Source organism: Rhodobacter lacus (assembly GCF_042683065.1).
GTDB classification, from domain to species: Bacteria; Pseudomonadota; Alphaproteobacteria; order Rhodobacterales; family Rhodobacteraceae; genus Rhodobacter; species Rhodobacter lacus.
This window is the reverse complement of record NZ_JBHUIX010000011.1, coordinates 424,908-476,678: the sequence shown is the minus strand read 5'-3', so window position 1 is coordinate 476,678 and position 51,771 is coordinate 424,908. Positions and strand designations below refer to the sequence as shown.

Genomic DNA, 51,771 nt, shown 5'->3' with positions numbered 1-51,771 from the left:
GCGCTTGGCAGGAAAGGCGGTCTATTCGGCCGCCTCAAGCCCCTCTGCCTCGTCCTCGATCATGTCCTCAACAGGCTCGTCCGTCGCTACCCCGCGATAGATCGCCTTCCCTGTCGCCACCTCGATGAGCCCGAGCAGCGCTTCCTGACGCCGTCCTACGAAACCGTCGAAGTCATCCGACCGTAGCAGCAGGGGATCGATCAGGTGGCTTTCAAGGTGGGTATCGATGGCGGCGTCTGATGCCGCGCCCTGCTTGGGCAAGCGCGCGAGATATGCAGACGGGGCATCGCCGCCGACGATCCGGTTGGTCTTGGAACTGAGCGGTGTCTTGTTGATGATCGTGTCATACCGCTCGCGCGGGATGCCCATCTTCTGGCACCAAGCGCGCGGGAAGATGTGATGGATGTCGACGGCCTCGTCGAAGTAGCTGGTCTGGTTGTAGCTCTGCCCCGACAAGAAATCCCGCGCCTGCTTGTGCATCAACAGGGCATGAACACCCTTGTAGGCCGCTGACAGTCGTGACGTCATCGTCTTGAGGCGTTCCGGCCGGAAAGCCGAGTCCTTCACCGTTGTCGGCTCCGGCCCGCCATCGATCCAGGCGAGGACATCGGCAAGGTCCTTGGCGAAACGGGTCTCGATCGCCCCTCCATAGAGCTCCCCGAAAACACCGCACCAGTACCACTGAGCAAGCTTCTGGCGCACCGCCTCCTGCGTCCAGCGATCGCCAAGTTCCGTGAGGATGGCTGCCAGCGGCACCAGTTGCGACTGATAGGGGACGTCCTTGAACCAGAAGATGTTCTGACCGAAGAGGAACTTCCCGGCCTTCTTGAACCCCTCCTCCAGCGCGCCCGCATACTGCTTGTAGGCGCCCAGCGGAACGCTGAGCACGGTATCGCGAGTGCAGCTGATCGCCGGGGCATCGCCGGGCAACTGCGCCGCCAGATGATTTAGGCGGCGATCCCGGGTGAACAGAAGTGCCAGCGCCTGAAAGAAATCGGTCGGCTGCAAACGCGTCAGCGGATGTTCCTTGAGGGCGATCGCGTCCTTCAGGGTCTTGGCGATCTTGGTCCATTCCTCGCGAAGCAAGAATCCTTCTTCCTCACCCGCATAGATCGCTGTGAGCAGTTCGAACGCGTCGAGCTTCTTGCCGCCCGTGTTCACCTTCTCGAACACAAGGCAGACGGCCTCGCGGCTTGTGCTTTTGCCAAGCTCGATCACTGGCATCTGATACTGGTGGAAGGCAGACAGCACCTCGTTCAGGAATTTGAACCAGAACTGCATCTTGTCTGGGGCGTACTGCCAGTATGCGGCGAACTTGGTCAGCCAGTCGTTCCAATCGAAGATGCGGTTGGTCGGGAACATGCACTGTTCAAACTCAGCCTCTTCGGTCGTCAGATCCCGAACGACCTCCTTACCGAAGTTCCGCGTCTCAATCTTGCTCTCGGGGATTCCTACGAAGGCGTCGATCCGATCAACACCCTCGTCTAGGGCGCGCGCCATATCGATGTAGTAGAAGCGTTTGATCTTCTGCTTCTTGGTGTTCATCGTCTCGACAACGCTTCGGCGCATCGTCGTCTGATACAGCGATGTCAGCCGCTGCTGCCCATCCAGAAGCAAAGACTCCGGCGCGACATTTGCGCTGCCAGGCGGTGCGCCTTCAATGGGGCGAGGCTTGAACTTCACCTCGCCGCCCGCCTGCAATGTCATTATCGCGCCAACCGGGAAGGACCGGGAAATCGATGCCAGGAGGCCACGCAGGCCCTCATCATCCCAGACCCAGCCACGCTGGAAATCCGGCAGCTGGATCAGACCATCGCGCGCCCGTTTCAGAAGGTCGTCCAGCGGCTTCTTAGTGCTGTCGAATTCTACCCGTGCCATCAACGCTTCGCCAAGTTCGGATGGCACTGCTTGTCGAATAGTGCGGAAATTGCACCTTGAACCGCCCGTCTAGGGTCGTACATTTTGGCCTGACTTGATCGGGTCACGCTATCTAAACTCTACTTCTTTCGGACGTGAACTGGGAATATTCCATCGCGCCTGACGCGCTCAATTGCTTCTCGCCTAATGCTCAAGGCCTCACGGTTCATAAAGTGCTGAACAGTCGCTGAAGAATTCGCACTCTTGGTCTCGAGTTTGCCTTCGCCAGCGCTGAAGCTAAAGGAAAGCTGTTGTGAATGCAGCTTATCATCCTGCTGTGTCATCAGACGCTTCCTTCTTTGATAGCAAGATCAGCCACAACTTTTGTCTCGTATGTTGCTGGACCGTCGAGCGCGATCGTCAGCATAGGCAGCACGGAAGTCTTGTCATCAATCCGACGTCGTCCATTCTCTTTGCGTTCAGCAAGAGGGCGGAAAAGTTTGAGGAAGTTCTTTGGGGCAACCCCATCGAATTGTTGGAAGAACACCTTAGTCTGCGGTGCTGCGTCCTTAACCCGATTGCCATCTTCATCTATATCGTGCGGAACCTCGGTTATCGCGTCCTCATGGAGCTGGGTCGCTAAGCTTTTCAAGTAAGGCTCAATGTAGACCACTCTTTTAATTCCGGCCGCTACTATGTGGCGGGCGCAATTGTGGCACGGATAGGTATTCGTAAACAACGTCGCGCCCACGAGAGAGTGCTTTCCTTCGCGCGCAATAGAGACAATTGCCTCCATTTCTGCATGAATGGAACGAGAAAACTCAATCAAATCCTTAATGCGAGTTCCACCGATGGCGTTTCTCACATCTTCTGGGCCCGTACCTTTCTTCAGAAGACCAGCGCCAACAATTTTTTGCACAACGTCGGTGATGATCTCCATCCTGCGCATCTCGTTATGGCATTCACCATCAGCCCAGTTGTAGCACCGATTGTCCTGAGTGCTGGAGTAGCGATCGTCTTCATTGTAAAGACCTCCGCCGAACTTTGGCACGTCGTTCCACCCGACCCCAATGAACTCACCCGCAGACGAAACAATTGCCGCGCCAACCTGGCGAGACATACATGCGGAATTGGCAGCAACAGAGCTTGCTTTATACATTGCGGCTTCTTCGCGGGTTGGAGTATGAACCCCAACATCAAAAACCAACTCAACGAAGCGTTCGATCTTCTCGTTAAGCCTGTATAGATCAGCGTCATTGCAGATGAAGAAGTCAGAGCTTGTAAAAACTTTACGTGTCTTTTGGCCAAAAGAAGCTTCTTCGCCTTGATCCCTCTTGAGAATCTCAACAAAGGTTTGCTTCTTTCCCTCCTTAATTTTGAGTCGCTTGTTCCTGATGGCATCTGGTGCAAACACGCCAATAAGAATAAGTGAGTCGCCATAAACGCTTCGAAGGAGTTCGGCTTCGTCGATATTCTTGATCGAATCAATAATATATGCGATTCGCTTGGGAACAATTATCCCATCGCTGTATCCACCAGCTCTCTTTCGCTCAGTATGTATCGCCTCAATCGCCTTTTCGATCAGGTAAGTTGTGCCATACTCCTCGCGCAAATCATTGCCAGCATCTTGCATGGCGGCAATGTAGTTGTCTAAACCAGTTTCCCGTGAAGGCAGGGGCTTGCCCTTTTTCTTCAGGCCCTCGCGGATGAAGTCTGAAATTGTAATGATCTTCGGAGCGAGATACAGGTACTCGTTTTTCAGGAGTTTGTGGAGTTCGTTTGCTACAGTAGTGCAGCCGGAACCAAGTGGGCCAACGAGTGCGAACACCAGTTCTTGCGAGCGACGGTCCTTCAGGTCATTGGCGAGCGGGGCTTGCGCTGCTGCTTCATCGTGAACATTCTGAGAAGCCGCTTTCAATGCAAGCTGATTCATTTTGACCGTTTTTGTTTACTTCCGCCCCTGCTGCTTCACTATGTCATAGGCTGCGGTCGGTTTCAATCACCGCCGCTAACGGTTTGAACCTTTTGTGTCCCCGTGGTGACTCGTCTCCCTCACTACATACCCCGCCGCAAAGTTCACCGCCCCCTGCGCCAGCGCGAGTCCGCCTGCGACAAGGGACGCCCCAACCTCGCCACCGCAGGCTTCCGACAGCCCCGGAAGCCAGGGCGCGATGATCGCGGCCACGATCGGGCCGAGCAGGCTGGTCCAGCCGACGGCGGCCATTTTGCGGGTGGGACGAAGGGTTGGTTGGTTGAACAGGTTCATGTTGGTCTCTCCTTTGGTGGATTTCAGGCCCGGTCGATCCAGGTGCGCACGACGAAGCCTGGGCAGGCTTTGGCGGCGTGGTCGTTGTGACCGGTGATGCGGGTGATGGCGGTCTTGGCGCGGATGGCGTCGATCAGGCCGCGCAGGGCGCGATCCTGGGCGACGGTGAAGTTCCGCTCAAAGGGATCGGTCGCGGCCGAACCCGCGCCGCCGATCAGGCAGATGTGGATGACGCCGCGATTGTGACCTTCGACCCCGGCGCCGATCTCGGTCTCTGCCCGGCCAGGCAGGATCGCGCCGTCGCGATCGATCAGATGGTGGTAGCCGAGCTTGCGCCACCCGCGTTCTTCGCGGTGCCAGCGGTCGATCTCCTTGCGCTTAGCGGTGAGCGGCTGGCCCCGCATCCAATCGGGGTGGGTGGCTGCGCAATGGATGACGATTTCGTCCACAGGGTAGCGGGCGCTGCCCTGGAAGATCATCGGCCCGGCTGGCACCGACACCGCAGGCTTCAAGTTGCGGATCGCGCCACCCTCGGCAGAAACGGTCTTCAAGGCGGCATCAGTGCGCGGGCCGAAGAGGCCGTCGATCGCGCCGGTGTAGTAGCCGAGGCGTGCCAGCGCCATTTGCAGCGCCTTCAGCGCGTCGATCTGGTCGGTCATGGGTTTGGTCCTTTCGGGCAAAGAAAAACCCCGCCGGAAGGGCGGGGCGCGGGTCGTTCTGGGCGAAGTTCAACCGGCCTTGGGCGGGTCCGGCGGCGGGTTTTGTGCCTCGCGGGCGGCCGCCAGTTCCGCGGCCAGAAGGGCGCAGCGTTCAGAGAGGATCGCGATCTGCTGACGCAGTTCGGCGACATAGGCGGATGACCCCGACCGGAATTTGCGTGTCTCAGGCTCATGACAAGGTGATCCGACATGTCCTCATCCGCGATCTGCGCCACACCTTCGCGCCCTTGCTGGTCTCCGGGGGTGCATCGCTGGAAATGATCGGCCGACTGCTCGGTCACACCCAGATCGGCACCACTCAGCGTTACGCGCACCTGATCGACGCACCCCTGCGCGCCGGGGTGAACGCGGTGGGCGAGATGCTGAAGCCGCGGTTGAGGGTGGTGGGGGAGTAGGGGGCAGCACGAAAGCTACTCGACAGACGGGACACGCAAATCCAACAAGTGGATGACAACCACTGGTGGCTGAGCTATCTCAAACATAAAACGGCTTACACCGCGAGGGCAGAGATCCAGGATGACGGCTATCGAAGTAAAGCGTGACGGGAAAGGCAGGATTTTTAGCCATGTCAGAAAAAAGTGGCTTATTGAAACACCGGAAGAAGCGGTAAGGCAAGAGTATCTGTTACATCTAGTGAACGAATACCAGTTTTCTCTGGACCAAATTTCCGAGGAAATGGATTTAACGGGACGTGGAAGCGCAAGTGCGCGGGCTGATTTTGTTCTGTGGAGGACAGTTCAGGACAAGATTGAGGACAATGCACCATTTGTCATAGTGGAATGCAAGTCGGACAACGTTACGATCAAGCCAGCGGACTACAATCAAGGTGAGAATTATGCGCGCATTGTGGGTGCGCCATTTTTTGTGACGCACAACTCTCGCGAAACAAAATACTGGCGTGTCAAGAAGGAAAAGGTTCCAGGTTACACTGAAGAAATTGAAAACATTCCTCACGGAAATGCTTCGGACAAGGACATTGAGGAGCTTCTCAACAAGCTTCGAGCATTCAAAGAGAAGGAGTTTGCGGACCTACTGCACCAGTGCCACAACATTATCCGGAATAGGGAAAAGAAGGACCCGGCCGCGGCGTTTGATGAAATCGCAAAAGTGCTATTCACCAAGGTATACGTGGAACGGCAACTTTTAACACGACGGAGCAAAACTAATCTTTTCACAGTTGATGTATTAAAGGGCCAGATTGCAGAAAATCCGTTGGACAACCTGTTCCAGCAAACAAAATCCCATTACTCAACTGACAAAATCTTTGACGATGATGAGCGGATCAATCTCAAGCCCGCTACCGGCGAAGAGATTGTCCGCAAGCTCGAAAAGTACAATCTTTCGGACACCAGCGAGGACGTTAAGGGTGTGGCATTCGAACGTTTTCTCGGTCGCACATTTCGCGGTGAGATAGGGCAGTTCTTCACCCCGCGAACTATCGTGGAATTCATGGTTCACATGGTGGACCCCCAAGAAGGTGAGGTCGTTTGCGATCCAGCTAGCGGTTCAGGGGGGTTCCTAATCCGCGTGTTTGAGATCGTACGCGAGAAGATACTTGCCGATGCCGACAGGCAGTACAACGAGTTCAAGGTCTCTGTGGATGCCGACACGTCTCTGAGCGAAGAAGAGAAGGCCAAAAAACTGAAGGCCAGGTTCGAAGAGATCCAGCGGGACCTTGACCAAAGCGTCCCGGGATCGCGCCTTTGGAAACTCTCGAACCGATGCATCTATGGGACGGATGCAAACGATCGGATGGCTCGCACGTCCAAGATGAATATGATTATGCACGGAGACGGGCACGGTGGCGTGCATCACCATGACGGATTCCTGAACGTGAACGGCATTTTCGAAGGACGGTTCGACATCATCCTAACAAACCCGCCGTTCGGTGCGAACGTCGAGCCGAGTGACAAAATCCTTCCTTCAGAGATCGAAGTGTCTCCCGCTGCAGAGCGCAGGTATCTGGACGAGTATGGCGAGCTTTACCGCGAGTCTCAGGCGCGCGTCAAAGCGCACGTCAACAAGCCCATTGCCAGCCTCTTCAAGCTGCCAGCCAGCGAGAAATCAAAGATAAAGACCGAGCTCTTGTTTATCGAACGATGCCTCGACCTTCTGAAGCCCGGCGGTCGCATGGGCATCGTCTTGCCCGAAGGCATCTTCAATAACCCGTCTCTTACCCGCGTACGTGAGTTCACAGAAGATCGCGCCTTCCTGCGTGCCGTTGTAAGCCTGCCGCCAGAAACCTTTGTCAGCTCAGGCGCAAGCGTGAAGTGTTCTTTGCTCTTCTTGCAGAAGTTCACCGAAGTCGAAGAGCGCGTCTTTCGAATTCGTAGGGCGGCATGCCGAAAATTCATCGAAAAGCGGTACGAGCCAGAAATCGCCGCCGAACGGTCACGCCTCGATACAGCAATACTGGCCGCAAAAGATAGCGGAAACCAGGAAGCGCGGACCGCCCTGCAGAAGGAGCTACGAGAGTACATAAGCCGCATGGAAGGCTTGAAGACGGCTGAGTCCCGAAAATTGGCAAAGATTCGGTTTCCGTATTCCATCTTCATGTACGAAGCCGACCATGTTGGAATTTCCGCCACAGGTGAAGAAGACACCAATGAACTAGGTCCTAATACAAATCTGCCCGAAGGAATAACTCGTTCGTGCATTGAGTGGTTCGAACTTTTTCGGAATGACCCCAATGCGTTGGCTGGTGCCAGTTCATGAAGCCAATCGAAGAAGCAGCACGAAAACTGCCCCTTGTGGTACCATTCTCGGAGGTTGCCACTTGGAACGTGTCAGCGCAATTTGCGGCGAAATGGCATTGGGAGGACCTCCACGTTCACGAGCTGGGATGGGCGCTTACTCGGCGTAGCGAGGCAGCACTTGACAGTTTGCGCCCGAACTCTGAGGTGACGCTTCTTACCATCCGATTTGATGGTAGCATCGAACGACGAGATCCGACTAAGATAAGCGAAGTAAAGGGAAAGCTTTTTCGGGTTTTTCCCGGAGATGTAGTCTTTTCTAAAATTGACGTCCGGAATGGCGCAATTGGAATTGCACCAGATGATATTCCAAACATGTGCGCCACTTCGGAGTTTCCAGTTTATACGGTGGACTTGGGCAAGGCGGAGCCTGATTACATCAAGCTGCTATTCCGAACCGACGCATTCATGCGACTTCTAAACTCGATGATTAGTGGCGCATCTGGTCGAAAGCGAATTCAACCGACGCAGCTTCAAGATGCGAAAGTACCCCTACCAGGTCTCCCAACTCAGAATGCTATCGCTGATGTGTGGCGGGATGGCGTTGCAGCACTGAACTCGCACCTTAACTGCGTGAAGCGATTAGCGGTGAAGCTAAACGATCAACTGGAAAAGCGAACGGTTGGATTCGAGCAGTCATGCAGGTCGCGATTTTTTGTCGCTGGCTACGAAGCTACACAACAGTGGGACATGAAAGCAGGCCGCGCCGCTCACTTCCTTTCCTCAAACCCCGATTTCGTTCGACTTGGCGACTACACTGAAGAGTGCACCGCGACCGTTAGGCCGTGGGAACAGCCAGAGAAGGAATGGCCTGTGTACGGCGTCAACAACAAGGACGGCGTTTTTCTCAACGGCTATCAGCAAGGTGCAGATTTCAATGCGCCTTATAAGCGCATTGAAAAGGATTGGTTCTTCCACAATCCGACGCGCGCCAATGTCGGCTCTTTGGGAATCGTGCCCGACGTGCCTGAGGACGCAATCACCAGCCCGGAATATCAAGTCTGGCGACTGACAAGCGGCTTTTTGCCTGAGTTCATGGCGTTGCTTTTGCGGACCGATTACTTCCTTTCACTTGTTGCTTTCAATCGGGTGGGAGGGGTCAAGCAGCGCATGTACTATGGCAATCTTGCCGAAATCAGGCTTCCCTTGATTCCAATCGAAGAGCAGCAGCGCGTGGCGAACGAATACACGTTGCTATTATCGAAGATTTCCAAGGCGCGCACCGATCTAGAGCGCCGAAAGGGCAAGATCGAACAAATGATCTTGGGAACGCTGAAGGTTGAAGGGAACTGAAGTGTCGCGGGGCAAGCAATACATCGAATTTGAAAGCCTCTTTGCCGAAGGCGTCCTTGGCATTTTCAGGATTATCCGTGGCTATGCAGACCTACGCGACTTGGCCGCGGTTTCCGTTCCCTACAAGATGGAAGCGGGACCAGCGGGTGCAGGTGTCGTAGGCCACCAAAGGCCAGAATCTGAAAAGCACGCCGAAGACATCAAGAAGTACCTTGATGCAGAGTGAAAGCCGCTTCCTGCCTGAGGTGATCCTATCAGTTCGGTCTCCGGTCCGTCTTGAAACCGCGCGTGGGGTGGTCGGGCAGGACGAATTGGGGCTGGGGGAAACCGTGTTCGGTGCGACTAACCCTGCTGGCAGTCCGGTTCAGATCAGCCGCCGACATTCGAACAAGACAAGCCCTATCCAACGCGTGCGAGTCGCGCGAGGCCAGCTTGAAGCGATCAGGAACGACAAGCTTGTGCGGCGTATTGACGGGAACCACCGGCTACACTTGGCCGACCAGCTTGTCGAAGACGCCAACACGCCAACAAAGTATCTGGCACCGTTCTGCATGATCCTGCTTGGCGATGCCGCCAATGACTCCGACGATTTTGCAGAATCCCTGATCTTCCACACAATCAATAGCACTGCCCTTCCTTTGGAGTCGGAACACGGTCTTCAGCTTCTTCTTGGGCAAAATCCGGTCCATGCGATGCTTCCCGACAACGAGTTCGCCTACAGTCCAGATTTGCACCTGACGCGGTTGCTATCGGAACGCCTCAACGGTTTGGCAGCACCGACCCGCGCAAAGTTCGGCGAGAGACCACTGACGGCACTTTGGGAGTCCGCCCGCAACCTCATCGCGATGGACCGGGCGATTACTCAAGATCGCCCAACACTGACAGCGTTCGCCGAAGACCTCTTCGCGGGCCTTTCCGAAATCGCGATACGCCTGACCGTAAACCACCCCTCGATGTGTCGCACCTATGGCTTCTTCGAGCTTGCTGCGCGCGTGTGGAAGGAGGCACCGGGTAATAATCACGAAGAGAAAGTGTTGGCGTCAGGCGCTGTTCTTGATCGCCTCGGACGCTTGCTTGGAGCCCAGGGGATAACAAGCCTCTTGAACCGGTTGTCACCAGCCGAGCAGCTTTTAGAGACATTTAAGGCCGCGCAGATGCGCATCCCCAAGAGGGTCTTATTGGCCCGCTGGTATCCGCCTCAGAGCGCCCCTGATGACGCATTTAATCGCGCAAACCTTCGGCTTCAGCAATTACAACAGACTTTGGCCAATATCCTTGCAGCACATGGTGTTTCCCTTGAGCTCGTGGATATGGGAACCGAAGAGGGTGGTAACCCTCCAATACATTCCAGGATGTATGAGGCGATTGCGTCGGCGGATATCATTATTTGCGATCTTACCGGCCAGCGCCCAAACGTGTTCATCGAAGCTGGTTTTGCGCTTAAGCATCATGAACAGAATAGACTTATCTTTCTCTTTGAGCCGCGATCGGAGACGGACAAGGTTCCATTCGACCTTAACACCTTTAAGTATGTGCAAATCTCTCAGGCGGCGGAGATTCCTAATAGGTTGGGAGCGGAGATTAACGCCATTCAAACGGCATCTGGCTCAATATTGTGAGGTCCAGCTTGAAGTGCTTTGTGTTTAATCCTCTACGAGCAGATTTTGTAAGCAGCTTTTCGATTGGCTGTGATCCTTCTCGGGGATTTGCAATACTAGTAATGCGTGATTGGCAGAGTTTGAATTTTGGGCGACTGTGGCGGTGCGGTTCAAATGGTTTGAAAGTTTGAGAAATGAGTGACATCAAGCTTTTCCGCATAGCTTCCGGCGCGGTGACCGAACTGGCAGGAACGACCGACACCGTCGAGAAATCCGTGCAAGTCCTGTTCGAGAAGAACCTCGAAGCTCTGATGGGCGTTCGCTTCTTGGCGACGGAGTACACGACCACCCATGGCGGCCGGATCGACACGCTGGGGTTGGACGAGAACGGTTGTCCGGTGATCCTTGAGTACAAGCGGGCAAGCAACGAGAACGTCATCAACCAGGGGCTGTTCTACCTGGATTGGCTTATGGATCATCGCAAGGATTTCCAGTGGCTGGTTATGGAGAAGCTGGGCAAGGCCGCCGCAGATGGCGTTGATTGGTCTGCGCCGCGGCTGATCTGCATCGCGGGCGACTTCAACCGGTATGATGACCACGCTGTTAAGCAGATGCAGCGGAACATCGAACTGATCCGCTACCGCCGCTTCGGGCCCGAGCTTTTGATGCTCGACCTTGTGGCGGCGACCTCGACCAAGGGCGTGTTCATTGATACGAAAACCAGCCCGGCCGATGGTGGGGCAAGCGGGGGCAACAAGTACAAGACGATCGGCACCGTAATGCAGGAACTTGATCCAGGGATGCAGGATCGGTTCGAGGCACTGCGGGCCTTCATGATGGCGCTTGGCGACGATGTTCAGGAGACCACCCTGCGCTTCTACATCGCCTTCAAGCGGATCAAGAACTTCGCCTGCGTCGAGTTTCGGCCCTCAATCGGCAAGATTCTGATGTTCGTGAAGGTTGACCCGTCGACGGTCCAGCTTGCGCCAGGCTTTACCCGCGATGTCTCCAACCTCGGTCACTTCGGCACCGGCGACCTTGAGATCACGCTGTCTAAGGCCGAGGATTTGGAAAAGGCGAAGCCACTGATCGAACTCAGCTACGGTGCGTCGTGAATGCTGGAGGACACGGAGCGGAGGGGGCTGCTATCGAGGTTCTTTGCGAGAGCTTCACCGCCCGTTACTTCTGCTCAACCTGATGCCCCTGGCGCAGCAGCTTGGGCGGACAACAATCAGCGCCCGGTCCATAGCCTTGTCACGAAGGTTGTGCGCGCAAGCGACTGCCTCATCGTCACGGGCTATCAGGATTTCCTGTCGTCCCTTGCCTACCTTATTGATACGGTAGGTGGGATCCCGGATCGGCCCACGGGCAGCATCCGTATGGTGTTCGTAACGAACACGGATTCCAGTCGGCAGGTTGACGCCCGTGGACGTCCTGTCGCCGAAGAGGCGCGGGCCTTCTTTCCTGGCGTGCAGGGCCTTTCCGTTGGCGACCTGGCTGATCTTCGTGCGGTGCTGGCGATCGAAACCATAGAACGCGGCACGATCTCCCTGCGGGTCTTTGACCCTGATGTAGCGCAGAAGGTTGTTGGCCGTCGGCCGCCCATGTTGCATGCAAAGCTTGTGATCGGAGACGGCGACGCGCTTTCCGGCTCTGCGAACTTTTTGAATGGCGGATTGCGCTGGAACCTCGAATTCATCGGTGACGCTGCTGCGTCTCCAGACCTTGCTGCGGCGCGGCGCGAGGCAGGCGAACGCTACTGGGAAATGGGCCGCGACTGGACGGAAGAGGCCCTTGCGATCCTGCGGTCGCTCGTCCGACTCGTCTCGCCGGGCGGTCGCGCGCACGGTGGTCGAGGCCACCAGCTTCACGCCGTGGATCGCTGCGGGTGATACTAGCGCTGGGCGGCCCCCGCAGCCGTTTCAGGCGGAACTGATCTACGATGCCGCGGGGACGATCCATGAGCAAGTCTTCGCTTTCGTCGAAGCGCCCACAGGCGCAGGCAAGACCGATATCGGAAAGCACCTCGCGGCCTTGTCCTATCGTCGGACAAGAAGGCGAGGGGCCGTGTGAAAAATATCGCCCTTCTGTCTGGAGTTGGAGCGGAAGAGCTGTCGGAGGAAATCGAGGAGTTCGCGGCGGGGGAGCTGACAGACTTTGTGCTCAACCAGATCAAGAAACCGAGGATTCTACGCCCAAACAACTACTTCGATCAGGTGGAAGCGCTGAAGAGGGAGGTCTCCGACGACGTCATGCGTCGCGTGCAGGAAGCAAAGCCAAAAGGGTTGTGGGGCGCGGAGCTATGTCTGTTGGCCTCTCAGAGCCCGGCGACAATCTTGATGCTCGGGGGCCGAACCGGCGATCTGCGCAATCCTCACGTTCAGGCACCTCGCCTTCTTCTTCTCAGGGAAGTTGCTGACCAACCGAGATTAGTGGGGATCAGGCAGAGGCCGCGCGGCAACTGGTCGAGGCGTTCCGAGAGACGAAGCGACGTGGGTTGCATTTGCAGTCGCCACGACTCGATCAGGTGTCAAGCCTTCTGGCGAACCTCGCCGAGACCCTTCCAAATCTGACCCACTGGGATATCCGGCCAGCCAGGACGGTTTCGATCCTTGCATACCTTGCGCGGTTTCTCTCGGGCCAAGTGGTGGACTATGGCGGGCGATCAATCTTCGGCGATCTCACCCTTCCTGCCCTCGAAAAGCTCGCTGAGGCTTGGGCCCAGGAACTTGATCCGTGCTGGATCGAGGCCAAGCAGGCCATCAGTGAAAAGAGCGCCAAGGACAAGACCATCCCGGACTACCTAGGCATCTCGTAAATTGAGGAGTTGTTCAACGCCCAACCTAAAGGCAAGCTCGATGAAATCCGGGCTCGCGCCGAAACGCTTCTCGAATTCTGCCGGGCCGCTTCAGAGGGGCAGTCTACGGATATGCTGGATAGGGTCAGCACGGTGTTCGTCGGGCGGGAAGAGCTCTAGCGGGGATCGGAAGCGGAAATTCGGGTCAACAATAGGTCAACCTGCCGATCTACGTCGTTCACGGTTTGGGCTACGTTACCTTCCGCCTGTTGCGGTTACGAGCGGCAAGGTAATCAAGCAGGGTCAATAGGTTGTCGTGTAATTGGTTGAAATCTATGGCTCCGATGTTCTTCTTTTTGTCCGCCTCATAACCTGAAAGTCGTAGGTTCAAATCCAGCCCCCGCAACCATCGTCACTTGCCTGCAGCCCGCGCTCATACGGCGGGCCTTTTGCTTTTGGGCCACACGCTCCTCCAAGCCCCCGTCGCACAACGACAAAATCGACCCCAGCTCCCCGAAAAGCTCCACAACATGCCCGTTCGCGGCATCCGCGTCCGGCGTCAGCACGATCTTCTCGATCAGGCTCCGCAGGATATCCACCGCCTCGGGGCGACTCTCCGGATCGTTCAGCGCCGCCGCCAGATCCGAAACCTTCGCCGCATAAACATCTGCGATGCCGGGGTGCAGGATCACCGGGCTCGGCGCGGGCAGCGCGGCCAGTTTTGCCTCGTATGCCGCCTTCTGGTCCTCAAGCGCATCCATCTTCGCCTTCATGCTCGGATGGAACATCCCTTCCGTGATCGCCGTGAGGATGTTCTCGATCTCTCTCGTGATCTTGACCAAGGCCCGTTCCGCCTCGACCCGGCCGGCCGCGCTCTCGCGCCGCTCTTTTTCCATCTCCCGATGAAACTCCGCGATGAACTCCCGGATCAAGTCAGGATGCATGAGCTGCGTCTTCAACCCGCCCAGAACCCGCGCCTCGACGTCGGTGCGTTTGATCGTCTTGCGGTTCAGGCAGGTCTTGCGATTCCTTGTCGCCGCGCAGCCATACCGGCTGTCGCTGATCATCACATAGTTCGCCCCGCAGCAGCCGCATTTGAGCAGCCCCGAGAGCAGGTATTTGGCATCGGTGGCCTTCTCGTTCCCGCGCGCCTTCGGGTTCGTGCGCCTCGATTCGAAAATGTCATCGCGTTTGCCCTGCTGGCGGGGCTTCACCCGCTCCCAGAGATCGTCCGGGATGATCCGAAGTTCCGGCACCTCAGTGACCAGCCATTCTTCCTTTGGATTGAGGCGCGCTTGCCTCTTGCCGGTATCCGGATCCTTGACGAAACGCTGTCGGTTCCACACCCTCTTGCCAATATAGAGTTCGTTGTTCAGGATCCCGCTGCCGCGTTGCCAGTTTCCGGAAAGCGTCGTGTGCGACCAAGTCCCGGGGCCCTTGCCGCCGGACCGTGGGGCAGGGATCCCGTCCTGGTTCAAAGCCCCAGCGATCTCGCGCGTGCTTTTTCCGCGCGCATAGGCCTCGAAAATCCGAGTTACCACCGCCGCCTCGGTGGGATCGATCACCAGATCCCCCGTCGAAAACGTTCCGTCTGGCAGCGGGCGCCGGTCGACCCGGTAGCCGTAGCTGAGGCCGCCCGCAGACTTGCCCGCCTGAACCCGGCCCTCGAGGCCCCGGTGCGTCTTCTCGGCGAGTTGGCGCAAGAAGAGCGCAGACATCGTGCCGCCGAGGCCGATGTGCATCTCGGTGATCGCGCCCTCGGCCTTCGTGACGATGTCCACGCCGAGAAACCGCATCCGCTTGTGCAGCCCGGCGATGTGTTCTTGATCGCGCGACAGCCGGTCGAGGGATTCAGCGACCAGCACATCGAACTGCCCGGCCATCGCCGCCTGTTGCATGCGCTGGAAATCAGGGCGCAGGTGAGACGCTCCGCTCATCGCCTCGTCAGCGAAAACCTCAACTACAGTCCAGCCGCGCTCCTCGCACAGTCGCCGACAAAGCCGAACCTGATCCGGAATCGACGCGGCAGACTGCAGATCCGTTGAATACCGCGCGTAGATCGCCGCACGAGCGGGGCGGGTGTTTGGATATGCCTTATTCATTTGTGCCTCCTGTACGATCGGCACCCTCTGCCGCGGCGGCGTGCTTCAAGGCCTCGCGCGCAGCTTGTCGAGCCAGGAGACGCGCCAGTTCGAGAAAGGCTGCATGCGGTATAGCTTCTGATGCGGCAAGAGAATGCCCATGCGGTGCGGCTGGCAAGAGCGAGGCCTTCACCCCTCTCCCTCCGCGTACATGAACTTTCTTGCCTCGTGCCATCGGCCGAGTTACTCCGTTTCAGCGAGCGAATAATGCTCGCGGTTTCAAGGGTTTTTCGGAAGATGCGGAGTTTTGGTTTCCGTGCTTCGTATTTAAAAATAGTCGAAAAGCGAAAAGTTGATAATGCCCTATTTGATTTTGAGGCGGTCAAGGGTGTGGATAACCTCATCCGCAAAAGTTCATATCCCTGAAGTGCCTGAAGCGATGAGACAATATTGCTTTGCGAGAGCTGTCCTTGAGTAATATTTTTTCGCGCATTTCTCTGGTTTGCGAAAAAGAATTTCACATCCCGGCGTTGAGGTGTCGCGTGGGGCAGATGAAAATATTCGGTGCTCGCGGTCATATTCCATTACTCCCCTGAAAAATTCGGAAACGGGATCACCTCGGCGCCGACATTGGGCGCGTCCTCATATTCAGTGACCTCCAGCATTTTGAGGATCCCGTCAGCATTGAGTTCCCGCTCCCGCATCAGCGCTTGCGCAATGCGCTGCACATAGGGCAGACGCCGGGACAGAACGTGCGTCGCCTCCGCCTCGGCGGCATGCAGCCGGGCCTCCACGCGATCTCTCAGAAGCGGATCGGCCACCAGGAGCGGCGTGTTTTCGGTATCGTGCCAGGCGAGTCCGCTGTCGGTCAGGCACCACTCCCGCTCGATCTGCAGGGCGAGCCGGGTTGCAAGCGCTAGGTCGCTTCGTCGCCCTTCGCCCGCGCCGCTGGAGGCGTTGCCGAAGAAAAGCTTTTCCGCCACCCTGCCTCCGAACAGTGCCACGAGTTCGTCATTCGCGCTGCGCAGCGTGTGGAACGCCGCGCGCCGGGACTCGACGAACCCGCCCTGTCGGCTCAGGCGGACGCGACGTGGCACCGGGCGGCGCATCGCCCAGGCGGCAACGACATGCCCCGCCTCGTGAATTGCGATGCGCTCCTCCTGCTCGAGATCAGGCTTCGGAGCAATTTTGTCCGCCGCGGCCTGCAGATCCGCCGCAGACAGCCTGCGCCCCGCCTCGCGGGCGCGGGTTGCCGCGGCCCGCAACAGGGCGGCGACATCGGCGCCGGAGCAACCGAGGATCTGGCGCGAGATCTCGGCGACCGTCTGGGCCGAGATCCGGGGGCGCGGCTGCAGTTTTGCCAGCGAGGCGGCGATCTGTGCGGAAATCCCGGCAAGATCCGGCGCCGTGAGACCGATCCGCAGGTCGATACGGCCGCTGCGAATGACCGCGTCATCAACTTGATCGGGATAATTGGTCGCCGCCAGCACGATGACGCCGGGCGTCTCGGCCAATCGGGTGAGTTCGGTCAGCAGGCCGTTGACCACGCCGCGAAGGTAGCGATCCGTCTGGCCGTTGCCGCCGCGCCGCGCGAAACTGTCGATTTCATCGACAAAAAACACCGAGGGCGCTCGCCGGATTGCCTCACTGACCTTCGCGCTCAGCGCCGCCAGCATATCCCCTTGGTGGCCATGGCGCTGGCAATCGGCATACGAGGTGCTGATCAGCGGGATGCCCGCCGTCCCCGCAAGTGCCTGGGCCATCAGCGATTTGCCCGTGCCGGGCGGCCCAAACAGCAGCCCTGAGGCCGTCACCTGCGCCCAGTCGAGGCTGCCCCGCTCCCAGCGGGAAAGATCCGTCGCCATCACACGCAAGGCCCGCACCGCTTCAGGCTGGCCGTAGACGTCATCGAGCGTGACGCCCGTCGCCGCGGCGGACGACTGCGCGAGTTCCGCCAGTCGGCGCGCCACCTCGGCGGCGGTTTCGGCGCGAAACGCCGCGCCGATCGATCGGGTGGAGAGTCGCGCCAGATCGGCGGGCGACGGCAGGAGTGCGGCGATTTCGGCAGCCTCCCAATCGTCAGAGTGCGTCAGGCGCAACACGGCAAGCACCGCCTCGGGCGTGGGGCGCGGCAAGGCCAGATGCAGCACGGTCACCTCGGCGAGCTCGTTGTCGATCACGTCACGATCGGCGGTCACGAGCAGGATCGAGGCGCCTTGCTCCAACGTCGGTTCCAGCTTCGCGCGAAAATTGCGCTGGTCCGCCGTGCGATCTCTGGAGGCGCTGGCCGCGGATTTGAAAACCCGCAACTTCGGATCGGCGTGATCCGTGCCGACAGCAGCCAAGGCACGCAGATGGCGCAACGTTGGCCATGACAGAGCCTGCGCGACGGCGGCTTCATAACCGGGCGGCGTCTGCAGAACGGTCACGGTGCCCGGCCAATAGAGGCGGTCCAGCGCCGCTTTCCCGGGCAGAGCGGTGGCGAATGCGGCGAGAGACAGGAGTGTGACCGCCTCCGATCGGTTCGGGCGGCGCCGTTGCGGTCCCGCTTCTGCCGCCTCTCGCCGGGCGATCTCGGCCTCCGCTTCCGCGATGCCCTTGCGCATCAGCTCGAGCAACGGATCGGGCGAAATATCCGGATTTGTCAGCCCCTCCGAGCCCGGAAAATCCGGATAATCGCTCTCGCCGGGCTGAAACTCGGGCGGATCGTCTTCCGACGAAAAATCCGGGGACAGATAGGCCGTCAGAAATTCCGCAATCTTGTCAGCGGCGACGGGCGGGACGGTGTGGTTCTGGCGAGTGGTCATGGCGCACCTCAAGACATGTGGAGACTGGCCCCGACCGCGGCGGTCGGGGAGAATGGCTGTTCAAACTGGCGTATGAGATCAGGCGCCGAGGGCGCGGCGCTCCCGATAGGCCGCTATCGCATCGAGAAAACTTGCCTGCGGTTTGCGCCGGAGATACGCGATCTCCGTGGTTGCCACGCGCTGGACACGGCGGGGATCGGCGCTGAAATAGATCACGTTCTCCGGCAGGATGACCAAGGCCGCGACATCATAGGCCCCGTGCCGATACTTGTGTCGGCCGCCCGGGCTGCGCCGATAGCCCTGTTCCAGGGTGAAGGTGAAGAACCCGCCGCGGGGGTGTGTGACGGTTTTGACCTGAACCTTGATCGGATCGTCCCCCACGAACAGCAGGCGATCATAGGGCTCGGACTCGGGCGCCTCGAGCGGGTGAAACCCCCAGCGAATGAGAAGGGAGTCGGTGAGCCGCTCCCCGGCGGCGCCGATCCTTTTTGCGTGGGTGGCGCGGATGGTTCCCGGAATGTCGGGATAATCGATCATCTCCGTCGGCGCGCTGACGGCACGCAGCGGCGGCGGCTCGACGGGGGGCAGTAGCCCAGGCAGGAGCATTTGGGACATGGGTCACCTCGGCAATAAGGGAGAGACCCCCGGCCAAGGGGCCGAGGAGGCATGCGCTGTCGACCGCGCAGGTTGCGCGCTGCGCCATCACGTCAGGGCGATGGGGAAGAGCCGAACGGGATAAGATCTGTTCGGGCTGGATCTCAGCTCGCCGTGGCGAGCTCCGCTTTGAACTCGGCTTCATAGGGATCGACGCAGGCGCCAAGCGTCGCCAAGTCGGCGAGCCTCTCGCGGGCGGTTTGCAGCATCTGTTGCACCCGTGCTGAACTGCCAGTCGGCGCCTCAAATGCGCCGGGATGAGAGCCGAGGAGTGCGTACGCCTGCAGAAATTCCGCGGTGGACGAGGCCCGGATCAGGATGCCTGCCAGCATCGCCGTGGCCTTGAGCGCAAAATCCCCGTGGTCACGCAAGGTCTGATCCGTGATACTCTGGATCTGGCACAGAACGGTGCTACGCGCCCGTTCGGCATCGTGCAGCCATTCCATGCAGGCGGGGTCGGTGGCCCAGTCGCTCTCGGCGTCGCGTTCCGCCTCGATGTACGCCGCGAGGGCGACGATGACGCGGGGGAACATCCGCGCGATCGCCGACGGTTGAGGGATGGGTTTCATCACGGCACGTGCCGTGGTAGGGGAATGGGTAGCCATGAGTGATCTCCTCGTAAGATCAGTTGTGGTGGGCGGGCGAGAGGTTCCAGCTCTTGCCCGCCCGACTTAAATATATAAATATACAATCCTTGTCAAGAGGAGAATCGTAATGGCTCGAACTGGTCGGCCGAAGGTCGATGGCGAGAACATAATGCTGCGCCTGCCGCTCGATATGCTTGCGCAGCTTGATGAGCTGCGTAAGCGGGAAGATGGACTACCAACGAGGCAGGAGCTAATCCGGCGGATTGTTGCAAAATACCTTGAGGCGGATAGGCAATGACCGTGTGCCGATATTTCTGACGATTTAGCCTTTTGAAAGACGGTTGCGGCCGATGCGTTTGCCCGTAACCGTAGATCGGGTGCCTCTGCTCAACGAGGGCCCTCATCTCAGCTGTTCTGGCGACGAAGGTTTACTCTACGAATCCACCCCATTATCCGCTCGTCAAGAACCTTGAGCTCGCCCTCAAAAGCTACTTTTCGAGCGCGCCGCAGCGAGGGGCTCATGCCCCTTTCTGCCATTAGTGTATTTCGCTCCGTGACGCCGGGCGCCGACGTGACGGGCGGCCAGCCGCCGGTGACGTTGCGGCATCGTGCCTGCGGCAATCGGCGACAGCCGCCGTTCGCGAGGTGGCTCGGGGAACGGCGCACTGCGCAGAGAACAGGCATGGCGCGCGGGACGGCACGCTTGGCGCGGCTGACGTGGGGCGCCTCAAAGCTGCCTTTCAACTGCGATCCGGCATTGGCCCGCGCCTCAGTTCCGAACCTCGGCGAGGGTCTTTTCCACGGCCTTCCCGAGAATGCGTATCAGCGTCTTGCAGCCTCCCGAGGCTGCGGCTGAGGGTGTTCGAGCCGGTTTTTCCACGCGGCGGTCATCGGGCGGCACCGGCATGGGCCTTGCGGTCGTGCGCAACCTGCTGTCCGCCCATCGCGGCGGGATCAGCCTTGCGACCTCCCGCCCGACCCGCTTTCGCATCACCTTTGACGCCGATTCGCGCATCTGACCCCACACTGCGCAGGGCCGGGCTTTTGCTCCGCCCCGCCCCGTGCCAGACTGGCGCCTCAGACACTCACCCTCGCCCGCATCCCCGACTACAAGATCACCAAGGTCGACGACCTTTTGCCCGGAGCCAAGCACGATGAATCAAACCATGGCAGTCCTGGCCTGCTTGATCACGTCGACACCGGCAGCGGGGGAGGTCTGTGATAAGGTAAGACCGGCCTGGACACCACAGGATGGTCCTATCAGCCAGTTCGATGACCTCGCCTTGTTCTTGTTCGAACCCATCGGCCTGATTGCGATTGGACTGACGGTGGGAGCCCTCCTTCTAAGGTCAGCCTGGTTCTCCGCAGTCGCAATCGTGATCTTGATACTCATAGTTGCGCTCACAGTGAGCACTTGGAGCGAGGCAGATGACGTCACACGCTTCGCAATCAGCGAGGGGTGCATGACCTCACCTTACCTGACGACGATCTTATTGATCGCGATGGCCGCTAGCATCCTCACGCTGACCTGGATCAAACCCTTTGATAGGGCAAAGCCGCCCTGACCGGACGCTTGCGGACCTTCGACGTGGGTCAATCCAGTGTCGGCTGTGGGCCGACCATGTCTACGAGGCTACGACCAACGTGAGGGGCGGGAAGCGGCCGTTCTTTGCGGCCGCGAGCCAACCGTCCAGTGTCGTAAGCCGACATTCGATTGCGCTAGACGCCGGAGGGCTTTCTACGCAGCCGTACAGAGCAGCGAGGCCTCAAGGGATGCCAACAGGTACGCGCCCCCTTCGTACCGAGAAAACCACTTAGCGGTCTGGGCTATTCCATTAAGTCCAGTAATGTCTTACTAAGGCACCGGAACTTCCATGCCGCCCCACGAAAGTCCATTGCACTCGATGTTTACCGGGAGCACTTGGGCATATCGCTAATCTGTGAGATTCGATAGAAGAAGACATTCTCGCCAAGAAGGACTCAAACGTTGCCCACGAAGATTAAGCTGGATTACCCCGTACTTCCGGCAGACCACGAGGTTTGGATGGTTAGGCCGGGTGCAGGCTATCGCTTGGCTCGTGCGTTCGGGGAAGCTTCGGCGATAGCTCCAGATGTTCCTCTATTAGACCTCCCGAACGGTGTTCTCGCGAAGAATGCTCAAGACCTCGATGCTCAGGTGCGTAGGGGGAGGGCATGGCGAGACTGGGAGAAGGATGGGGGCCGCTCTGAGAGGGGGCCTTCGAGGGCTGCCGGCGACTACCGCCTCGCCGTCGATGACGGAATTTCTCATACACGGTCGAAGAACACAGTCCTCCAGATTCTCGATGTTATCCCAGAAGGAGCACTGATTTTCGTCCCTGGCGCATCCTTGGGTGACAACGCGCTTCTAGGAACGGTCGCGGCACCAACAGCTGATCGGGTCCCCGTGGTCCGCAAGTGGGGGGAGAAGCAGCTTGTCTTCCAAGGGCGCCCAATTCTGAACGCCCGACATGTTCCTATGCGGCTCCTGCCTCCAGAGATTACGGATCACCGGAAGAACAGGGGGATCGTTGCGAGCCGCATCAGTCAGATGGGGCTGAACAGTGCCGCTAGCATCCGACTATACCGCGAATATTACGACAGCTTTGCGATCAATGGCGGGGATGCCTATGCGCAGTTCCGGGGCGGGGATGCACCCTTCCCGGCGGCTACCTTGGACAATCTTTCTACCCTCATGCGGTATGTGATCGAGGCGAAGGTCGAGCGCGAGAGGGCCGAAGCCGAGGCCCGGGATGTGGCCCCCATCGATGCCACCCGGCTCGCCGCTCTCGTCTGGTCGACAGACAGGGATCTTCTGATCCATGCTCGTGTGAACTCACCGTTCGGGCGGGTCACGTTCCAGAGCGCGCGCCCTGCTATCTTTGCAGCCATTGCCTTCGTCGCTCTGGCAATGCTCGACGCGGATGCCCAAGTAATAAATGACTTGGCAAACGGCAATGCTCGGGTGGAGAATGTCTGCCAGGAGACTGCCAGCATAGCCGCGGGTGCGCGGGATCAGGCCGATACAGTCGGCCAAACACTATATGATTTCTACGCCATCTTCGGGGCGCAAACCTGTGAACAGGTCCTCAGGGTGACTCGGGAGGCGGTCAGAGCGTCGCGTGGTGGAGTGGATGCGGAGGCTGAACGTTGAGATGCCGGTGACAGGCGATCAGATGAAGGACGGCGCGACCTGGACCCTCGCTCAGGTTCGGAAGGTGATGATCGTGCAAACGATCGTTGGCCTGCTCCTTGCCGCGGTCGCAGGGTTCGGCACCTACTGGTATGCTTCGTATGTCGACATTGCGACTAGGCTTGAAGCCCGGCTTCCCGAGCTGGAGAAAAGTAGAGACAGCTGGATCACCGTATCCGCTTCCGTCTTCACAAGTGCCAACCCCAATCTCAACGAGAGCCCAGAGCTGCCTTCGACCAAGGAGGTTCGGCGTATTCAGGAAGTTGCCACGGCGCTCATCTCTGATTTGAGCACCGTTCCGACACCGACAGCTCGTATCGAGGAGACGGCTGGTGCATTCCGTGCAAGTTTGTCGGAAGTGATCAGGGAGATCGGCCGTTACGATGCAACACCAGAAGCAACGACGCGGATCGTCCAAGCCTCTCAGATCGCCGCCAATGTTGGTGAAGATCACCGATCAGCCATTGAAGACTACCTCGGCAGCACAGTTCGGCGCCTGTTCGGTGCCTTTTGAAGCCGAGTGAACACTATTGGCGACACACTTAAGCTCTTTGTCGGTCGGCGGAGAATCCAAAACTTTGTCTGTGGCCTGGTTCCGAATTTCGTCGTCGATTTAACACTCTTCGGGCCAAGTGATAAGTCCCGCAGCTTCACGGTCTTCTTTGCAGTCGCAGCGAATGGCTGGTTTGACAGGCCGCGTTGCAGCGCTGGGCATTTCCGGCGAACAGCGGGAATGGGCCGGGTAGGTCGATGGCGATCTTCAAGCGCAATGATCACTCGCCACGAGAGGTGGGCGAGGGATGTGATCACTCACGCGCCTTCTCCCCGCACGATTTTCATGGCTGTCGCGCACTTGCCTCGCCGGGCGTTTGATCAGAGAGCACCGCAAGCAAGGCCTCCCGGTCGATGTTGCCGCCGCTCAGGATCACGGCCGCGCGCTTCCCCGCATGGCGGGCCCGACACTGCATCAGCCCCGCCAGGGCCGCCGCACCTGCGCCTTCGGCAAGGTTGTGGGTGTCGGTCAACAGCACCCGTATCGCCTCGACGATCTCCGCCTCATCCACCTCGATCAGATCGGCGGCACCGCGCAGGATCACTTCCAGCGCCTCTGGCGACGGTTCGCGGCAGGCGATGCCGTCGGCAAAGGTCTGCGCGCCAAAGTTGGGCAGCGGATGACCGGCCCGGAACGACCGCGCAAAGGCAGGCGCAAGCTTTGCCACCACGCCCACGATCTCGGTCTTGAGCCCCAGCAGGTCGCGCATCGCTATCAGCCCGCAGAGCCCCGAGCCCATGCCCACCGGCGCGAAGACCACGTCGATCCCCTGCCAATCGGCAAAAAGTTCCGCCGCATAGGTCGCGACACCCTGCACCAGATCGCGGTGGAACGAGGGTACCATCCGATAGCCACGCGCCTCGGCCTCGGCGGCGGCACGGACCCGGGCGGCGTCGAAGTCTTCGCCCGCGATCAACACCTCACCGCCGAAGGCACGCATCGCGGCGTTCTTCTCGGGGGAATTGCCCTCCGGCACCACGATCAGCGCCGGAATGCCCGCAGCCTGCGCGCCCATCGCGATCGACTGGCCATGATTGCCCCGCGTCGCCGTCACCACCCCCGGCGGCAGTCCGGCCCGGCGCAACCGCTCCATGTAAACCAACCCGCCCCGCGCCTTGAACGCGCCGGTGGGGGTGTGATTTTCGTGTTTGACGATTACTTCAGGCCCCAGTCGCGCCGTTAGAAGCGGCCAGGCATAAGCGGGTGTGGGCGGCACGCGAGGGCGCAAGATCGCCACGGCATCGGCTATCTCATCTTGGGTAAACTGCATCGCAACCTCCTGTTTTTGCCGCTTTAGCAGCCAAGAGGAGGGCGAGCTTTCATGGATCGCACATGAAATCACTCCAACCCCGCACGCAGGGCTGCACGGCAGGGCGTGTTGCGATAGGCTTTCCCCATGAAGGTGGCATCGCAACAGATCGCCCCGGGTGCAGGGGTTCTTCGGGCGCAAATCGGGCGCTGGCGGATAGAGCTTTGGTCCGCGGCGCCCTATTCGGTGCATTACACCCCGGTGGCCGGGGGGCTCGGCTTCGCCTTCGATCCGCAAATGGGCGAGCATGCGTTCGGGACTGATCGCCGACAGGTCTTCGTGGCGCGGGCGGGCGGTCTGGCCTGGGTGCCTGGAGGTTGCGATGTGTATTCCGCCTCAGAGCGTGGCGGTGCCTACCTGCGGATCGAGGGGCTCTGCGGCCCCGATCGGCCCTTGCGCGAGCTGTCGGACCGGCGCGCCGAGGCCGCAGCGCAGGCGCTGCGCCGTGCCCTTCTGACCGGCGCCGATCCTCTGCAGACCGAAGCTCCGATCCTGACCCTTTCCGAGCGGCTGGCCGCAATTCACGCCGACACACGGCCTCGCCCACACGGATGGATGACACCACAGCGGCTGCGCCGGATCGATGCCCTGATCGAGGCACGGCTCGAGGAACCTTTGCTTGTATCAGAGCTTGCCGCGGCGCTGGATCTGTCGCCCGGCTTCTTCACACGCGCCTTTCGGGAGGCGACCGGACGCACACCGCGCGCCCACATCCTTGCGCATCGTCTGAACCGCGCCACCGAGATGGTGCGCAGCACGAGCCGCCCGCTGGTCGAAGTTGCCGCGGCCTGCGGCTTTGCTTCTCATGCCCATATGAGCGCGCAGTTTCGTGCCCGGCTGGGAATCGCGCCCAGCGATCTGAGATGAGCGCGACCTTCACTGGGCTTGGAGGAGTTGTCCTCGTCTGGAGCGCGGCCTTGGCAATCCCCGGCCCTGATCTTCTCGCCTTGTCGCTTTCCCTGAGCGGGGGGCGGCGTTGCGCGTTTCTTGCTGTGGTCGGTATCACTTGCGGCACGGCGCTCTGGGGCCTGGCCTGCCTCTTCGGCCTCACAGTGATTTTCGCGACCGCTCCCTGGGCCTTTGTGGCGCTGCGCTGTATCGGTGCGGCCTATCTTGCCATGCTCGGGCTGAATCTGCTTCGATCCCGTGGCAGCCAGGATGCGCGCGGATCTTTGCACGACCCGATCCGCTGTTGCTTTTGCCTCGGCTTCGGGGCGAACCTGTCAAATCCCAAGACCGTTTTGTTCTTCGCCAGCCTGATGGCGGGTGCGCCAGGGGCAGAAGCCGCTGTCGTGGCCCTGACGACGGCGATTTCCGCTCTTGGCTACGGCGCGCTTGCCACGGCAGGCGCGACACAGCACATCAGCGAGGTGCTTGCGCGGCACCAAATCACGATCAGGCGTTTGGCGGGGGGGCTCTTCCTCCTACTCGCCGCAATGCTCATCGCGCAAGCCTGACTTTGGCCATCGCTGCGAGTCGTAGAAAGGTCGGCCTTCCGAAACGACGGCCCTTTCAGGTCTGACCTTGGCATTCTTGCGCCAAAACCCCCATGATGATGTCGTCGTGCCAAGCATCGCCGACACGAGCGCTCTCGCGTTCGCGCCCCTCTTCGATGAAGCCGCAGGCGCGATAGCACCGTATCGCTCGCTCATTGTATGCGAGCACCCGCAAGTCGACCCGGTGCAGCTGCAGCGTTCCGAAGGCATGCGATAAGATCAGCTTGATCACTTCACGACCCAGCCCTTTCCCGAGCTGTGAGAGGTCGTAGAGCCCGATTGCCAGGCGAGCCCGGCCGTCGTGGTGATCAAGCCCGTCCAGACGAGCCTCCCCTAATAGGCGGCCATCGACCTCGACCGCCCAACAAAGGGGATGCGCAAGGTTCCGCTCCACCCATGACCGGGCATCGCTTTCCTCATACGGAGGAAGGCCCCTCGGGTCGCCTCCGAAGCAATGTACGATCTCTGGCGACTGCCCAAGAGCGAGCCGTCCGTCAATATCGGAAATACGGAAGGGGCGCAGGCGGACGCGAGCGCCCCAAAGTTCAGGGATTTCTAGGGTCATTTCGGAATACTGGCATGCTCGCCACTGTCTGGCCAGCAGGAGAAAACTGACCTTCACGCATCAGCAACGATGGTCCGGTACGCCCGCATCAGCGACATTGGTCCAAGACTTTGCTGCGCCAGGTGCTGGCCGTCCGCTTCAGGAAAGCCGCGCCGCGGCATGGCGAGGCACCGACAGGCGGCAATGGGCCGGGCACGTCGATTGGCCAGCTTGGCATTACCTTTCCCCGTCAACTCTCTCGCCACAACGGGCGGCGGCCGATGAAACTCACCTCCGGTTCGCGGGTGACGCGTCCCTCGACCAGACCCCAGAACCCGGATTTCCGGCCATGGTTTGCCTTCAGCCCCGCCCGATAGGTCGCATGTATCTCCACCTCCGGCGGCCGCGCGGGATCGGCATCGCTGGCCGGGCCAAGGCGGTCGAGGATCTGCAGGTATTTCGCCCCATGCGGATAGGCTTTCGAGCGGGCACGGGCGAGGATGTCGTCGAGAAGCACCCGATAGAGCAGCGTCGCCGCCAGCGGTTGCTCTGCCTCCAGCGTCTCAGCGATGTCGGGCAGGATGTGCCAATCTGACCCAGACCAGGCGCCCCGATGCGAAATCACCACCCGGGCGGCCAGATCGAGCCGCTTCCAGTCGAGGAAGAACTGCAGCGCCACGAGCGGCACGGGGTGGTCAAGCGCCACCGCCATCGCCTTTTCCTCGGCCGCGACATCCTCGAAATCCGGCAGTGCCCGCAGATGGGCGCGCAGGATCGGCGGCGCGAGGGTGTCGCGAAACCGGTCCCAGAGGATCCCGCGCGCTTCTTCGCGCCGATCCAGGCGTTTCAGGATGTCGGCCTCAAGCAGGGCCTGCCGCACCGCGGGGCTGTCGCTGTCGTCCTCGTCGTCAAGAAAATCGAGCAAGGTGGAATGCGCGCGCGGCCCGCCCTCGCGCACCCAGTCGAGCGCCTCTTCAAGCCGGCCGGCATCGCGCAACGTCTCGGCAAGGCCAAGCGTGTCTTGCCCGCGCTCGGATTTTTCGCCTTCCAGCGCGATGAGGTGGTCGAGATCGCCGCGGGCCCGCGCGATCGACTGCCGGATCTGCCGCCACTGATCGGTCATCGAATAAAACCACCGGCCGGTTGCGCGTTGCGGCGCCTCCTCGGCGTGGCGGTCGGCCGAACGGCGGGCCAGATCCTCCTCCCAGGCGGAAAGCACGTCGGGGGCCAGATGCGGGATCACCTGATCGGCAACGCGGGGCAGATAGCCGTGCTCAAGCTCGCCCAGCCGGTCCATGATCCGGTCGGGCAGGTGGCGGGCGACATCAGGTGACAGCCGGGCCGCGATCGGGCCCAGGGCGGCGATGCCCTCCTCGTAGACGTCCTGCAGCGTGCCTGAGGAATCGTCGATCCGCTCGAAGACGGACTTGTGCGTGGCGAGAAACCGCAACAGCCGGTCGGCGCCGAGGTCGGGATCGGCGGGGGCAAGCTCACTCAGGATGCTGGCCAGAAGGGCGGCGAGATCGTCGCGGAATGCCCGGGCCTTTTCCCAGTCAACGAAGGCGCGGGCGCGTTCGAGGCCCGAAAGGCGGCGGTCGATCAGCTTGGCGATAGCCTCGGGGCCGGACTGCCCGGCCAGCGCCGCCGCAACGCGGCGCTTGAAGGCCGCGTTCGCGGTCGCCTCCTCGAAGACGAGGGCGGCGAGTTTCGCGGCGCCAAGCGCCTCAAGCGCGTCGGGGGAGAGGGGCGGTTTGCGGGCCATGTCGAGCGTCCGGGAAAACGGGCCAGACGACTTTGCCCGAGGCCAAGGCAGGCGGCAAGGGTGGGACAAGGCCGTCTCTGCGAAAAGAATGGCACCCCAGAATCCCGAAAAAGGCACATCCGAAGAAACAGGAAAACCTGACTCAGGAAAAATGAGATCGGGTCCAGCAGCATGCTGGTCGCAGCACTTCCGGCTTGTCCGGGAGTGCGAGAAGGGGTCTCGGGGGTATCCCCTGAGCGAACAGGTATTTTGAAATCCGCAGCAGCGGATTGCAAAATGCCTAGTGAGTATTGTTCGTGAAAAATTCACGGACTTGTGATTGAAACGGGTTCGCCGATTTTCGGGGGAAGGTTGGACAATTTCCTCACAGCACGATGCCCGAGGAAATCATGTCCGTCCAGCAAAAAATTGAAAATGTATTTCCTGTTGCGGAAAACAGGTTTCCCATCGTCTTTCGGCTCGAGGGGCTGCATCCACGGGATATCTGGCGCATTCTGATGCATGATCGGCGGCGCGGCGGAGATCTGTCGCATGTTGATCCAGAAGCGACGCGTTTCAACGAAAGACTCCTGGGAGAGCCGGATTGGGACATGAAAATCAAATCCGAAATCAGAGCGGCTCAAGAAGGAAATTTTGCGGAAAAAATCCGCGCACTGGAGGCGAAATCTCGCAAAAAAGAAGCCGAAAAAGTCAAAGTGCAGGGCCTTTCCGATCCGTGGAATTCATGCAGCGAGGGGCCGCTCCGGGAGGGGATTATCACGGTCAACAAGGATTGGTTTGGCGGCGCCGGGATTGCGAAATGGGACAAGGGCAAGGTTGCAGAATTCAAAGCCAGGGCCATAGATTTTCTGCAGGAGAGTTTTCCGAACGGGCAATTGCGCTATGCCTCGGGGCACGCGGATGAGGAGGCGTATCACATTCATTTCGTGGTCGCAGTCTGGCGCGAAAAGGTCTCGAAAAACAGCGGGCGGCAGGTTCTGTTGCAGGCCTCGGCCAATCCGTTGATCGCGCGGTACGAGACGGCGCAGGATCTGGCGGGCGAGGCATTTGCGCCGCTTGGCATCACGCGAGGGGAGCGCCGGGCCGAGGCCGCACGTGCGGTGAAGGCGGCGGGACAACGACCGCCGGAGAGGCGGGCGCATGTTCCGCCGTCGCAATGGCGGGCGAGGCTGTTGGCGGAGGCGCAGGCAGAGGCCGCGCAAGTGCTTGCTGGCGCGCAAAAGGGTGCGTGTGAGGCGGTTGGGGAGGCGCGAGACCTTGGCGAAAAGGTGATCAGGAAGGCCCGAAAACGGGCGATCGAGGAGGCGAGGCTCCGGAGAGAGGCGGCGGATCGTGACGTGAAGCGGCTGGAGCAGGGCAAGGCGGCGTTGACCGAAACCGTCGCGCATCTGCGCGACCAGGCCGATGAGGCGCGGGACGCATGTCAGCAGACATGGGGAGAGGTGGTGGCGTTGCAGGACAGAGCTGCGGAGGTCGCCGAGGAAATCGAAGGGGCGACCGCGGAATTGCGGCTGGTGCGGTTGGAACTCGGGGAGGAGGCGGAACTCAGGGAACGATTCCGGAAAGAGAAGGTGGAGGCGGAGAGGGCGCGAGACAAGGCCCGGGCCGAGTCGCTGGTGGCTGAGGGTGATTCCGTGAAGAAGACGGAAATGGCACGGGAGTTGCGCGAGAAACTGAGGTTGGTTCAAGAGCGGGCGTTGGAGGAGGAGCGGGAGTGGGGGCGGAAACGGGAACGGGTGGGCTCAGAACTGGCGTTGAGGGAAGAAAACCTGCGGTCGGTCCAGGCTCTGGTGGTGAAGGAACAAAAAAATCTGGCAATAGTCCGTCAGGAGGTCGGGGTCATCACCGACCGGATGACGGAGGCAAAAAATATGCTTCGGGCGGTCGTGAACGACCGGGAGGAAGAAGAAAAACGTTTGGCAGAGGCGCGGCGCCAGCTGAACGTGACCAAGGTCGTGGTTGCCGCAATAGAAGAGGGCCTCGAGGCGGTGTGCTCTGGGGCTCTGGATTTCTCGCCATCGGAGAACAGGGTGAGCTGGGGTGAAAACGCGCCTAAGGAAGTGGAAGAGCGCAAGCAATTGGTCGCGCGGTTGAAGCCGGGTCTGCCGCTGATCACAAAGATCGCGGACATGGCCGCTCGGGTGGTGAGAAAACTACTGGCGATGGAACGGAAGCGGCTGGAAGAAGATCTCGGCTTCGTTTCGGGGCTGCGGGCGCAATTGAGTGAGACGCAGGCGGAAAGACTGACCAGCATCGAAGATCGGCATGGCTTTGACAAAGGCATCAGGTGAGGCTTGATCTTGATTGCAGTGCAATCATCTCTTACCTTTGCACCGTAACCGGAGGGTCCGATGGCCAGCATTACGATCCGCAATCTTGATGACGACGTGAAGCGCCGCCTGCGGGTGCGCGCGGCCGAGCATGGCCGTTCCATGGAGGAAGAGGTGCGCGACATCCTGCGCCTGAGCGTCTCCGTTCCCGAGGCGCCGCGCAATCTGGGGCAGGCCATCCACGCTCGTTTCGCGGCGCTAGGTGGGGTCGATCTGGAGCAACCCTCACGTGGCTCGATGCGGGACCTGCCGGATTTTGGCTGACCGATGATCCTGCTCGACACAAATGTGATCTCTGAACTGATGCGGGCGGAACCTTCGCCCGAGGTGCTTGCGTGGTTCGCGGCCCGCGATGCCGCGGATATGTTTCTCACCGCGGTGACCGAGGCGGAGTTGCGCACGGGCATCGCGATCCTGCCCGAAGGTCAGCGCCGCGACCGGCTTCAGGCGGCGCTCGATGCGATGATCGCCGAGGATTTCGCGGGCCGGGTGCTGCCCTTCGACAGCCCCGCCGCCCGCGCCTATGCGCGCATCGCCGCCAGCCGTCGCGCGGCAGGCCGCCCGATCGCCGAGGCCGATTGCCAGATCGCCGCCATCGCCGCGGCCTTGGGCGCCGCAGTGGCCACCCGAAACACCAAGGATTTCGAGGGCTACGGCCCGACGATCATCAACCCGTGGGGCGGTCCGTGAATACATTTGAAGCCGACAACCTTTTTGATATCCGTTGTCGCCCGTCAACATCCACCAGTAGAGGCTGCTGACTTCGTAATGTCATTGCGAGGATGACGCCCCAAGCACTGAAAAAGGCGCAACATGAAGTTGATACGAAACAGTGGGCAAGAGCGCGTGATTGATGCGCTGCGGGAATGGATATCGCCCGGCTCAGCTGTCGATATGATGACGTCAGGCTTCTCGATCCACGCATTTGGTGAAGCACGCGATGTTCTGGGAAACGTCAAGAGTTGCCGCGTAATTCTAGGCGCGTCATCTGCCGATCCGCTTGCTCTGTCCGGAGGCGAAAGCGATCGGGTCTTCCGCAGTAGGCTTCAGGCGCGCTGGCTTTCCAAGCAGGTGGCGGACTGGATGGCGCGGAGTGTCGAGGTGCGCTTCACATCCTCTGAGCCGCCACAAAGCCTAATTCTGACCTGCTGTGGCACGACGCGTCGCTCACTCTCTGGCACTTGTGCCTTCACAACGTCCGGCTTGGGTGTAACGCCCTCAATGCAGCTATCCCTTGTGCAGCTTTCGGACGTTGGGGATGAGGTCCAAGCGTTTTCGGCTTGGTTCGAGGCGCAGTGGAACGTCTTGCGACCCGATGACGAAAAATGCGGAAGCCTTCAGCAGGCGCTCGCGTTTATGGCCGCGCACCGACCGCCTTCGCAGCTTTACTTTCATACCCTTTACCAACTCTTCAAAGACCTTGGAGATGAACTGGACGAAGAGAAGATCGTCAAATCTGCGACCGGGATCAGAAAGTCAGTGGTCTGGAACAAGCTTTTCAAGTTCCAGCGCGATGGGGTCATCGGCGCGATCGATAAGCTGGAAAGGATCGGCGGCTGTATCATCGCGGACAGCGTTGGCCTCGGCAAAACCTTCGAAGCCTTGGCGGTCATCAAGTATTATGAGTTGCGGAACGATCGCGTGCTCGTGCTTTGTCCCAAGCGTCTCAGGGACAACTGGACGCTTTACAAGGCCAATGACCGCCGAAACATATTGTCGACCGACCGCTTCAACTATGACGTCTTGAATCACACGGACCTTTCGCGCGACGGGGGGCATTCGGGAGATATCGACCTCTCGCATGTCAATTGGGGGAACTACGACCTCGTTGTGATCGACGAGTCGCACAACTTCCGAAACAAGGCTACGCACCGTGATCGCGAAACTCGGTACGATCATCTGATGAACAAGATCATCCGTGCCGGGGTGAAGACCAAGGTGCTGATGTTGTCGGCCACCCCAGTCAACAATCGTCTGGCCGACCTGAAGAACCAGATCGCCTTCATGACGGAAGGTGACGATTTCGCGTTGGCGAAGTATGGGATTTCCAGTATCGAAGCCACGATCCGCAAAGCGCAAGGCCAGTTCAACCGTTGGCTCGAACTTCCAGACCAGCAGCGCCGCCCAGCGCGCCTGATGGACATGCTTGGGTTTGACTATTTCAAACTCTTAGATCTGTTGACGATCGCGCGGTCGCGGAAGCACGTCGAACGCTACTATGGCACGGCCGAGACGGGCCACTTTCCCGACCGGCAAAAGCCCGCGAACATCAAGGCTGATGTTGATCTACTTGGCGAGTTCCGCCCGATCAGGGAGATCAACAACGAGATACGGCGCCTGAAACTTGGTGCCTATGCGCCACTCCGATATGTGCTGCCGCACAAGCAGCGAGCCTATGACGAAAAATACAGCACCAAGGTGCGCGGCGGGGAGAGCATCTTCCGTCAGGTCGATCGTGAGGAGAGCCTAATCCACCTGCTTCGAGTCAACATCCTGAAACGAATGGAAAGTTCTGTTGCATCCTTTGCTTTGACGATCAAGCGACAGCTAGAGGATGTTGACGCGATCCTGGGCAAAATCGACGCTCACGTCGACGGCATTGAGGCGATGGAGATCGACGATGTCGACATCGATGATCCGGCCTTCGAGCCGCTCATGGTAGGTCGCAAGGTGCGCGTGCTTCTTCAGGACGTCGATCGGGTGAAGTGGCGGCAAGACCTTGTTGAAGACCGCAACCGGCTTGCGACCCTTCTATCAGCCGCGCGGTCTGTCAGTGCCGACCGGGATGCAAAACTGGAAAGGCTGAAGGAAGTGATCGCGGCGAAGGTTGCCAGCCCGATTAACCCTGAAAACAAGAAGGTGCTCCTCTTCACGGCCTTCGCCGATACCGCCGAATACCTCTATCGGGAGCTGGCGCGCTGGGCGCAGGAAACGCTGGGCATTCATGCTGCGCTCGTCACCGGCGGGGGCACAAACAAATCGACCCTCGGCGGTCTGCGCGGCGACATGAGCACGATCCTGAGCGCCTTCTCGCCTCGTTCGAAAGAGCGACCGCAAGAACTGCGCGAGGAGGGCGAAATCGACCTCTTGATCGCTACCGACTGTATCTCCGAAGGCCAGAACCTTCAGGACTGCGACTTCCTGATCAACTATGACATCCACTGGAACCCGGTGCGGATCATCCAGCGCTTCGGCCGGGTGGACCGGATTGGTTCACCAAATACGCGCATCCAGTTGGTCAACTTCTGGCCCAACATGGAACTCGACGAATACCTTGACCTCGAAAGTCGTGTCAGTGGCCGGATGGTCCTCCTCGATGTTTCTGCCACCGGCGAAGAGAACGTCATCGAGTTCCAGGCGAACAACCAGATGAATGACCTCGAGTATCGCCGAGCGCAGCTGCAAAAACTGCAAGACACGGTAATCGATCTTGAGGACCTGTCCAACGGGGTGTCTATCGCCGACCTGACCCTGAACGACTTCAGGATCGATCTCTCCGGCTATCTGCATGAAAACAGGGAGGCGCTGGACCAGCTTCCCTTTGCGACCTACGCGGTCACGTCCGCGCCGCCGGACCACGGCGACAATGGCATCCCCCCCGGCGCGATCTTCTGCCTGCGCGCGGTGGGTGAGGCGGCGGGGAAGGCGGCGGAGCCTGGCTATCCCTTGGCACCGCACTTCATCGTCCATGTAGGCGACGACGGCGAAGTCCTACTGCCCTACACCCAGGCCAAGCAGGTGCTGGACCGGCTCAAGAAGCTCTGCATCGGCAAGGACCTCCCCGACGCAGAGGCCTGCCAGCGCTTTGACAGGGTCACCAAGGGCGGCAGGGACATGGAGCCCTATCAAAAGCTGCTCGCCCGCGCGATTTCGTCGATCGTCGGCAAAAGCGAAGAGCGGGCCGTCGCCAGCCTCTTCTCTCCAGGCGGCACCCACGCCCGGAAGGGGGAGTTTGCCGGGGCCAATGACTTCGAAGTGGTGGCCTTCATCATCGTCTTGCCCAACACCGAGGGCGCTGCATGACGGCAGGCGCTGATTTCGAAACCCCCAACTTCGAAACCTTAGTCCAGGCGCTAGGCCTGCCGTCCGAAGCCCGGGTCGAAATGCGGGTGCCGAAGAAGCTGCTGATCGAACAAGGCGCGCCGACTGCGGCCGACAAGCGAGTGATCGGCGATGGGATCGAGGAGCTGCAATGGTTCGCGGCGTGCAAGCCGACGACCATTGGTGTGCCCGACTATCGAGACGAGGTCCGCGAATACCTCGAAATCGCCGTTGTCGGTTGCGACTTGCGGCCCGGCGCCAAGGCCCAGCGCCTGACCGAACTGATCCACCGCGCCATCCCCTATCCGGTGATCCTGATCACCCGTGATCCGGGTGGTCTTGCCCTGTCCCTTGCCCACAAACGCTGGGCAGAACGCGAGGCGGGCAGGATCGTGATCGAGGATGTCTCAACCACCGGCCCCCTGACAAAAGCTGTCGTGGATCAAGCCTTTATCCACGACCTTTCGCTTGCGAACCTGCCGCGCCGTAGCCTATTCACGGTCTATCAGGGTTGGATAACCCGGGTTCAGGCGTTACACGCTGCGCGATTGTCGGGGGCATATGCTACAACCGAAGATCAGGCCGTGTTAGACCGGCGGCGGGCGGCGCTGGACACCATTTCTCGGCTGGCGCGCGAAGGGGCAACCCTGCGGGCGAAGGCTGCCAAAGAGAAACAGATAAACCGGCGTGTCGATCTGAACTTGCAGATCCAGCGCCTAGAAGCCGCCGTGGCTGCGGCACGTAAAGACCTTTGAAGGTGAGACAGACATGACCGAGATCGAAAAGCTGACTGCAGGCCACCCCGATACCCAAAGCGCCGATATCGTTGCGGACAATATCGAGGCGCTGCGGGCGCTGTTCCCAGAAGCTTTTACCGAGGGGAAGATCGATTTCGAGGTCCTGAAGCAGTGCCTTGGCGGCACGGTCGATGAACGGGAAGAGAAGTATGGCCTAAACTGGCACGGCAAGCGCCGGGCGCGGCAGATAGCGCTGACCCCGTCGACCGGAACGCTGCTGCCTTGCCCTGAGGAAAGCGTCGACTGGGACACGACCCAAAACTTGATGATCGAGGGGGACAACCTTGAGGTGCTGAAGCTCTTGCAGAAGAGCTATGCGGGAAAGGTGAAGGCGATCTACATTGATCCGCCATACAACACAGGCAAGGACTTCGTCTATCCTGATAACTTTCACGACAGCGTTCAGAATTATCTGAAGCTGACTGGCCAAATTGAAGGTGGTGCAAAAGTAACGAGCAATGCTGAGGCAAGCGGTCGTTTTCACACCGACTGGCTAAACATGATTTATCCGCGGATCAAAATTGCCCATAGTATGCTTCGTGCCGATGGTGTCATATTTGTCTCAATTGACGATAGTGAAGTTGCAAACCTGAAGACTGTTCTGAACGAAATATTTGGTGAAGAAAACTTCATCGATACTATTGCCGTCGAGATGTCGACCACATCAGGCCCCAAAACTGTTAACGCACAGCAGGGCACGATAGTTAAGAATGTGGAGTTTGTGCATATTTATCGGAAGTCTGCTGAGTTCGATAGAGTAAACAGAACCCCACTTTTGGATGGAATTGATTCCTACGATACTCACTACTCGATCTGGATGAACGATGATGGAACCCTTGCATCTCTTTCTGAGAAGATGGAAGCAGATCCAATCGTCGGGGAAGATATTGCAAGGTATGGCCTCGGGGGGCGAGGTGGTTTCAGTGTGAATAGCTTAAACAAGCTTCTTTCTGTATCAGACTCGGCCAAAGATTTCGTGGAGAGAAACTTAAAGTCTATTGCTCGTGTCGACAGGCCGCCAGTGTCTGCTGAAGGAAAGAGCACGCCAGTCGGTCGTTGGCTTGAGTTTGAAGTGGATCACCGTTCATACTTCCTGACAACGCTTGCTAATGGAACGCTACAGGCGTTGATGCCGTTGTCCCTCAACTACCGCATGTCTGATGACTATAAGCCGAGATTTGGCCGAACTGTCATTAGAGGGGACCTTTGGAAAGGTTTCCACCAAGACATGGGCAATGTGGCAAAGGAAGGTGAAATTCAATTTCCGAATGGAAAAAAACCAGTCCGCCTCATTAAGCAATTGGTCAAGTGGGCCGATAGTGCAAAGGATGGCCTGATACTGGACTTCTTCGCTGGCAGCGGCACCACTGGTCATTCTGTGATGCAGTTGAATAGCGAGGACGGAGGCCGTAGGCGTTTCATTCTAGTCCAGCTCCCTGAGGTAATTGACACTACCAATACTGATCAAAAGACAGCTGCAGATTTGTGCGACAAGTTGGGAAAGCCGCGCAGAATTTCTGAATTGACAAAGGAGCGCCTTCGTCGTGCCGGAAGAAAGATTTCTGCCGAGATGCCTAAAGGCGTCGAATTAGACACTGGCTTCCGTGTTCTTAAATTGGGAACTTCGAATATAACCGCGTGGAACCCAGATGTATCTGACCTTGAAGGCACACTACTTGCGAATGCCGAACACCTTGTCCCCGGCCGCACCGAGGCCGATATCCTGACCGAGCTTTTGCTGAAGCTGGGCCTCGATCTCTGCGTGCCGATCGACACGAAGGACATCGCGGGCAAGTCCGTGCATTCCGTGGGCGCAGGAGCGCTGATCGTCTGCCTGTCCGATGGCATCACCCGCGAAACGGTGGAAGGTCTGGCCCAAGGCATAATCGCATGGTGGCAGGCCCTCGCCCCCGCTGGTGACACGCGTGTCGTCTTCAAGGATTCCGCCTTCGCTGATGACGTCGCCAAGACCAACATGGCCGCGATCCTGAACCAGGCAGGCATCAAAGACATGCGGAGCCTGTGATGAAGCTGCATTTCGAACCCGACCTCGACTATCAGCAACAGGCGATCGAGGCCGTCTGCGACCTCTTCCGCGGGCAGGAGATCAACCGCACCGAGTTCACCGTGACCCGCGCCGCCGCCGGTGGCGGTCAAGGTGAGCTGGGGCTGGAAGAGAACGCGCTCGGTATCGGCAACCGGCTGACCCTGCTGGACGACGAGATCGTATCGAACCTGCGTGACATCCAGCTGCGCAACGGCCTGCCGCCCTCGGCCACAGTTTCCTCCGGCGATTTCACGGTGGAAATGGAGACGGGGACGGGCAAGACCTATGTCTATCTGCGCACGATCTTCGAGCTGAACAAGCGGTTCGGCTTCACCAAGTTCATGATCGTCGTGCCCTCGGTCGCGATCAAGGAAGGCGTCTACAAAACGCTGGAAATCACCGAGGCGCATTTCAAGAGCCTCTATTCCGGCCAGCCCTTCGACTATTTCCTTTATGATTCCAGCAAGCTGGGGCAGGTCCGTAACTTCGCCACCAGCCCGACGATCCAGATCATGGTGGTGACCGTTGGCGCCATCAACAAGAAGGACGTGAACAACCTCTACAAGGACAGCGAGAAGACCGGGGGCGAGGCGCCGATCGATCTGATCCGCGCGACCCGGCCGGTGCTGATCGTGGACGAGCCGCAAAGCGTGGACGGCGGCCTGGAAGGGCAGGGGAAGAAGGCGCTGGATGCGATGCACCCGCTTTGCACGCTGCGCTATTCAGCGACCCATGTGGACAAGCACAACATGGTCTACCGCCTGGACGCGGTGGATGCCTATGAGCGCAAGCTGGTGAAGCAGATCGAGGTCGCCTCGATGGAGGTGGAGGGCGGCCACAACAAGGCGTTCGTCCGCTTCCTGTCGGCCAGTAACACGCGCGGATCGATCACCGCGAAGGTGGAACTGGACGTTCAGCAGAACGGCAAGGTCAGCCGGGAAACTGTCACGGTGCAGGATGGCGACCACTTGGAGGAAACGACCGGCCGCGAGATCTATCGCGACGTCCGGATCGGCGAAATCCGGGTGGGGGCTGACGCGCTGCTGGAAGTGAAGACGCCGGGTTCCGAAGAGTTCCTGCGCCCCGGCCAGGCAATCGGGGACGTGGACCCGGAAGGCATTAAGCGCCTGATGATCCGCAAGACCATCACCGAACATCTGGAAAAGGAGAAGCGGCTGGCTCCGTTGGGGATCAAGGTGCTCAGCCTGTTCTTCATCGACGCCGTGCAGCACTACCGGTTCTATGACGACGACGGAAACCCCGTGAAGGGCAAGTATGCCCTGATGTTCGAAGAGGAATACCGGCGGGCTGCCAAGCTGCCGGACTTCAAGAGCCTGTTCGAAGGGATCGATCTGACCTCGGACGCAGAAGAGGTCCATGACGGGTATTTCTCGATCGACAAGAGCCGCCGTTGGACAGACACGGCTGAGAACAACCAGGCCAACCGAGACAACGCCGAGCGCGCCTACAACCTGATCATGAAGGAGAAGGAGAAGCTGCTGAGCTTCGATACGAAGCTGAAGTTCATCTTCTCGCATTCGGCGCTGAAGGAGGGCTGGGACAATCCGAATGTGTTCCAGATCTGCACCCTGCGCGACATCGGCACGGAGCGCGAGCGGCGGCAGACGATCGGCCGCGGTCTGCGCCTGGCCGTGAAGTCAAAGGGTGACGACAAGGGGCACCGGGTCAGGGGCTTCGAGATCAACACGCTGACGGTCATCGCCACGGAGAGCTATGAGGAGTTCGCCGAGAACCTGCAAAAGGAGATCGAGAAGGACACCGGCATCCGTTTCGGTATCGTCGAAAAGCATCAGTTCGCTTCGATCCCGATCACCAAAGAGGATGGTTCCACGGCGCGACTGGGCTTTGAAGAGTCAGCCGCGATTTTCCAGCATCTTGAGGCCAAAGGCTATGTCGACGCCAAGGGCCGGGTCCAAGACGCGCTGAAGACAGCGCTGAAGGCAGGCAAAGTTGAGTTGCCAGAAGCCTTCCAGGCGCAGCATGTGGCCATCAAGGACATTCTCCGCAAGCTGGCGGGTAAGCTGGATATCAAGAACGCTGCCGAAAGGGTGAAGGTGAACACGCGCGCCGCTGTGTTGTCCGGCGACGATTTCCGATCGCTTTGGGATCGGATCAAGCACAAGACCACCTATCGGGTTCAGTTCGACAACGAGAAGCTGATCCAAGACTGCACGAAGGCGATTTGTGAGGCGGCGCCGATAAGCAAGGCGCGCATGCGTATTCGCAAGGCCGGGCTATCAATCGGACAAAGTGGCGTCGAAGCCAAAGAACGCGACAAGAACAGCAGTTCGATCGTGACGATCGAGGAGGGCGACATTGTCTTGCCAGATGTCATTACCGACCTTCAGGATCGAACACAGCTGACCCGTCGGAGCATCGTGGAAATACTGCGCAAATCGAACCGACTGGCCGACTTCAAGCGCAATCCGCAAGCCTTCATCGAACTGGTCGGCGAAACTATAAATCGGACCAAGCGCCAGGCGCTTGTAGATGGCATCAGGTATCAGCGCATCGGTGATGAAGCGTACTATGCCCAGGAGCTTTTCGAGCAAGAGGAGCTTATGGGCTATATGAAGAACATGGTGACCGACACGACCAAGTCGGTCTACGAGCATGTGGTCTATGACTCGGGCGTGGAACGGACGTTCGCTGAGCAGCTTGAAAAGAACACCGCAGTGAAGGTGTTCGCAAAGTTGCCGGGCTGGTTCAAGGTGCCGACACCTCTAGGGTCATACAACCCGGATTGGGCGATCCTTGTGGAGGAGGAGGGTGCCGAAAGGCTTTACTTCGTGGTTGAGACCAAAGACAGCCTGTTCACCGACGATCTTCGCAGCAGCGAAGCCGCAAAGATCGACTGCGGGAAGGCGCACTTCCGGGCTCTTTCTGATGGCAATGATGGAGTGCGCTACATCAAAGCTCGGACGGTCGACAACATCTTCGAGGGGGTGAACTGACTTCATGGCCTTCTCAGCGAGTCTGCCATTGCAATCAGATAATACAAACGGGGGTGGGCAATTGACGATGGCTGCGCGCCCCCGCAACCAACGAACCCGACACCCCGCCAACTCCAAGGCGGGGTTTTGCTTTTGAAACCTCCCCCAAAGACAAAATCGCCCCCCATAGAGTTCAATCAGATGCCCGCCATGTTGGTCCGGCCGAGGGATCATCACAATCCTCTCGATCAAGCCACGCAGGATCTCCACCGCTTCCGGTAGACTCTCCGGATCCTTGAGCGCCTCGGTCAGCCTTTCGTTCGATTGGCGCAACAAGGCCGAGATCGCTGAAAACGCGCCTTTGTTTTGGTCACGCCGTCGCGCGCAAGCGAGCCAGGGCTGCGACACCGCCCGCCAAAAGCAGCAGGGCGACGCCCGCGCCGAAGGCGGGGACATGGCCGCCCGCGTCGTAGAGCAGACCGCCAAGGCTCGCACCCAGCGTGATCGAGAGCTGGATGATTGCCACCATCAGGCCCCCGCCCCTCTCCGCGTCACCGGGCAGCGTGCGCGCCAGCCAGGTCCAGTAGCCCACCGGGGCCGAAGTGGCGAAGAACCCCCAGCCGATCATCAGCGCACCGGTTCCGATCAGGCTGGAGCCGAAGGCGATCAGCCCCAGCCCCATGACGGCCAGCAGCACGGGCCAGGCGATGAGGACCGGATAAAGCGCGCGCGCCAGCGGTTTTCCGATGGCGATCGTACCGACGAACCCCGCGAGCCCGAGCATCAAAAGCATCGCCGTCAGCTGCGCCACCGCCACGCCCGTGACGGTTTCGAGGAACGGCCGCAGATAGGTGAACAGGGTGAACTGCCCCATGAAGAACATCGCCGTTGCCAGCATTCCAAGGCACACGACCGGCGATTTCAACAATCCGAAAAGCGAGCCTTTGGCGCCGGTGCGCCGGGCGGGCGCCATGCGCGGCAGGCTGACCCAGAGCCAGAACAAGGCTGCCCCGGCCACCGGGACGAGGCACATGAAGGCGATGCGCCAGCCGAAGAGCCCCCCCAGCAGGCTACCGAGTGGCGCGGCGACCACCGTTGCCAGCGCGGCGCCGCCGTTGAAGACCGCCAGCGCGCGTGGCACCGACCGCTGCGGCACCAGGCGCATGGCGATGGCCGCGGACATCGACCAGAAACCACCGATCGCCACGCCGATCAGCGCCCTGCCCATGAGAAAGACGCCGAAGGTGGGAGCCAGCGCGGCGAGGGTGCCCGAGGCCAGCATGAGCGCCACGAGGCCAAGCAAAACATGCTTGCGATCCAGGCGCCGGGTGACGGTGCTCAGGCCAAGACTCGTGATGACGGCGAACGCCCCGGAGACCGCAATCGCCTGTCCCGCCTGGCCTTCGGTGATCGACAGGTCCGCGGCGATGGGCGTCAGGATGCTGACCGGCATGAACTCTGACGCAACGAGGGCAAAGGCCCCGAGCGACAGGGCCATGACGGCGCCCCAGTTGGCGCCGGTTTCGGGGGGATCGGCGCGGGATGCGCCGGAAACATGGGACATGAGAGGCTCCGCGGGTGATGCCATTTGGCGCACCGGCAAGCGGCACGCGGCTTTTCCGCTGGATATGCGCCGCAAAATTCAGGCGGCAGGGGCAATGGCCCCATGCCGGGCATGAGCGGTTCTCATGCTCGAAAGCGCAGCCTGTCGATCAGAAGCCGCAGCGCCAGGCTGACATTCCTGCGCCCTGAGTAGCACAGGAAATACCCATCAAAGGGCGGGCACCAGTCTGCCAGCACCCGGACAAGGCGACCCGAAACGAGATCCTCCTTCAGCTCGGGGGCGGTCAGGAAACCGATGCCATGCCCGGCGCGCGCCGCCTCCCGCACGAGGTCCGGATCGTTCAGGACGAAGGGGCCGTTCAGCTTCATCACGGTTTCAACGCCGTCTCGCTCAAACTCCCAGTCGTAGGTGCCGCCATCGACCCTGTGGCGCATGAGCAGGCAGTCATGGTCGACCAGATCTTGCGGCTGTGCGGGAACGCCGCGCCGCTTCAGGTAGTCTGGGCTGGCAAAGGCCATCATCTCCAGCGGCGGCCCGACGGGCACCGCGATCATGTCTGGCCCGAGATGCTCGCCAAGACGGATCGCGCAGTCGAAGCGGTCTTCGGCAAGGTCCGACAGACGGCCGTCGGTGATGATCTCGATGCTGATCTCGGGGAAGTCCCGCACGAGCTGCGAGGCGACGGGCCAGAGGATCAGGCGCGCCGCCGGCCTGCTGGCGGTCACGCGCACCACGCCCGAGGGGCGTTCGCCAAGAGAACGCACTTCCTCGATCCGGTCGCCAAGCTGTCGGAAGCTGGGGCGCAGGCTGTCGATCAGCCGCTCACCCGCATCTGTCAGGGTCACGCTGCGCGAGTTGCGGTTCAGCAGCTTGACCCCGATGCGATCTTCGAGCCGGCGGATGGTATGACTGACCGCCGACTGGGAGATTCCGAGCCGGTGGCCGGCCCGCGTGAAATTGCCCTCGTCCGCCACAGCGAGAAAGATCGACAGATCTCCGAGCATTTCCCGATCCACGACGCCTGTCTCCCGACTGCCGATGCATGTGTCGAGTGATGATGAATCTTCGTCATGGATGCAATGGGCGATGCGCGCCTTTTGCAGCCGGTCCCGTCACCTCAGATATGATGGGACGCAACCGAAGGGAGCCCGACATGACCGAAGAGACACATCTAGAGAACCCCGACCGCCGCAACCTGATGATCAACGCAAGCATCGGCGCAGCGGCCCTGACCGCCGCGATGTCGGCGCAACCTGTGTTGGCCGCCGCGACGAGCCAGTGGGACAAGACCTTCGCCAAGAGCGACCGGGTCGACCACGGCAAGGTGAGCTTCACCAACCGCTACGGCATCACGCTGGTGGGCGATCTCTACATGCCGAAGGACCGCGGCGCCGGCACGCTGCCCGCTCTCGCGGTCGCAGGCCCCTTCGGCGCGGTCAAGGAGCAGGCCTCGGGTCTTTACGCCCAGATCATGGCCGAACGCGGCTTTGTCGCTCTGGCCTTTGACGGCAGCTACACCGGCGAAAGCGGCGGTATGCCGCGCTACGTCGCCTCGCCCGACATCAACAGCGAGGATGTCATGGCCGCCGTCGATTTCCTCGGCCTGCACAATGCCGTCGACCGCGACCGGATCGGGGTTATCGGGGTCTGCGGGTGGGGCGGCCTTGCCCTGAACGCCGTCGCGGCGGACAAGCGGGTGAAGGCCGTGGCCGTCACCAGCATGTACGACATGTCCCGCGTGAACGCCCGTGGCTATTACGATGCGATGACCGAAGAGCAGCGTCTTGCGCTGCTGACCCGCCTCAGCCTGCAACGGTGGGAAGATGCCGCTTCGAACGAGGCTCCCGCCCTGGCAGGCGGGCTCCCGGACACGCTCGATGGCATCGATGACCCGGTCATCTCCATGTACTGGCAGTACTACAAGACGAGCCGCGGCTATCATCCCCGGTCACTGAACTCGAACGGCGGCTGGAACATCACCTCTGCCATCTCGTTCATGAACATGCCGCAGCTGACCTACATCCACGAGATTTCGCCCCGGCCGACGCTGATCATCGCGGGCTCCGAGGCGCACTCGCGCTACTTCAGCGAGGATGCCTACGCGGCGGCGGCCGAACCGAAGGAACTGGTGATCATCGAGGGCGCAGATCACGTCGATCTCTACGACCGGGTGGACATCATTCCCTTCGACCGGCTGGAAGCGTTCTTCACCGACCACCTGGCCTGACGCCTGGCAACGCACGGGTGCGCCAATCCCTGATTGGCGCACCTGGAGGGACCTAATCTGCGCGAGGGGGGCGCTCTGCACATGCCGCGAACGGCGAAAAGTCCTGCTCCGCCGATCTTCGCTTGAATGGCGTTGATGACATGCTTTCGGCCGAGATGATCATTCCCAGCTTTTGACCCAGCTCGGGCTGATCATGCGTCCATCGGGGGCGTTCATCTCGTCGATCGCCCCCATCTCTTCCGCCGAGAGCGCAAAATCAGTGACGGCGATGTTCTCGCACACGCGCTCGGGTTTGCTTGATCGCGGAATTGCGATGTTGCCGCGCTGCAAGTGCCAGCGCAGCATCACCTGTGCCGAGGTCTTGCCATGCGTTGCCGCGATCCCGCTCAGAACCGGATGTTCGGTGAGCTTGCCGCTGCCAATCGGCGAGTAGGCCACAAAGGCGATGTCGTTATCGTCACAGAAGTTTTTCAGCGGTTTCTGGTTCAGGCGCGGATGGCATTCACACTGGTTGGCAACAATCGGTTCGCTGGTGAGAGCCAGCGCCTGTTTCAGCAGAGAGATCGGGAAGTTGGACACCCCGATATGTTTGGCCAGACCGTCGCGCTTGGCGGCGCAAAGCGCCTTCATCGTTTCCGCGAGCGGGATCTCCGGGTTCGGCCAGTGGAGCAGCAGCAGATCCACAGCGCCAAGGCCAAGCCGCTCAACGCTGGCTTCCGCAGCTTTGCGCAGCGCATCGCGACCAAGCTCCGTATACCAGACCTTGGTGGTCAGGAAGTAGCTGTCGCGCGCGAGTCCGGTAGCGCGCAGCGCATGGCCGACATCGGTCTCGTTGTCATAATAGGCGGCAGTATCGAAATGGCGGTATCCGGCTGCAACGGCAGTGGCAACAGCGCCATCCACCACTTCGCCATGCAGATGCCACGTTCCCAGACCGATCTGGGGAATGGCCGCGCCACCGGCGGTGATGACGGGAACGGATTGGTTCGAAGACATGGTCGGTCTTTTCCTTGGGGGTCCGAGAGTGGGACCGGCCGCGAGCGTTGGCTGCCCGCGGCCGATCATGTGAAAAGAGAGAGCGTTTACTGGGCGTTGCGCGACCAGTGCGCGACATCCCACAGCTCGCTGTCCCAGCTGTTCATCCGCACGCCATCAAGTGTCGCGGCGGCAGCAGAAACATTGCCGCGATGCACCAGCGGGATCACGGCATAAGACTGCACCAGCATGTCGTTCATCTGACGGGCGATCTCGGCGCGGGCCTCGATGCCGTCGGTGGCATGCAGGCGCGCGGCGAGCGCGTCATACTCGGGCGCGCAGAAGCGCGGCATGTTGCTGCCCTGCCATTGCGTTTGCGGCGAGGGGATCGCAGCACAGGTCCATTTGCCCAGGAACGCTTCCTGATCGAGCCCCTTGGAGTTGTCGGTGTACATCTCGACATCGGCGTAGAACTTTTGTCGCGTGTCGGGGTTCCCGGCGTCGCCACCAAAGAACACCGAGCCACTGACATTCCGCAGATCGACCTGAATGCCGATGTCTTTCCAGGCTTGTTTCAGCAGCGCCTGCTCATCTTGACGGACGCCGCTCGTCGAGGTCAGGAACTCGATCTGCAGCGGTTGGCCATCCTTGTCGCGGATGCCGTCGCCATCGGAGTCGCTCCAGCCCGCTTCCTCAAGCAGCGCCTTGGCCTTTTCGACATCCGGCGTCAGGCAGCCATCATTCGCGCTGGACACATATTGCGCAGGCGCCGGCACGACGTTGCAGGTCGGCTTGCCCTGAGCGCCATAAAGAACCTCGGCGATCAGCTCGCGATCAACGGCAAGCGACATCGCCTCGCGCACCCGGATATCGTCAAGCTTGCTGTTCGGCCCGCCCGCGATGGTGGAGCGCTTGTCGCCAAGCGCGGGGTTGGGATCGGTCAGGTTGAGGAACAGGTATTCCACCATCGAACCGAAGGCAACGACGGGACGACCGCGGCCCTCGGAGGCGAGTTGCTCAAACACATCGGGCGCGAGTTGCAGGTTCCAAGCGTAATCGGCCTCGCCGGTCTCAAACACGGCACGCGCCGCCGCCATCGCATCGCCGCCGCCCTTGATCGACACATCGGAAAAATGTGGCAGATCGGCTTCGCGGAAGGCGGGGTTCATCGTGAAGACCGCCACGTCATTGGGGTGGAAGGTCTTGACCACATAGGGGCCGGTGCCGATTGGCGCGAAGTTTTGCGCGCTGCAGGCGGCCATGCCCGGGCCCATGCAATCGGCGAATTGTTTTTCTTGCAGGATCGGCACGGTCGAGCTGACAAACGGCAGGTAGGGGTAAGGTGTGGGCTCGGCGAAGGTGATCTGCACCGTGGTGTCATCGGCGGCCACGACATCGGCAACGCCATCAAAGACGTTGGCCGCAGCGCAGCCTGCGCCTTCTGCCGTGCAGTATTTCCATGTAAAGACAACATCCTGGGCGGTGACCGGGGTGCCATCAGACCAGCGCACGCCGTCGCGCAGTTTCCACGTGATCGAGGTGAGATCCGCAGAGATCCCGCCGTTTTCACGGGTCGGAATCTCGGCCGCCAGCATCGGCACCAAATTACCTTCCGGGTCAAAACGCGCCAGCGGCTCGAGGATCAGCGCCGAGGCATCCACATCCTTACCCATGCCTGAAAGATAAGGGTTCAGCGTCGAAGCCGCCTGCCAGTAAAGGATTTTCAGCGCGCCGTCGGCACCGCGTTCCGCCTGTGCGGCAAACGGAAGCGCGCACAGGGCGGCTCCGGCAAGGAATGCGGCTGTTTTCTTCATGGATCGTCTCTCCTGTTGCTATCCCCGGGGCGTTTTTTCTGTCGTGGGGAGGGGATTGATTTTTGTAACATACTGTGCAAAGAGACTCCAAAGTGTCAATATGTAATAAAGAATACAGATCATGTCGCCCCAACATCTGCTCGACAAAATCCGGACCGAGGCGCGTTCGACGGCAGAGCGAAAGGTGGCTTCGGTGCTGCTCGAAGGCTATCCGACGCGCGCACTCACAACGGTTGATGCCCTGGCCAAACAGGCCTCGGTCAGCGCGCCGACGGTGCTGCGTTTCCTCTCAAAAATCGGCTTTGCGCGCTTTGCGGATTTTCAGGCTGCGGTGATCATTGATGTCGAGCGCCAGCTCGGCTCGCCGCTGACAAACCTGCAAAACGGCTCGCCCGCCGACACCCCTGATCACATCTATCAAAAGACGCTGATGCTTCAGGCCGAGTCCCTGCGCACCGCTGCGGCACAGGCGATGCCCGCGGAATTTGACGTTGTCGCCAATTATCTGGCCAACCCGAAGCTCTCGGTCAAAACCGTGGGGGGGCGCTATAGTCAGAACCTAGCTCAGCGTCTGGCGGCGCTGCTCAAACAAGTCCGCCCCGGGGTGACTTTCCAGCCCTATCAGGCGGGCTTTTTCTTCGACTCGCTTGTTGATGCCGGTTCGCAAGACATTTTCGTGATGTTCGACTATCGTCGCTATCAGCCCGATCTGCTGCACTTCGCCCGCGGGGTCCGCGCGGCAGGGGCAAAAATCTGCCTGCTCACAGATACATGGCGCTCTCCCATCGCAGAGTATGCCGAGGCGATCCTGACCGCGCCAGACAGTTCAACCTCGCCATTTGGCTCAAGCGTGGTGGCGATGGCGCAGGTGGAAGCGTTGATCGCTGCCGTGGTCTTGCGCCGCCGCGAGGACAGCCGCGACCGGCTCGCGCGGATCGAGGAATTGCGCCAACTCGGCCAGCCAGGCGCCAAGAATACCCAGAAGAACGAAGGATAAAATGCAAGTACATGCCAACCCGCCGATTGTGCTCAATCCGGCGGGGCAGTTGCCGGGGCTGATCGTTGTCGATCATGCGGGGATCACGGTGCCGGAACACCTGCACGATCTGGGGCTGAGCCCGTCCTGGCGCAACACACATTATTTCTGCGATCTCGGTGTGGCGGCGCTTGCGCATTCGCTGGCGGGCAAGATCGACGTGCCTGTCGTGCTGTGTGATGTCAGCCGCCTCGTGATCGACGTCAACCGCTGGCTTGATGATCCGGATTCTATCCCGCGCGATCTGGAAGGCACACCGATTCCGGCCAATGCCGCAATGGTGGATCAAGACCGCCTTGCCCGTCAGGAAGCAGTGTTCTGGCCCTATCATTGCCGCGTTGGTGAAATCTGGGCGCAACAGACCATGCGTCATGCGCGCCCGTTCTTCTTTGCGCTGCACAGTTGCACGCGGGTATTTCGCGGGCAGCGCCGCCCGTGGGACGGCGGCACGATCTGGAATGATGATCAGGTGCTTTCCCGGCATCTGCTGCACAGCCTTGGTCGCGAGCCGGGCCTGACTTTGGGCGACAACAAACCCTATACCGGGCGCGAGGGTCTATATACCGTTGACCGCCACACCTTTGGCTCGGGGCTCCCGGCCTGTGGCTTCGAGGTGGCCAACGACATGCTTGAGACCGCTGGCGGGATTGAGGTTTGGGCCGATCGGCTCGCCTCTGCGCTGATCACCGTGAGTGAGGAGGAAATGGCATGACAACCGTTCGCAGAACAGAGCCCCCCTATGAACGCACTGCCGTTGCGGCGCCGCCGACCGAGGCACTGTCGGGCGCGGTGCAGGTCGATTTTGCGCTGGTGGGTGCGGGCTATGGCGGGCTGCTGACGGCGATCGAACTGGCGCAAAAAGGCGCGAATGTCGCGGTGGTTGAGGCGCATGAGGTCGGCTGCGGCGGCTCCGGGCGCAATCACGGCCAGTGCATCCCGATTTACGGCTATGTCGAGGCGCCGTGGGTTCCCTCCAAGGGCAGGGATCTGTTGGTCAACTCAAGCGCACAGGTGTTTGAGATGGTGCGCCGCTACAAGATGAATTGCGAGGCGGTGCAAAATGGCCTTGTCACGGCCGCCTATAACGCGCGCACGCTGGCAACGACCAAGGCCGCGCAGGCGCGTTATGCCCGCTACGGCAAGAGCGATGCGTATTACTCTGCGGCAGAGCTGGCAGAGCTGACCGGTATTGCAAGCGGCTTTTTGGGCGGTTGGGTGCATAAAGACGGCGGCCATCTGAACCCGCTCGGGTATACGCGAGAGCTTGCGCGGGTCGCAATCTCGCTTGGGGTGCGGGTGTTCACGCAAAGCCCGGTCACGAGCCTTGCACGCAAAAATGGCGCTTGGGATCTCAAAACCCCCGGAGGCGAGATCCGCGCCAGGCGCGTTGGCCTCACCACGGATGCCTACTCCGAACAGGGCGTGCCGGGGCGGGTGCGGCGCGGCTTCTTTCCGCTCGAATGCTACGGCCTTGCCAGCCGTCCGCTGACTGAAGCCGAGCGGCGCGCGGTGATGCCGGGCGGGATGAACTTTGGCGACACGCACCGCGACCCGATGTTTTTCCGCATCGATTGCTCGGGGCGGCTGATCACCGGCGGGCTGGTCGAGCCCAAACGCGGGCGCGACTTTGCGTATACCTCCGCCTTCATGACGCGCCGGCTTGCCCAGCTTTGGCCCGAACTCGCGGGGCTCAGCTGGGAGCATATGTGGAGCGGCACAATCAGCATGGCGCTTGATCAAACGCCGACGATCCGCGACCTCGGCGAGGGCCTTTGGGCGCTTTCTGGCTGGTCTGGCCGGGGGGTGCCGACCTCGGCGGCGCTTTCCGTTGCCTTTGCGCGCACGCTGGAGGATGCGGCGACCGGGCTCGATTATTGGCCCCATCGCCATCCCCCCAAGGTTTTCGGGGGGGCCATTCTGGGACAGATCGTGCAGCTTTGTCGTGGCCCCTTCAATCAGACGCGGGACCGTTTCGGCCTCTGATATGATTACATGAACAAAAGGCCCCCGCGGGAAACCGTGGGGGCCTTTTGTTTTCTGCCTGTGTGTGGGGGGAGGGGACGCTCAGCGCCCCCGCAGCCGCGGGTCCATCGCGTCGCGCAACCCGTCACCGACATAGTTCACCGAGAGCACCGTCAGCGAGATCGCCACGCCGGGCAAGATGACCCGGATCGGGTAAAGCTGAATCTGGTCAATGGCGTCGAACAACAGCCGGCCCCATGTCGGAAAATCGGGCGGGAAGCCGAGGCCGAGAAAGGAGAGCGAGCTTTCGGTGATGATCGCGCTCGCGATGCCAAGCGTGGCCGAAACCAGAACCGGCGAGAGCACGTTGGGGAGCACATGGCGCAAGATCATCTTGCCATCGCGGGTGCCGCTTGAGCGCGCCGCAAGAATGAACTCCCTTTCCTTCAACGTCAGCACCTCGCCGCGCACGAGCCGCGCAGTATGCATCCAGCTGGTAAGCCCGATCGCGAGCACGATCAGCAGAAAGATCCCGGTTTCCGGGCCAAGGCTGCGCGCAAGCGTTTCGCGAAACAGCATCGACATCACGAGCAGCAACGGCAGCAGCGGCAGCGCGAGGAACATATCCGTCAGCCGCATCAGCGGTCCGTCCAGGCGGCGGAAATAGCCCGCGCAGACGCCGATCAGCGTGCCGAGCGACAGCGAGAGCAGCATCGCCGTCACCCCCACCGTCAGCGAGACCCGGCCCCCGGCGATCAGCCGGGCAAACAGGTCGCGGCCAAGCTGGTCGGTGCCGAAGGGATGGGCAAGCGAAGGCCCCTTGTTGCGCGCCCGCATTGCGATCTCGGTCGGGTCGATGTGCCATAGCAACGGCCCCAGCACCACGGTGATCACGATCAGCCCCAGCACCACCATGCCGGACATTGCCCCCTTGTGGTGGCGGAACTGGATCCAGACATCGTGCCATTTGCCGGTGCGTGGCGCGGCGGGTTGTGTGAGAGAGGTGTCACTCATAGCGGATCCTCGGGTCGAGGAGGCCGTAAAGAACGTCTGCGATCAGGTTGAACAGCACGATCAGCACGGCAAAGATGAACGTCAGGGTCTGGACCATTGGTATGTCGTTGGCTTGGATCGAAGAGATCAGCAACTCGCCGATCCCATTCACCTTGAACACTTGCTCGGTGATGATGGCGCCGCCAAAGATCTGCGGCACGCCCAGCGCGATCACGGTGATGACGGAAATCATCGAGTTGCGCAGCACATGCACCAACACCACAACACGCTCGCTCAGCCCTTTTGCGCGCGCGGTGCGCACATAATCCTGGCGCAGGTTGTCGAGCATCGAGGCGCGCATGAAGCGGCTGATCTGGCTGGCGTTGTAAAGCGCCATCACGGCAACGGGCAGCACCATCTGGCGGATCTGCGCGAGCAGGCTCGCCCCGTCCGTCACCTCCAGTTGGGTGTCGTAAAAGGACGGGAACCAATGCAGATGAACCGAGAATACCACGATCAGCACGACGCCGGCAAAGAAGGTCGGCACCGAAAAACCAATCATGGAGACAAAGGTGCCGATCTGGTCAAACAGGCTGTATTGGCGATAGGCCGAGATGATGCCGATCGGCAGCGCGATCAGCACCCCGACAAGATAGGCAAGGCCGACAACCCAGAGCGTTTGCGGCAGGCGCTGTGCGATCACCTCGGCCACCGGGGCGTGCGACTGCCATGACAGGATGCGCT

The 51,771-nt window shown here is 60.2% G+C and carries 42 protein-coding genes and 1 pseudogene (1 of these 43 cut by a window edge); 26 read left to right on the top strand and 17 right to left on the bottom strand.

The genetic code is table 11. The annotated features are described in order from the left end of the window. Positions 1 to 21 precede the first annotated feature (21 nt). The 4 genes from ACFSM0_RS11805 to ACFSM0_RS11790 form a co-directional block, all read right to left on the bottom strand. Entirely contained in the window at positions 22 to 1,878 is a 1,857-nt protein-coding gene (locus ACFSM0_RS11805; RefSeq protein WP_377390564.1) for a GmrSD restriction endonuclease domain-containing protein, read from the bottom strand. Between the two features lie 322 nt (positions 1,879 to 2,200). Further along, positions 2,201 to 3,790, bottom strand: coding sequence for an anti-phage dCTP deaminase (locus ACFSM0_RS11800; RefSeq protein ID WP_377390562.1), 1,590 nt, complete (start codon positions 3,788 to 3,790; stop codon positions 2,201 to 2,203). Between the two features lie 75 nt (positions 3,791 to 3,865). Next, positions 3,866 to 4,123, bottom strand: a complete 258-nt coding sequence (locus ACFSM0_RS11795) for a hypothetical protein (RefSeq protein WP_377390560.1) — start codon at positions 4,121 to 4,123, stop codon at positions 3,866 to 3,868. A 23-nt stretch (positions 4,124 to 4,146) separates the two neighbouring features. Then, on the bottom strand, positions 4,147 to 4,782 hold the full coding sequence (locus ACFSM0_RS11790; protein ID WP_377390558.1) for an N-acetylmuramoyl-L-alanine amidase: 636 nt from the start codon (positions 4,780 to 4,782) through the stop codon (positions 4,147 to 4,149). 251 nt (positions 4,783 to 5,033) lie between these two features. Between ACFSM0_RS11790 and ACFSM0_RS11785 the strand changes: the two are divergent. From ACFSM0_RS11785 to ACFSM0_RS11750, 8 genes and pseudogenes are all read left to right on the top strand, one after another. Further along, a pseudogene (locus ACFSM0_RS11785) lies at positions 5,034 to 5,237 on the top strand (tyrosine-type recombinase/integrase); the annotation flags it as partial. A gap of 121 nt (positions 5,238 to 5,358) precedes the next feature. Further along, the gene (locus ACFSM0_RS11780) at positions 5,359 to 7,557 is read left to right on the top strand and encodes an N-6 DNA methylase (RefSeq protein ID WP_377390556.1); all 2,199 of its coding nucleotides are present in this window, start codon (positions 5,359 to 5,361) and stop codon (positions 7,555 to 7,557) included. Next, entirely contained in the window at positions 7,554 to 8,888 is a 1,335-nt protein-coding gene (locus tag ACFSM0_RS11775) for a restriction endonuclease subunit S (protein WP_377390554.1), read from the top strand. Before ACFSM0_RS11780 ends, ACFSM0_RS11775 begins: the two co-directional genes overlap by 4 nt. Beyond that, a complete protein-coding gene (locus ACFSM0_RS11770; RefSeq protein WP_377390552.1) occupies positions 8,875 to 9,114 on the top strand; it encodes a hypothetical protein in 240 nt (79 codons plus the stop codon). Before ACFSM0_RS11775 ends, ACFSM0_RS11770 begins: the two co-directional genes overlap by 14 nt. Further along, the gene (locus ACFSM0_RS11765) at positions 9,104 to 10,507 is read left to right on the top strand and encodes a hypothetical protein (RefSeq protein WP_377390550.1); all 1,404 of its coding nucleotides are present in this window, start codon (positions 9,104 to 9,106) and stop codon (positions 10,505 to 10,507) included. The genes ACFSM0_RS11770 and ACFSM0_RS11765 overlap by 11 nt, the downstream gene beginning before the upstream one ends. 173 nt (positions 10,508 to 10,680) lie before the next feature. After that, positions 10,681 to 11,601: a DUF5655 domain-containing protein gene (locus ACFSM0_RS11760; RefSeq protein ID WP_377390548.1), complete on the top strand. Its 921-nt coding sequence runs from the start codon at positions 10,681 to 10,683 to the stop codon at positions 11,599 to 11,601. Then, on the top strand, positions 11,602 to 12,378 hold the full coding sequence (locus ACFSM0_RS11755) for a phospholipase D-like domain-containing protein (RefSeq protein WP_377390546.1): 777 nt from the start codon (positions 11,602 to 11,604) through the stop codon (positions 12,376 to 12,378). It begins immediately after the preceding gene. Between the two features lie 635 nt (positions 12,379 to 13,013). Continuing rightward, positions 13,014 to 13,304: a hypothetical protein gene (locus ACFSM0_RS11750; protein ID WP_377390544.1), complete on the top strand. Its 291-nt coding sequence runs from the start codon at positions 13,014 to 13,016 to the stop codon at positions 13,302 to 13,304. Positions 13,305 to 13,648: 344 nt separating this feature from the next. Here ACFSM0_RS11750 and ACFSM0_RS11745 read toward each other — a convergent pair whose 3' ends face one another. From ACFSM0_RS11745 to ACFSM0_RS11730, 4 genes are all read right to left on the bottom strand, one after another. After that, on the bottom strand, positions 13,649 to 15,385 hold the full coding sequence (locus tag ACFSM0_RS11745) for a recombinase family protein (RefSeq protein ID WP_377390542.1): 1,737 nt from the start codon (positions 15,383 to 15,385) through the stop codon (positions 13,649 to 13,651). A gap of 563 nt (positions 15,386 to 15,948) precedes the next feature. Further along, positions 15,949 to 18,171: an AAA family ATPase gene (locus ACFSM0_RS11740; RefSeq protein ID WP_377390540.1), complete on the bottom strand. Its 2,223-nt coding sequence runs from the start codon at positions 18,169 to 18,171 to the stop codon at positions 15,949 to 15,951. A gap of 78 nt (positions 18,172 to 18,249) precedes the next feature. Beyond that, positions 18,250 to 18,786, bottom strand: a complete 537-nt coding sequence (locus tag ACFSM0_RS11735) for a hypothetical protein (protein ID WP_131725708.1) — start codon at positions 18,784 to 18,786, stop codon at positions 18,250 to 18,252. A 143-nt stretch (positions 18,787 to 18,929) separates the two neighbouring features. After that, complete coding sequence (locus ACFSM0_RS11730) at positions 18,930 to 19,430, bottom strand: hypothetical protein (RefSeq protein ID WP_377390537.1); 501 nt, start codon at positions 19,428 to 19,430, stop codon at positions 18,930 to 18,932. A 109-nt stretch (positions 19,431 to 19,539) separates the two neighbouring features. Here ACFSM0_RS11730 and ACFSM0_RS11725 point away from each other — a divergent pair, with 109 nt between their 5' ends. The 5 genes from ACFSM0_RS11725 (at position 19,540) to ACFSM0_RS11705 (ending at position 23,137) form a co-directional block, all read left to right on the top strand. After that, complete coding sequence (locus ACFSM0_RS11725; protein ID WP_377390535.1) at positions 19,540 to 19,710, top strand: ribbon-helix-helix protein, CopG family; 171 nt, start codon at positions 19,540 to 19,542, stop codon at positions 19,708 to 19,710. Positions 19,711 to 20,227: 517 nt separating this feature from the next. Further along, positions 20,228 to 20,431, top strand: coding sequence for an ATP-binding protein (locus tag ACFSM0_RS11720; RefSeq protein ID WP_377390533.1), 204 nt, complete (start codon positions 20,228 to 20,230; stop codon positions 20,429 to 20,431). A gap of 135 nt (positions 20,432 to 20,566) precedes the next feature. Next, positions 20,567 to 20,977, top strand: a complete 411-nt coding sequence (locus ACFSM0_RS11715) for a hypothetical protein (RefSeq protein ID WP_377390531.1) — start codon at positions 20,567 to 20,569, stop codon at positions 20,975 to 20,977. Positions 20,978 to 21,399: 422 nt separating this feature from the next. Then, positions 21,400 to 22,584 carry a hypothetical protein gene (locus tag ACFSM0_RS11710; RefSeq protein ID WP_377390529.1) on the top strand — a complete coding sequence of 395 codons (1,185 nt, stop codon included), beginning with the start codon at positions 21,400 to 21,402 and terminating at the stop codon, positions 22,582 to 22,584. Positions 22,585 to 22,591: 7 nt separating this feature from the next. Then, the gene (locus tag ACFSM0_RS11705) at positions 22,592 to 23,137 is read left to right on the top strand and encodes a hypothetical protein (RefSeq protein ID WP_377390527.1); all 546 of its coding nucleotides are present in this window, start codon (positions 22,592 to 22,594) and stop codon (positions 23,135 to 23,137) included. A gap of 322 nt (positions 23,138 to 23,459) precedes the next feature. Here the strand turns inward: ACFSM0_RS11705 and ACFSM0_RS11700 are convergent, their stop codons facing one another. Beyond that, a complete protein-coding gene (locus ACFSM0_RS11700) occupies positions 23,460 to 24,446 on the bottom strand; it encodes a threonine dehydratase (RefSeq protein WP_377390525.1) in 987 nt (328 codons plus the stop codon). 126 nt (positions 24,447 to 24,572) lie between these two features. Between ACFSM0_RS11700 and ACFSM0_RS11695 the strand changes: the two genes are divergently transcribed. Both ACFSM0_RS11695 and ACFSM0_RS11690 read left to right on the top strand, forming a co-directional pair. Next, positions 24,573 to 25,352, top strand: a complete 780-nt coding sequence (locus tag ACFSM0_RS11695) for a helix-turn-helix domain-containing protein (protein ID WP_377390523.1) — start codon at positions 24,573 to 24,575, stop codon at positions 25,350 to 25,352. Next, positions 25,349 to 25,942, top strand: coding sequence for a LysE family transporter (locus ACFSM0_RS11690; RefSeq protein ID WP_377390521.1), 594 nt, complete (start codon positions 25,349 to 25,351; stop codon positions 25,940 to 25,942). Before ACFSM0_RS11695 ends, ACFSM0_RS11690 begins: the two co-directional genes overlap by 4 nt. Before the next feature lie 55 nt (positions 25,943 to 25,997). On the opposite strand, the gene ACFSM0_RS11685 is transcribed toward ACFSM0_RS11690, so the two are convergent. Both ACFSM0_RS11685 and ACFSM0_RS11680 read right to left on the bottom strand, forming a co-directional pair. Continuing rightward, positions 25,998 to 26,546 carry a GNAT family N-acetyltransferase gene (locus ACFSM0_RS11685; protein ID WP_377390519.1) on the bottom strand — a complete coding sequence of 183 codons (549 nt, stop codon included), beginning with the start codon at positions 26,544 to 26,546 and terminating at the stop codon, positions 25,998 to 26,000. Positions 26,547 to 26,775: 229 nt separating this feature from the next. Then, positions 26,776 to 28,287, bottom strand: coding sequence for a DUF6880 family protein (locus tag ACFSM0_RS11680; protein ID WP_377390517.1), 1,512 nt, complete (start codon positions 28,285 to 28,287; stop codon positions 26,776 to 26,778). Between the two features lie 389 nt (positions 28,288 to 28,676). Between ACFSM0_RS11680 and ACFSM0_RS11675 the strand changes: the two genes are divergently transcribed. The 7 genes from ACFSM0_RS11675 to ACFSM0_RS11645 all read left to right on the top strand — a co-directional run bounded on the left by ACFSM0_RS11675 (position 28,677) and on the right by ACFSM0_RS11645 (position 40,477). Further along, a complete protein-coding gene (locus ACFSM0_RS11675; protein ID WP_377390515.1) occupies positions 28,677 to 30,578 on the top strand; it encodes a plasmid recombination protein in 1,902 nt (633 codons plus the stop codon). A 60-nt stretch (positions 30,579 to 30,638) separates the two neighbouring features. After that, a complete protein-coding gene (locus tag ACFSM0_RS11670) occupies positions 30,639 to 30,881 on the top strand; it encodes a FitA-like ribbon-helix-helix domain-containing protein (RefSeq protein WP_377390513.1) in 243 nt (80 codons plus the stop codon). Between the two features lie 3 nt (positions 30,882 to 30,884). Then, complete coding sequence (locus ACFSM0_RS11665; protein WP_377390511.1) at positions 30,885 to 31,307, top strand: type II toxin-antitoxin system VapC family toxin; 423 nt, start codon at positions 30,885 to 30,887, stop codon at positions 31,305 to 31,307. A gap of 156 nt (positions 31,308 to 31,463) precedes the next feature. Continuing rightward, entirely contained in the window at positions 31,464 to 34,640 is a 3,177-nt protein-coding gene (locus tag ACFSM0_RS11660; protein WP_377390509.1) for a helicase-related protein, read from the top strand. Then, positions 34,637 to 35,413, top strand: a complete 777-nt coding sequence (locus tag ACFSM0_RS11655; protein WP_377390507.1) for a DUF4391 domain-containing protein — start codon at positions 34,637 to 34,639, stop codon at positions 35,411 to 35,413. The genes ACFSM0_RS11660 and ACFSM0_RS11655 overlap by 4 nt, the downstream gene beginning before the upstream one ends. Positions 35,414 to 35,426: 13 nt before the next feature. Then, on the top strand, positions 35,427 to 37,481 hold the full coding sequence (locus ACFSM0_RS11650; RefSeq protein ID WP_377390505.1) for a site-specific DNA-methyltransferase: 2,055 nt from the start codon (positions 35,427 to 35,429) through the stop codon (positions 37,479 to 37,481). Continuing rightward, positions 37,481 to 40,477, top strand: a complete 2,997-nt coding sequence (locus ACFSM0_RS11645; RefSeq protein ID WP_377390503.1) for a type III restriction-modification system endonuclease — start codon at positions 37,481 to 37,483, stop codon at positions 40,475 to 40,477. The genes ACFSM0_RS11650 and ACFSM0_RS11645 overlap by 1 nt, the downstream gene beginning before the upstream one ends. Before the next feature lie 349 nt (positions 40,478 to 40,826). Here ACFSM0_RS11645 and ACFSM0_RS11640 read toward each other — a convergent pair whose 3' ends face one another. Together ACFSM0_RS11640 and ACFSM0_RS11635 are read right to left on the bottom strand one after the other, a co-directional pair. After that, positions 40,827 to 42,020 carry an MFS transporter gene (locus ACFSM0_RS11640; protein ID WP_377390501.1) on the bottom strand — a complete coding sequence of 398 codons (1,194 nt, stop codon included), beginning with the start codon at positions 42,018 to 42,020 and terminating at the stop codon, positions 40,827 to 40,829. Between the two features lie 122 nt (positions 42,021 to 42,142). Beyond that, complete coding sequence (locus ACFSM0_RS11635; RefSeq protein WP_377390499.1) at positions 42,143 to 43,024, bottom strand: LysR family transcriptional regulator; 882 nt, start codon at positions 43,022 to 43,024, stop codon at positions 42,143 to 42,145. Positions 43,025 to 43,173: 149 nt separating this feature from the next. Between ACFSM0_RS11635 and ACFSM0_RS11630 the strand changes: the two genes are divergently transcribed. Further along, positions 43,174 to 44,247 carry an alpha/beta hydrolase gene (locus ACFSM0_RS11630; RefSeq protein ID WP_377390497.1) on the top strand — a complete coding sequence of 358 codons (1,074 nt, stop codon included), beginning with the start codon at positions 43,174 to 43,176 and terminating at the stop codon, positions 44,245 to 44,247. Between the two features lie 159 nt (positions 44,248 to 44,406). Here ACFSM0_RS11630 and ACFSM0_RS11625 read toward each other — a convergent pair whose 3' ends face one another. Together ACFSM0_RS11625 and ACFSM0_RS11620 are read right to left on the bottom strand one after the other, a co-directional pair. Next, on the bottom strand, positions 44,407 to 45,243 hold the full coding sequence (locus tag ACFSM0_RS11625) for an aldo/keto reductase (RefSeq protein ID WP_377390495.1): 837 nt from the start codon (positions 45,241 to 45,243) through the stop codon (positions 44,407 to 44,409). An 86-nt stretch (positions 45,244 to 45,329) separates the two neighbouring features. Continuing rightward, complete coding sequence (locus ACFSM0_RS11620; RefSeq protein ID WP_377390493.1) at positions 45,330 to 47,036, bottom strand: peptide ABC transporter substrate-binding protein; 1,707 nt, start codon at positions 47,034 to 47,036, stop codon at positions 45,330 to 45,332. A 121-nt stretch (positions 47,037 to 47,157) separates the two neighbouring features. Here ACFSM0_RS11620 and ACFSM0_RS11615 point away from each other — a divergent pair, with 121 nt between their 5' ends. From ACFSM0_RS11615 to ACFSM0_RS11605, 3 genes are read left to right on the top strand one after another with little or no spacing between them, the layout of a single operon-like run. After that, positions 47,158 to 48,033, top strand: a complete 876-nt coding sequence (locus tag ACFSM0_RS11615; RefSeq protein ID WP_377390491.1) for a MurR/RpiR family transcriptional regulator — start codon at positions 47,158 to 47,160, stop codon at positions 48,031 to 48,033. Between the two features lies 1 nt (position 48,034). Beyond that, positions 48,035 to 48,784 carry an N-formylglutamate amidohydrolase gene (locus ACFSM0_RS11610; protein WP_377390489.1) on the top strand — a complete coding sequence of 250 codons (750 nt, stop codon included), beginning with the start codon at positions 48,035 to 48,037 and terminating at the stop codon, positions 48,782 to 48,784. Then, positions 48,781 to 50,055 (top strand): NAD(P)/FAD-dependent oxidoreductase, encoded by a 1,275-nt coding sequence (locus tag ACFSM0_RS11605; RefSeq protein ID WP_377390487.1) that lies wholly within the window; start codon positions 48,781 to 48,783, stop codon positions 50,053 to 50,055. Before ACFSM0_RS11610 ends, ACFSM0_RS11605 begins: the two co-directional genes overlap by 4 nt. A gap of 81 nt (positions 50,056 to 50,136) precedes the next feature. Here ACFSM0_RS11605 and ACFSM0_RS11600 read toward each other — a convergent pair whose 3' ends face one another. Both ACFSM0_RS11600 and ACFSM0_RS11595 read right to left on the bottom strand, forming a co-directional pair. After that, complete coding sequence (locus ACFSM0_RS11600; RefSeq protein ID WP_377390485.1) at positions 50,137 to 51,048, bottom strand: ABC transporter permease; 912 nt, start codon at positions 51,046 to 51,048, stop codon at positions 50,137 to 50,139. Beyond that, positions 51,041 to 51,771, bottom strand: the 3' portion of a protein-coding gene (locus ACFSM0_RS11595; protein WP_377390483.1) for an ABC transporter permease. 277 nt of this gene lie beyond the right edge of the window; 731 of the gene's 1,008 nt are visible here — the last part of the coding sequence; its start codon lies off the right edge, out of view; it ends in the stop codon at positions 51,041 to 51,043. The genes ACFSM0_RS11600 and ACFSM0_RS11595 overlap by 8 nt, the downstream gene beginning before the upstream one ends.

What these genes read in the sequence shown, in the direction of transcription:
- ACFSM0_RS11805 (WP_377390564.1), bottom strand. Translation starts at nt 1,878, where the DNA reads ATGGCACGGGTAGAATTCGACAGCACTAAGAAGCCGCTGGACGACCTT.
- ACFSM0_RS11800 (WP_377390562.1), bottom strand. Translation starts at nt 3,790, where the DNA reads ATGAATCAGCTTGCATTGAAAGCGGCTTCTCAGAATGTTCACGATGAA.
- ACFSM0_RS11795 (WP_377390560.1), bottom strand. Translation starts at nt 4,123, where the DNA reads ATGAACCTGTTCAACCAACCAACCCTTCGTCCCACCCGCAAAATGGCC.
- ACFSM0_RS11790 (WP_377390558.1), bottom strand. Translation starts at nt 4,782, where the DNA reads ATGACCGACCAGATCGACGCGCTGAAGGCGCTGCAAATGGCGCTGGCA.
- ACFSM0_RS11780 (WP_377390556.1), top strand. Translation starts at nt 5,359, where the DNA reads ATGACGGCTATCGAAGTAAAGCGTGACGGGAAAGGCAGGATTTTTAGC.
- ACFSM0_RS11775 (WP_377390554.1), top strand. Translation starts at nt 7,554, where the DNA reads ATGAAGCCAATCGAAGAAGCAGCACGAAAACTGCCCCTTGTGGTACCA.
- ACFSM0_RS11765 (WP_377390550.1), top strand. Translation starts at nt 9,104, where the DNA reads ATGCAGAGTGAAAGCCGCTTCCTGCCTGAGGTGATCCTATCAGTTCGG.
- ACFSM0_RS11760 (WP_377390548.1), top strand. Translation starts at nt 10,681, where the DNA reads ATGAGTGACATCAAGCTTTTCCGCATAGCTTCCGGCGCGGTGACCGAA.
- ACFSM0_RS11755 (WP_377390546.1), top strand. Translation starts at nt 11,602, where the DNA reads ATGCTGGAGGACACGGAGCGGAGGGGGCTGCTATCGAGGTTCTTTGCG.
- ACFSM0_RS11745 (WP_377390542.1), bottom strand. Translation starts at nt 15,385, where the DNA reads ATGAATAAGGCATATCCAAACACCCGCCCCGCTCGTGCGGCGATCTAC.
- ACFSM0_RS11740 (WP_377390540.1), bottom strand. Translation starts at nt 18,171, where the DNA reads ATGACCACTCGCCAGAACCACACCGTCCCGCCCGTCGCCGCTGACAAG.
- ACFSM0_RS11735 (WP_131725708.1), bottom strand. Translation starts at nt 18,786, where the DNA reads ATGTCCCAAATGCTCCTGCCTGGGCTACTGCCCCCCGTCGAGCCGCCG.
- ACFSM0_RS11730 (WP_377390537.1), bottom strand. Translation starts at nt 19,430, where the DNA reads ATGGCTACCCATTCCCCTACCACGGCACGTGCCGTGATGAAACCCATC.
- ACFSM0_RS11725 (WP_377390535.1), top strand. Translation starts at nt 19,540, where the DNA reads ATGGCTCGAACTGGTCGGCCGAAGGTCGATGGCGAGAACATAATGCTG.
- ACFSM0_RS11720 (WP_377390533.1), top strand. Translation starts at nt 20,228, where the DNA reads ATGCGTATCAGCGTCTTGCAGCCTCCCGAGGCTGCGGCTGAGGGTGTT.
- ACFSM0_RS11715 (WP_377390531.1), top strand. Translation starts at nt 20,567, where the DNA reads ATGAATCAAACCATGGCAGTCCTGGCCTGCTTGATCACGTCGACACCG.
- ACFSM0_RS11700 (WP_377390525.1), bottom strand. Translation starts at nt 24,446, where the DNA reads ATGCAGTTTACCCAAGATGAGATAGCCGATGCCGTGGCGATCTTGCGC.
- ACFSM0_RS11695 (WP_377390523.1), top strand. Translation starts at nt 24,573, where the DNA reads ATGAAGGTGGCATCGCAACAGATCGCCCCGGGTGCAGGGGTTCTTCGG.
- ACFSM0_RS11690 (WP_377390521.1), top strand. Translation starts at nt 25,349, where the DNA reads ATGAGCGCGACCTTCACTGGGCTTGGAGGAGTTGTCCTCGTCTGGAGC.
- ACFSM0_RS11685 (WP_377390519.1), bottom strand. Translation starts at nt 26,546, where the DNA reads ATGACCCTAGAAATCCCTGAACTTTGGGGCGCTCGCGTCCGCCTGCGC.
- ACFSM0_RS11680 (WP_377390517.1), bottom strand. Translation starts at nt 28,287, where the DNA reads ATGGCCCGCAAACCGCCCCTCTCCCCCGACGCGCTTGAGGCGCTTGGC.
- ACFSM0_RS11675 (WP_377390515.1), top strand. Translation starts at nt 28,677, where the DNA reads ATGTCCGTCCAGCAAAAAATTGAAAATGTATTTCCTGTTGCGGAAAAC.
- ACFSM0_RS11670 (WP_377390513.1), top strand. Translation starts at nt 30,639, where the DNA reads ATGGCCAGCATTACGATCCGCAATCTTGATGACGACGTGAAGCGCCGC.
- ACFSM0_RS11665 (WP_377390511.1), top strand. Translation starts at nt 30,885, where the DNA reads ATGATCCTGCTCGACACAAATGTGATCTCTGAACTGATGCGGGCGGAA.
- ACFSM0_RS11655 (WP_377390507.1), top strand. Translation starts at nt 34,637, where the DNA reads ATGACGGCAGGCGCTGATTTCGAAACCCCCAACTTCGAAACCTTAGTC.
- ACFSM0_RS11650 (WP_377390505.1), top strand. Translation starts at nt 35,427, where the DNA reads ATGACCGAGATCGAAAAGCTGACTGCAGGCCACCCCGATACCCAAAGC.
- ACFSM0_RS11645 (WP_377390503.1), top strand. Translation starts at nt 37,481, where the DNA reads ATGAAGCTGCATTTCGAACCCGACCTCGACTATCAGCAACAGGCGATC.
- ACFSM0_RS11640 (WP_377390501.1), bottom strand. Translation starts at nt 42,020, where the DNA reads ATGTCCCATGTTTCCGGCGCATCCCGCGCCGATCCCCCCGAAACCGGC.
- ACFSM0_RS11635 (WP_377390499.1), bottom strand. Translation starts at nt 43,024, where the DNA reads ATGCTCGGAGATCTGTCGATCTTTCTCGCTGTGGCGGACGAGGGCAAT.
- ACFSM0_RS11630 (WP_377390497.1), top strand. Translation starts at nt 43,174, where the DNA reads ATGACCGAAGAGACACATCTAGAGAACCCCGACCGCCGCAACCTGATG.
- ACFSM0_RS11625 (WP_377390495.1), bottom strand. Translation starts at nt 45,243, where the DNA reads ATGTCTTCGAACCAATCCGTTCCCGTCATCACCGCCGGTGGCGCGGCC.
- ACFSM0_RS11620 (WP_377390493.1), bottom strand. Translation starts at nt 47,036, where the DNA reads ATGAAGAAAACAGCCGCATTCCTTGCCGGAGCCGCCCTGTGCGCGCTT.
- ACFSM0_RS11615 (WP_377390491.1), top strand. Translation starts at nt 47,158, where the DNA reads ATGTCGCCCCAACATCTGCTCGACAAAATCCGGACCGAGGCGCGTTCG.
- ACFSM0_RS11610 (WP_377390489.1), top strand. Translation starts at nt 48,035, where the DNA reads ATGCAAGTACATGCCAACCCGCCGATTGTGCTCAATCCGGCGGGGCAG.
- ACFSM0_RS11605 (WP_377390487.1), top strand. Translation starts at nt 48,781, where the DNA reads ATGACAACCGTTCGCAGAACAGAGCCCCCCTATGAACGCACTGCCGTT.
- ACFSM0_RS11600 (WP_377390485.1), bottom strand. Translation starts at nt 51,048, where the DNA reads ATGAGTGACACCTCTCTCACACAACCCGCCGCGCCACGCACCGGCAAA.